Raw genomic sequence first — 57,125 nt, forward strand, 5'->3', positions numbered from 1 at the left:
CGTGGACGACGCCGTTGAGGTAGGTCAGCGCGTCGAGGTCGGCTGCGCCCGGCGGTGCGTCACCCAGCACCCGGCGAACTTCGTCGGCGGCGCGATCCCAGGCACCCGGCACGGTCAGCAGCGTGTAGATCGCCCAGGCCAGCGCGCCGCTCGTGATCTCGTACCCGGCGGTGATCAGCGAGATGATCGAGTAGCGAACCTCGTTGTCGCTCAACGCATATCCCTCGTCGCCGCGGCCGTCGATCAACATGGTCAGCATGTGGTCGTCGGGTCTGGGCGCGGTGCGGGCGTCGGCGACCAGGGCGTCGACGAAGTCGTTGAGACGCTGCCGGGCGGCCATCGCCCGGCGCCAGCCGGAGGCGTTGAGGCGCCGCTGCAACGCCACCATCTCGGGCAGCTGGTGGGTCAGGTCCAGCAACGGTTGGAGTTGCTCACCGAGAAAGTCGGAGTGCGCCGCCAGCCGCGAGCCGAACAGGCTCTCGGCGGTGGCGCGCCGGACCGCCGAGCGGCACTGCCGGTAGATGTCCAACCGTTGCCCGGGCCGCCAGCCGTCGATGGCCGCGTCGATGTTCGACACCATGGTCTGCACGTAGTCCTGGATCTGCCGGTGGCGCAGCCCCGGCGCCACCACGCTGCGGCGCCGGCGGTGGTCGTCCCCGTCGCTGACGATCAGCGCGGTGGGCTCGTCGACCCAGGCGAGGCTTTCGAACGTCTGCGCCCAGCTGAACGCGTCGGCGTTGGCGAACACGAACTTGTTCGCCTCGGGTCCGAGCCGATAGGTGTAGCCGCGCCGGCCGACGCCGGAGTTGATCACCGGGCCCCGCAGCCGGTACAGGGCGAGCAACCCCTCACCGGGCAGATAGCGAATCGGCCGGTTCCTCATGGTGACTATTCGACCATTTCCGAGAGCTCCAGCCAGCGATTTTCCAGCGCGCCGACCTCATTTTCGAGGGCACGCAGCTCGCCGGTCAGGCGGGTGATGCCGACGTGGTCGGACTGGTCGTGGTCGGCGAGTTCGACGTGCTTGGCCTTGATGCGATCGGAGAGCCGGGCCAGCTGGCGGTCGACGGAGGCCAGCTCCTTTTCGTCGGCGCGACGTTGGGCGCCGGACATCGTCTCCGGCTCGACGGTTGCCGGCCGCGGTTCCGGGGCGCCGGGGGACCGGGCCGCCAGCCGCAGATACTCGTCGATGCCACCCGGCAGGTGGCGCAGCCGGCCGTCGAGGATCGCGTACTGCTGGTCGGTGACGCGTTCCAACAGATAGCGGTCGTGCGAGACGACGATCAGGGTGCCGGGCCAGGAGTCGAGCAAATTTTCGGTGGCCGTGAGCATGTCGGTGTCGACGTCGTTGGTGGGCTCGTCGAGCAGCAGCACGTTCGGCTCGGCCAGCAGGGTGAGCATCAGCTGCAGGCGTCGCCGCTGCCCGCCGGACAGCTCGCCGACGCGCGCGGAGAGCTGGCCGCGCCCGAACCCGAGCCGCTCCAGCAGCTGGGTCGGGGTGACCTCGCGGCCTTCGACCTGGTAGCCGCCGCGCAGCCCGCTCAGCACGTCGGCGATCCGGTCACCGGCGTATCGGTTCAGCAGGTCGCCCTGCTGGTCGAGCACCGCCAGCAGCACCGTCTTGCCGCGCTTGACCCGCCCGATGTCCGGCGTGACGGTGCCCGTGATCAAGCCCAACAGCACCGGCATCGTCGGCGCCGTTCGCGCCGACGATGCCGGTGCGCTCGCCGGGGGCGATCCGCCACTCGACGTCGCGCAGCACCGGGCGGCCCGCGAAGGAGACGGACACGCCCAGCAGGTCGATCACGTCCTTGCCGAGCCGGGCCGTCGCCAGCTTGGCCAGCTCGACGGTGTTGCGCAGCGGCGGTACGTCGGCGATCAGCTGGTTGGCGGCGTCGATGCGGAACTTGGGCTTGGAGGTCCGCGCCGCCGGCCCCCGGCGCAGCCACGCCAGCTCCTTGCGCATCAGGTTCTGCCGCTTGGCCTCCACCGCCGCGGCCTGCCGGTCCCGCTCGACGCGCTGCAGCACGTAGGCCGCGTAGCCGCCCTCGAACGGTTCGACGATGCCGTCGTGCACCTCCCATGTCGTGGTGGCCACCTCGTCGAGAAACCAGCGGTCGTGCGTCACCACCAGCAGCCCGCCGGTGTTGCGCGCCCAGCGCTGCCGCAGATGGCCGGCCAGCCAGGTGATTCCCTCGATGTCGAGGTGGTTGGTGGGTTCGTCGAGGGCGATGACGTCCCACTCGCCGATCAGCAGTTGGGCCAGCTGCACCCGCCGGCGCGGCCCGCCGCTGAGCGTAAAAGTCGTTGCATCCCAATCGATATCGGACACCAGCCCGCCGACCACGTCGCGGACTTTTGCGTTGCCGGCCCATTGGTGTTCGGCTTGGTCGCCGACCAGGGTCCAGCCGACGGTGTGCGCCGGGTCCAGCGTGTCGGCCTGGCTCAGCGCGCCGACTCGCAATCCGCTGCGCCGGGTGACCCGGCCGGAGTTGGGTTGCAGCTGACCGGACAGCAGCCGCAGCAGGCTGGACTTGCCGTCGCCGTTGCGCCCGACGATGCCGATGCGGGCGCCGTCGTTGACCCCGAGCGAGATCGACTCGAATACCACTTGAGTCGGGTATTCCAGGTGAACGGCCTCGGCCCCCAGTAGGTGCGCCACCGGCCCGACGGTAGCAAGGCCGCCGGCGGGCCGAGGGCTGCACCACCCCGCGAGCAAACGCGCTGACCAGAACCGCCAAGGACGCCGATGTGCCATGATGTCTCCGCTGTCGAGAGTGGGGAGCAGCGGTGGATCTGAACTTGTCGATGATCACGCGGCCGGTGGAACGACTGGTCGCGACGGCCCAAAACGGTCTGGAGGTCTTGCGCCTCGGCGGCCTGGAAACCGGCACCGTTCCCTCGCCGTCGCAGATCGTCGAGAGCGTGCCGATGTACAAGCTGCGGCGCTACTTCCCGCCCGACAATCGTCCCGGCCAACGGCCGGTCGGCCCGCCGGTGCTGATGGTGCACCCGATGATGATGTCGGCCGACATGTGGGACGTGACCCGCGAAGACGGCGCGGTCGGCATCCTGCACGCGCACGGGCTGGATTGCTGGGTGATCGACTTCGGCTCACCCGACAAGGTCGAGGGCGGCATGCGCCGCAACCTGGCCGACCACATCGTCGCGCTCAGCCAGGCCATCGATACGGTCCGGGAGACGACCGGTAACGACGTGCACCTGGTCGGCTATTCGCAGGGTGGCATGTGGTGCTACCAGGTCGCCGCCTACCGGCGTTCGAAAGCGCTGGCCAGCATCGTCACCTTCGGGTCGCCGGTGGACACCCTGGCCGCGTTGCCGATGGGCATCCCGGCAAACTTTGCCCCGCCCGTCGCGAACTTCATGGCCGATCACGTCTTCAGCCGGCTGGCCATCCCCGGCTGGATGGCGCGGGCGGGTTTCCAGATGCTCGATCCGCTCAAGACCGCCAAGGCGCGGGTCGACTTCGTGCGACAGCTGCACGACCGCGAGGCGCTGCTGCCCCGCGAACAACAGCGCAGATTCCTCGAGCGCGAAGGCTGGATCGCCTGGTCCGGCCCGGCGATCTCGGAGCTGCTCAAGCAGTTCATCGCCCACAACCGGATGATGACCGGCGGTTTCGCCGTCAACGGGCAGATGGTCACGCTCACCGACATCACCTGCCCGGTGCTGGCCTTCGTCGGCGAGGTCGACGACATCGGCCAGCCGGCCTCGGTGCGCGGCATCCGGCGGGCCGCACCCGACGCCGAGGTCTACGAGGCCCGCATCCGGACCGGGCATTTCGGCCTGGTCGTCGGATCCAAAGCGGCCGAGCAGGGTTGGCCGACCGTCGCCGCGTGGGTCGAGTGGCTGTCCTCCGGCGGCGACAAGCCGGCCGGCATCGATCTGATGGCCGATCAGCCCGAAGAGCACACCGACAGCGGTGTCGCGCTGAGCTCCCGGATCACGCACGGCCTCGGCGAGGCGTCGGAGGCGGCGCTGGAATTGGTCCGCGGCGCCACCGGGGCGGTGGTCGCGGCCAACAAGTCCATCCGGACCCTGGCCGTGGAGACCGCACGCACGCTGCCCCGGCTGGCCCGGCTCGGGCAGATCAACGACCACACGCGAATCTCGTTGGGCCGCATCATCAGCGAGCAGGCCAGCAGCGCGCCCCGCGGGGAGTTCCTGCTGTTCGACGGTCGGGTTCACACCTATGAAGCGGTCGATCGGCGCATCAACAACGTGGTCCGCGGCCTGATTCAGGTCGGCGTCCGACAGGGCGACCGGGTGGGCGTGCTGATGGAGACCCGGCCCAGCGCCCTGGTCGCGATCGCCGCGCTGTCACGGTTGGGCGCGGTCGCGGTGGTGATGCACCCTGAGGCGGACCTGGCCGCGTCGGTCCGGCTGGGGCGCGTCACCGAAATTCTGACCGACCCCACCAACCTGGAGGCCGCACGGCAATGGCCGGGACAGGTGCTGGTGCTCGGCGGCGGTGAGACGCGCGATCTGCACCTGCCCGACGACGGCAGCGTCATCGACATGGAACAGATCGACCCGGACGCGGTCGAGCTGCCCGCCTGGTACCGGCCCAACCCGGGGCTGGCCCGCGACCTGGTGTTCATCGCGCTCAGCGCGGCCGGCGGCGAACTCGTCGCCAAGCAGATCACCAACTACCGGTGGGCGGTGTCGGCGTTCGGAACCGCGTCGGCGGCTGGCCTGAGCGCCCGCGACACCGTGTACTGCCTGACGCCGCTGCATCACGAGTCTGCGCTGCTGGTCGCCCTCGGCGGCGCGGTCGTCGGCGGAACCCGCATCGCGTTGTCGCGCGGACTGCGCGCCGACCGTTTCGTCCACGAGATACGGCAGTACGGGGTCACCGTGGTGTCCTACACCTGGGCGATGCTGCGCGACGTCGTCGACGATCCCGCGTTCGTGCTGCACGGCAATCACCCGGTGCGGTTGTTCATCGGCTCGGGCATGCCGACCGGATTGTGGGAGCGGGTAATCGACGCGTTCGCGCCGGCCAACGTCGTCGAGTTCTTCGCGACCACCGACGGTCAGGCGGTGCTGGCCAACGTGTCCGGAGCCAAGGTCGGCAGCAAGGGCCGCCCGCTGCCCGGGGCCGGGCGAATCGAGCTCGGGGCCTACGACACCGAACACGACCTGATCCTGGAAGACGAGCGGGGCTTCGTGCAGGTTGCCGACACGAACCAGGTCGGCGTGCTGCTCGCCGCATCCAGGGGGCCGATCGACCCGACGGCCTCGGTCAAGCGCGGGGTCTTCGCGCCCGCCGACACCTGGATCTCCACCGAGCACCTGTTCCGCCGCGACGAGGACGGCGACTACTGGTTGCTGGGCAGGCGCGGCTCGGTGGTGCACACCGCGCGCGGGGTGGTCTATTCCGACGCCGTCACCGATGCGCTCGGCCTGATCAACGGCGTGGACCTCGCCGTGACCTACAACGTGCCGTTCGGCGACCAGGAGGTGGCACTGTCCGCGGTGACGCTGCTGCCGGGAGCCAGCGTCACCGCGGCCGACCTGACCGAAGCGTTCGCCGACCTGCCCGTCGGGCTCGGACCCGACATCGTGCACGTCGTGCCCGAGATGACACTGAGCGCCACCTATCGCCCGACGGTCAGCGCGCTGCGGGCCGCCGGGATTCCCAAATCCGGGCGCCACGCCTGGTACTTCGACACCGCCGCCCAGCAATACCGCAAGCTGACACCCGCGGTGCGGGCCGAGCTGAGCGCCACCTACAAGGGCGCCGATGCTTGACGACACGCTGCTGAGCATTCTGGTCTGCCCGCAGGACCGGGGTCCGTTGCTGCTCGTGGATGACGAGCTGCTCTACAACCCGCGACTGCGTCGCGCCTACCGCATCGAGGGCGGCATCCCGGTGCTGCTGATCGATGAGGCGCGCGACGTCGTCGACGACGAGCACGCCCGCCTCATGGCGCGAGGCCGTCCGGTAACTCCCCGGTGAGATAGCGCTGCAGATTCGGTGCGATGGTCGCCGCGATCCGGTCGGCCGGCAGCGACGCGAACGGCTCGAGCTTGACGATGTAGCGCGCCATCACCACGCCCATCAACTGCGACGCGACGAACTGGACGCGGATCGCGCCCGTTCCCGCGGGATTGTCGATGCGCGGACCGACTTCGGCGACGATGACATCCTGCAGGAAGGAGCGCGCCAAACTCACCTCGGCACCCGAAATCAGTGAGCGCAAGGTCGCGATCAGTCCGGCGCCCAGCTCGGAATCCCAGATCGGCAGCAGCAGCGACGGCAGCCGCAACCCGAGCTCTTCCACCGGGGTCTCGCGAATCGGCTTCAACACCGTCATCGGATCCATCGGCAGCTGGATCGCGGCGGCGAACAGCTGCTGTTTGGTGCCGAAGTAGTGGTGTACCAGCGCCGCATCCACGCCGGCCGCCGCGGCCACCGCACGCACCGAGGTGCGGTCAATGCCGTTGCGGGCGAACAACTCTCGCGCACTGCCCAGGATGCGTTCCCGGGTGTCGGAGCTTCCGGCCGGCCGCCCGGGGCGCCTGCGCGTGGTGTTGGCGGCCGTCACGTCAGGGCGTCCGGCGCCGCAACGTCGCCGCGGCCAGGCGCAGCGCCGCGAACGCGGAACCCGCCACCACGACGATGTCGCGCACGGCGGTACCGGTCAGTTCGGGATGCGAATCGACCTGTTGCAGAGCTTCCAGCGCGTAGCCGGCCGGCAAGACATTGCTGATCCATTGCAGCCAGTCTGGCATCAGCGCGCGCGGGACGATGATGCCGGCCAGCAGCAGCTGCGGCACCATCACCAGCGGGATGAACTGCACGGCCTGAAACTCGGTGCGGGCGAACGCACTACACAGCAGGCCAAGGCCGACGCCGAGCACCGCGTTGACGATCGCGATCACGAACACCCAATACCAGGCGCCCTTGGTGTCGAAGCCGAGGAACCAGAACGACACGATGCACGCCAGGGTCGCCTGGGCCGCCGCGGCGATGGAGAAGGCGGTGCCGTAGGCGATCAGCAGATCGAGCCGGTGCAGGGGGGTGGTCAGGATCCGCTCCAGGGTCCCCGAGGCCCGTTCGCGCTGCATGGTGATCGCGGTGATGATGAACATCACGATCAGCGGGAAAAGGCCCAGCAGGATCAGGCAGGCGTTGTTGAACGGCGACGGCGTTCCCGGCAAGTGCCGGGCATTGTGAAACATGAAGTACATCAACGTGATAACCAGAACCGGCACCACGAGGATAATCGCGACACTGCGGTGATCCGACGCCAGCTGGCGCAGAATCCGCGTCGTGGTGGCGGTGTAGCCCGTGAGGCTCATCCTGCTTTGGGACCGGCGGACTGCATGATGGTGCGCTTGATGATGGACAGAAACGCGTCCTCCAGTGACGTGCATCCGGTGTCCTCTCGTAGTTGCGTCGGCGTGGTGTGAGCGACCAGGTTGCCGTCGCGCATCAGCAACAGGTCGCCGCAGTGGCCGGCCTCGTCCATGACGTGGCTCGAGACCCGTAGCGTGGTTCCCGCGCGGGCGAGGTCGTTGAACTGTTCCCACAGGTCGGCGCGCAGCACCGGGTCCAGCCCGACGGTGGGCTCGTCGAGCACCAGCAGTTTCGGCTGGCAGACCAGTGCGCACGCCAGTGACACCCTGGTGCGCTGGCCGCCGGAGAGGTTGGCGCTCAACGCGGTCCGGTGATCGGTCAGCCCGACCCGCTCGATCGCGTCGTCGGCGGCTCGGCCCTCGAAGCCGTACAGCGCCGCGAAGTAGCGAACGTTGTCGACGACCCGCAGGTCGTCGTAGATGGTCGGGTCTTGCGGCAGGTAGCCGACGTGGCGACGCAGCTCTGGGGAGCCGGCGGGCTTGCCGAGCACGGTCACGGTACCCGACGTCACGATCTGCGTGCCGACGATGCAGCGGATCAGCGTGGTCTTGCCGCAGCCGGACGGGCCGAGCAGGCCGGTGATGCTGCCCTTCCGTATTTGCACCGAAATATCGTGCAGACCTGGGTGTTTGCCCCGGATGTCGCGCAGGCGGTCGATGTCGACCGCCGGCTCGTCGCCGTGCGAGACCAATTCATCATGAGATGAAATCATCATGTGATGAATATCCGTCGTCGGCGCGGACGTGTCAAGGGGTGGGTTTACCTACCGCAGACTGCAACTACCGACGGATGCACTCGGGCGATGCGTCGGTAGTTGCAGTCTCGCGGCGTTCAGCCGGGGGAGTCGGGGCGCCGCAACGGCAGATGACCGTGCACGCCTTCGGCGTAGGCGGTCTCGGCGTGCTGCGTGAAGTCGACGCCGGTGGTTTCGTCTTCGGGGCTGAGCCGAAAACGCATCACCCGATCGATCACCTTCGCGAGGATCAACGTCATCACGAATGCGTAGATCGCGACGACGACGATCGCGAGCGACTGCTTGCCGAGCTGGCCGAAGCCGCCGCCATAGAGCAGTCCCCGCGGACCCGACGTCATGACGGCCGTGGCCAGCAGCCCGATCAGAAAGAATCCGATCACCCCGCCGACGAAGTGCACACCGACGACGTCGAGCGAATCGTCATAGTTGAAGCGCAATTTCGCGGTCACCGCGAACGCGCACACAACGCCCGCGGCCAGGCCGACGGCCGCTGCACCCAGCGTGTCGACGGTGCCGCAGGACGGCGTGATCGCGACCAGGCCGGCGACCACCCCGGATACCGCGCCGAACGTCGTGGGTCTGCCGTCGCGGATCTGCTCGACCGTGAGCCAGCCCAGCATGCCCAGGCAGCCGGCGACGACCGTATTGAGGAAGATGGCCGCGGCAGTTCCGTTGGCGGCCAAGGCGGATCCGGCGTTGAAGCCGAACCAGCCGAACCACAGCAGCCCGACGCCGACGAACAGCAGCGACAGATTGTGTGGGCGCATCGCGTCTTTCTTGAAGCCGATCCGCGGCCCGAGCACCAGCGCCAGCGCCAGCGCCGAGGAACCGGAGACGATCTCGACGACCAGACCGCCGGCATAGTCGAGCACGCCGAGCTTGGCCAGCCAGCCGCCGGAGCCCCACACCCAGTGCGCGACAACCGAATACACCACGACCGCCCAGACCGGGACGAACACCATCCAGGCCGCGAAGCGGGCGCGGTCGGCGATCGCGCCACTGACCAGGGCTGCGGTGATGATCGCGAACGTCAATTGGAAGGTGGCATAGAGCAGTTCGGGAACCGTGCCGTGCGCGGTGTCGGGTGTGATTCCGAGCATGCCGAGATGGCTGAGGTTGCCGATGAACCCGCCGGCCCCGTCCTCGGAGAACGCCAGGGTGTAGCCGATCAGCAGCCACGCCACCGTGACCAGCGGGATCGAGACGAAGCTCATCATGATCATGTTGAGCACCCCGGTGGTGCGGACCATGCCGCCGTAGAAGATCGCCAGGCCCGGGGTCATCAGCAGGACCAGGGCGGTACTGGCCAGCAGCCACGCGGTCGCGGCGGGGTCGATTGCATGCATTCTTTGGGCTCCTTCGCCTCGCGGCATCCGGGAGTTTGCCATGTTTGGGCTCTCGGTAGGTTCGGTGGGTGGGTGCTGGCGAGCTGGTGGTCGACCCGGTCGCGGCCGCGCACCGGTTACTCGGCGCCACCCTCACCGGGCGCGGCGTACGCGCGGTCGTGGTCGAGGTCGAGGCTTACGGCGGGGTTCCCGACGGTCCCTGGCCGGACGCGGCGGCGCACTCCTACCGAGGCCGCAGCGGCCGCAACGCCGTGATGTTCGGGCCGCCCGGACGCCTGTATACCTACCTCAGCCACGGGATTCACACCTGCGCCAACGTCTCGTGCGGACCCGACGGCACGGCCGCCGCGGTGCTGCTGCGCGCCGCCGTGATCGAGGACGGTATCGAGATCGCCGAGGGCCGCCGCGGCGAGTCCGTCCGCACCGCCGCACTGGCGCGGGGACCGGGAAACCTGTGCGCGGCGCTGGGAATCTCGATGTCCGACAACGGGATTGACCTGTTCGACCCGGACAGCCCGGTGACGCTGAGGCTGAATGCGGTCGTCGGCGCGGTGGCGGGCCCACGCGTCGGCGTCAGCCAGGCCGCCGACCGGCCGTGGCGACTGTGGCTTGCCGGTCGACCCGAGGTCTCGGCGTATCGGCGAAGTCCGCGGGCACCTGCCCCGGGCGCCAGCGACTAGAGTTTTGCGCGATGTGTGCTGAGATCCTCGACGAGCTGGGCTGGCGTGGGCTGACCGCGCAGTCCACGGACCTCGATGCCCTGGCCGCCGAGGCGCAGCGCGGACCGCTGACCGTGTACGCCGGGTTCGACCCCACCGCGCCCAGCCTGCACGCGGGCCACCTGGTGCCGCTGCTGGCACTGCGGCGTTTCCAGCGCGCCGGGCACCGTCCGATCGTGCTCGCGGGCGGGGCCACCGGCATGATCGGGGACCCGCGTGAGGTCGGCGAGCGCAGTCTGAACGAGGCCGGCACCGTCGCGGACTGGACGGAACGGATTCGCGGACAGCTGGAACGCTTCGTCGACTTCGACGACTCGCCCACGGGCGCGATCGTGGCCAACAACCTCGAATGGACGGGCCAGCTGTCGGCGATCGAGTTCCTGCGGGATCTCGGCAAACACTTCTCGGTCAACGTGATGCTGGATCGCGACACCATCCGGCGCCGGCTGGAGGGCGACGGCATCTCCTACACCGAGTTCAGCTACATGCTGCTGCAGGCCAACGACTACGTCGAATTGCACCAGCGCTACGGCTGTTCGCTGCAGATCGGCGGCTCGGATCAATGGGGCAACATCATCGCCGGGGTGCGCCTGGTGCGCCAGAAGCTCGGCGCGACGGTGCATGCCCTCACCGTCCCGCTGGTCACGGCGGCCGACGGCACCAAATTCGGCAAATCGACCGGCGGCAGCAACCTGTGGCTGGACTCCCAGCTGACCAGTCCGTACGCCTGGTACCAGTACTTCATCAACACCGCCGACGCGGACGTGATCCGGTACCTGCGGTGGTTCACCTTCTTGTCGGCCGAGGAGCTGGCCGAGCTGGAACAGACCACCGCCGAGCGTCCGCAACAACGCGCCGCCCAACGTCGGCTCGCCACCGAACTCACCGTCTTGGTGCACGGTGCGGCGGCCACCGCGGCCGTCGAGCATGCCAGCAAGGCGCTGTTCGGACAGGGCGAGCTGGGCCGTCTCGACGAGGCGACGCTGGCCGCCGCGCTGCGCGAAACATCGGTCGCCGAGCTCAAACCCGGTGGCCCCGACGGGATTGTCGACCTGCTGGTGGCCAGTGGCCTGTCGGCCAGCAAGGGCGCCGCGCGCCGCACGATCGGGGAGGGTGGCGTGTCCGTCAACAACATTCGGGTGGACAGCGACGAATGGTCGCCGCAGGATTCGGATTTCCTGTACGGCCGGTGGCTGGTGCTGCGCCGCGGCAAGCGCAACATCGCCGGCATAGAGAAGGTCTAGAGAGGTTTATTCAGCGGGGACCTCGTCATCGGAGGGGAAGCCGATACGAGAGGAGGGAAGGCCTCGTTTGGAAGGAGCGACGAGATCCCCGCTGCGAGAACCAGTTTTCCCAATTCCGCGCCGTGCGGGTATCCCACAACCGGCTGAAATACCGGTGGATACCCCCTGTCCCCCATTCGGGGGACAGGCCCGATCGAAGTGGTGGCGCAGAATCCACCAAATCGTTTGTGCCGCAACGTATTTATCTGACAAGCTGGGACCGACGACCGGGGTGGGTGTCCGGCGGCGGAACATATTGCACCCGAACTTGTCAAGACGTTCGGAGCAAAACGCGGTGGTGTGCAAACCTTTACCGTGCCGTGCCCTGAACGTGACCCGCGTTGGCCACTGTAGTCACAGTGTTTTGCGCAGCCACCGGACAATCGACGAGAAGCGAGAGATGACGGCGCAATCAATGACGTACCAGTGGACCTTAGGGGTCGGCGCACAGGCGAAGGCCTTCGGGTTCATGGCGTTGACCGCGGCCTTGACCGCCGCCGCCGCGACGATGGCCGCGCCCATCCGCGCCGACATCGCAGGCAACGCCTTTCTGTCCAGGCTGACCAATGCCGGCATTGCCGTCACCCAACCGGCCACGACTTTGGCGCAGGGGCAATCGGTCTGCCCGATGCTGATCCAGCCCGGCGGGTCGTTCGATTCGGTCGTGTCCGAAGTGGCCACCGGCAACGGGATGACGGAGAAAAATGCGGGCATTTTCACGATCATCGCGATCGGCACGTTCTGTCCTGCGATGATCGCGCCGTTGATCCCGGACCGGTTCAAGGCGTAGCGAGACCCTCACCCGGCTGCCCGTATCCTTTCGGGGAGGCCGGGAGCAATCGAGGTGAACGACACCAGTGGGCGACGACAGGCAGCGTCACAACGGCGAACGACGTCCGCACTCAGGGTCCGCGAGCGCGCCGAGGCGGGGGCCGCGCACCGAGCGCGACGGCCGGTGGTCGGGACCGGGCCGGGCGCGCGCGGCCCAGCCGCAGAACACCCCCGATCGTGATCGTCCCGACGACGGGCCGCCGATACCGCCCGACATCGACGCCAGACAGCTGGCCCCGGAGATCCGCGGTGAGCTGAGCACCTTGGACCGCGCCAGCGCCGACGCGGTGGCGCGGCATCTGGTCGCCGCGGGTGAGATGATGGACGAAGACCCCGAGGCCGCGCTGAATCACGCCCGTGCCGCGCGAGCCAGGTCCAGCAGGATCGCCGCGATTCGCGAAGCCGTCGGGATCGCCGCCTACCGCTGCGGCGACTGGGCCCAGGCGCTGTCGGAATTGCGTGCCGCTCGCCGGATGGGTAGCAAGTCTTCGTTGCTGGCGTTGATCGCGGATTGCGAACGCGGCCTTGGCCGTCCGGAACGGGCGATCGAATTGGCGCGCGGCGAGGAGGCGGCTCAGCTCAGCGGCGACGACGCCGACGAGCTGCGCATCGTGATCGCCGGCGCCCGCTCCGATCTCGGGCAGCGCGAGGCGGCGCTGACCGTCTTGTCCACGCCGCAACTGGACCCGACCCGCTCCGGCACGACGGCCGCCCGGCTGTTCTACGCCTACGCCGACACGCTGCTGGCGCTCGGCCGCAACGACGAAGCGCTGCAATGGTTTTTGCACTCCGCGGCCGCCGATGTCGACGGTGTCACCGATGCCGAAGACCGGGTCAGTGAGCTGGGCTCGAGCGGCGAATGATGAAAAGCATTGCGCAGGAATATGATTGCCTGCTTATCGATCTGGACGGCACCGTGTTCCGTGGCCACCGCGCCACTGACGGCGCGGTACAGACGCTCGACGAGCGTAACCAGCCGCAAGCTGTTCGTCACCAACAACGCCTCCCGCAGCGCCGACGAAGTGGCCACGCACCTGCGCGACCTCGGTTTCACCGCTACCGGCGGCGACGTGGTCACCAGCGCCCAAAGTGCCGCGCATCTGCTTTCCGTTGAGCTGCCGCCGGATTCACCCGTGCTGATCGTCGGAACCGACTCGCTGGCCAACGAGATCGCCGCCGTAGGACTGCGTCCGGTGCGCCGCTTCGACGACAACCCCGTCGCGGTCGTCCAGGGCCTGTCGATGACGATCGGCTGGCCCGATCTCGCCGAGGCCGCACTGGCGATCCGGGCCGGCGCGGTGTGGGTGGCGGCCAACGTCGACCCCACGCTGCCGACCGAGCGGGGTCTGCTGCCCGGCAACGGTTCCCTGGTGGCCGCGCTGCGAGCGGCCACGGCGCCGAGCCCAAGGTGGCCGGAAAGCCCGCGCCGACACTGTTCAACGATGCGCTCGCGCGCGGAGGCTATTCCGCGCCGCTGGTGATCGGCGACCGGTTGGACACCGACATCGAGGGCGCCAACGCCGCCGAGTTGCCCAGCCTGATGGTGCTGACCGGGGTGAACAGCGCGCGATGCGGTGTACGCGGTGCCCGCGCAGCGGCCCACCTACATCGGCCACGACCTGCGTGCGCTGCACCGGGACGGCGACCTGCTCGCGGTCGCACCGCAGCCCGGCTGGGCGATCGCGGTCGGCGATGGCGTGGTGACGGTCAGCGGCAACGGCGCCGACGACGAGGCCGACGACGGGCTGTCGATCGTGCGCGCGGTCGCCAGCGCGGTGTGGGGCGCCGATTCCCAGGCCCGGCCGGCGCGCATCCGGGCCGGCGACGACCGGGCCCGCGACGCGCTCGAGCGCTGGTCTCTCGTGCACCGGGACTAGCGGATGACTACCGTAGAACCGCAATGAATATCGATCCTGAACAGATTCGCGCCGACATCGACGAGTTGTTGGCGCAGCTGCCCGACCTGGCCGACCCGGAAAACCGGGAAACCGGCCCGTCGCTCGCCGAGCTCGAAGACATCGCACGCCGGCTTTCCAAGGCGCACGACGTGCTGCTGGCCGCGCTGGAGTCGGCGGAGAAGGGCTGAGGTGCGGGCATGGCACGACGTGCCCGCGTTGACGCCGAGCTGGTGCGGCGCGGCCTGGCGCGATCCCGTCAGCAGGCCGCCGAGTTGATCGGCGCCGGGAAGGTCAGCATCGACGGCATGCCCGCGGTCAAGCCCGGCACCGCGGTCGCGGCCACCGCGGCCCTGACCGTCGCCGACGACGGCGAGCGTCGCTGGGTTTCGCGCGGAGCCCACAAACTCATCGGCGCGCTCGACGCCTTCGGGATCGAGGTCGGGGGCCGTCGCTGCCTGGACGCCGGCGCGTCGACCGGCGGCTTCACCGAGGTCCTGCTGGACCGCGGCGCCGCCGAGATGGTGGCCGCCGACGTCGGCTACGGGCAGTTGGCCTGGTCGCTGCGCTCGGATTCGCGGGTGATCGTCGTCGAGCGGACCAACGTTCGCGACCTGTCGCCCGAGGCGATCGGCGGACGCGTCGATCTGGTGGTGGCCGACCTGTCGTTCATATCGCTGGCCACGGTGTTACCGGCGCTGACTGGTTGCGCCGACCCGGGCGCGGATATCGTTCCCATGGTGAAGCCGCAGTTTGAGGTGGGCAAGGGCCAGGTCGGCGCCGGCGGGGTGGTGCAAGACCCGGGCCTGCGCACCGACGCGGTGCTGGCCGTCGCCCGCCGCGCCGGCGAGCTGGGCTGGCACACCGTCGACGTCACCGCCAGCCCGTTGCCGGGACCGTCGGGCAATGTCGAGTACTTCCTGTGGCTGCGCGCCGACACCGATCGTGCGTTGGCCGGCGACGGGCTCGTCGACGCGGTGCACCGCGCGGTAGCCGAGGGCCTGCAATGACCGCCGAACGCACCATTCTGCTGGTCGTGCACACCGGACGCGAAGAAGCCACCGACACCGCGCGCCGTGTCCAGAAAGTGTTGAGCGACAACGGCATAGGGCTTCGTGTCTTGTCCACCGAGGCGGCGGACCGGGGGCCGCTGCAGCTGTCCGCCGACGACGTGCGGGCAATCGCCGTCGGAACCGAGGTGGTCGACGCCGAACCGGACGCCGCGGCAGGCTGCGAACTGGTGCTGGTTCTCGGCGGCGACGGCACGTTTCTGCGCGCGGCCGAACTCGCCCGCAACGCGGGCATTCCGGTGCTGGGCGTCAACCTGGGCCGCATCGGCTTTCTGGCCGAGGCCGAGGCCGAGGCCATCGACCGGGTGCTCGAGCATGTGGTCTCCAGGGACTACCGGGTCGAGGAACGCCTGACGCTCGACGTCGCGGTGCGCCACCGCGGGAAGCTGATCGATCAGGGCTGGGCGCTCAACGAGGCCAGCCTGGAGAAGGGCCCGCGGCTGGGCGTGCTGGGTGTGGTCGTCGAAATCGAGGGACGACCGGTGTCGACGTTCGGCTGCGACGGAGTACTGGTGTCGACGCCCACCGGCTCCACCGCCTACGCGTTCTCCGCCGGCGGCCCGGTGCTGTGGCCGGACCTCGAGGCGATCCTGGTGGTGCCCAACAACGCGCACGCGCTGTTCGGCCGGCCGATGGTCACCAGCCCGGAGGCCACGATCGCCATCGAGATCGAGGCCAGCGGCAACGACGCCTTGGTGTTCTGCGACGGCCGGCGCGAAATGTTGTTACCCGCGGGAGGACGCCTCGAGGTGAAACGCTGTGGCACCGCGGTGAAATGGGCACGGCTGGACAGTGCGCCGTTTACCGACCGGCTGGTGCGAAAGTTCCGGTTGCCCGTGACCGGGTGGCGCGGAAAGTAACGGCCCCGTAGCGGTACTGATGCAATGCTGACCGAAATCCGCATCGAGTCGTTGGGTGCGATCAGCTCTGCGGTCGGGGAGTTCGACCGCGGCCTGACCGTGCTGACCGGCGAGACCGGCACCGGCAAGACCATGGTGGTGAGGGGCCTGCACCTGCTCGGCGGTGCCCGTGCCGACGCGAACCGGGTGCGTTCGGGCGCCGACCGCGCGGTGGTCGAAGGCCGTTTCACCACAACCGATCTCGACGACGCCACGGTCGCACAGCTGGACGAGCTACTGGACGCGTCGGGTGGGGAGCGCGACGAGGACGGCAGCGTGATCGCGTTGCGCTCGGTCAGCCGGGACGGGCCGTCGCGGGCCTATCTGGGCGGGCGCAGCGTGCCCGCGAAGTCGTTGGGGGACTTCACGACCGAGTTGCTCACCCTGCATGGGCAAAACGACCAGCGGTTGATGCAGCCCGAGGCGCAACGCGGCGCGCTGGACCGCTTCGCGAAGGCCGGCCCGGCTCTCGAGCGTTACCGCAAACTGCGCGACGCCTGGCTGACGGCGCGGCGCGACCTGTTCGACCGCCGCAACCGGATGCGCGAGCTCGCGCTGGAGGCCGACCGGCTGAGCTTCGCGCTGGACGAGATCGACGCCGTCGACCCGCAACCCGGCGAGGACGACGCCCTGGTCGCCGACATCGTGCGGCTCTCCGAACTGGACACCCTGCGCGAGGCCGCGGCCACCGCCCGCGCGGCGCTGTCGAGCGAGGACCTGTCCGGGACCAGTGCCGCCGACAGTCTCGGACGGGCTAGGGCCGCACTGGAATCCACCGACGACGCCAAGCTGCGGGCGCTGGCCGAGCAGGTCCGCGAGGCGCAGACCGTGGTCGACGACGCGGCCCAGGAGCTGGGCGGCTACCTGGACGAGTTGCCGGTCGATGCCAGCGCGCTGGAGTCCAAGCTGGCCCGCCAAGCCGAGCTGCGGACGCTGACCCGCAAATACGCCGCCGATGTCGACGGGGTGTTGGCCTGGGCGGCCGAATCGCGCGAGCGGCTCGCCCAGCTGGACGTCTCCGAGGAGGGACTTGCCGCACTGCAGCGCCGCGCCGACGAGCTCACCGGTGAATTAGCCCAAGCTGCAGTCGATCTCAGCAAGTGTCGGCGCAAGGCGGCCAAACGGTTGGCCAAGGAGGTGACCGCGGAGCTGTCTGGGCTGGCGATGGCCGACGCCGACTTCACCATCGAGGTGAGCACTGACGTCACCGCCGACAGGGACGACCTCGCCACCTTCACGCTGCCCTCCGGGGAGCTGGTGCACGCCGGCGCCGGCGGCGTCGACCAGGTCGAGTTCGGCTTCGCCGCCCACCGGGGCATGACGGTGCTGCCGCTGGCCGAGAGCGCGTCTGGGGGCGAGCTGTCCCGGGTGATGCTGGCGCTGGAAGTCGTGCTGGCCGCCTCGGCGGCGGGCACCACGATGGTGTTCGACGAGGTCGACGCCGGCGTCGGCGGTAGGGCCGCCGTCCAGATCGGGCGGCGGTTGGCACGGTTGGCGCGCACCCACCAGGTCATCGTGGTCACCCACCTGCCGCAGGTCGCGGCCTACGCCGACGTGCACCTGGTGGTGCATCCGGCCGGGCCGCGGGGCACCAGTGTGGTGCGCCGGGTCGCCGGCGACGAGCGGGTCGCCGAGCTGGCGCGGATGCTGGCCGGGCTGGGCGAATCCGACAGCGGCCGGGCCCACGCCCGTGAACTGCTCGACGGCGCCCAGAACGACGAGATCTAACCGTCACCCGTCCCGCCAGCGTCGACTTGTTGCGCGAAAACGGCCCCTGCAGCTCGACAAGTCGACGTTCGAGACAGCATCGACATCCACCTGTTACTGATGTGACTCTAGATAACTTCTGGGGCTGATGTTACGGCGCGCCTCCACGCCTGAGCCGGTGTTCGCGGCCAGAATTGCCCCTATGAAGATGTCAGGGCTGCTCACACGCAATGCTTCCCGGCCGGGTCTGACCGGCACCGCACGGGTGGACCGCAATATCGACCGCTTGCTGCGGAGGGTCTGCCCGGGGGACATCGTGGTGCTCGACGTCCTGGACCTGGACCGCATCACCGCCGAGGCGCTGGTGGAGGCCGACATCGCCGCCGTCGTCAACGCCTCGCCGTCGGTCTCCGGCCGGTACCCGAACATGGGGCCGGAGGTATTGGTCAACAACGGCGTCACGCTGATCGACGAGACCGGGCCGGAGATCTTCAAGAAGGTCAAGGACGGCGCCAAGATCCGGCTGTATGAGGGCGGGGTGTACGCGGGCGAGCGTCGGTTGATCCGCGGCACCGAGCGCACCGACCACGACATCGCCGACCTGATGCGCGAGGCCAAGAGCGGCCTGGCCGCCCATCTGGAGGCGTTCGCCGGCAACACAATTGAGTTCATCAAGAGCGAGAGTCCGCTGCTGATCGACGGGATCGGCATTCCCGACATCGATCTCGACCTGCGTCGCCGCCACGTGGTGATCGTCGCCGACGAGGACGGCGCCGCCGACGACCTGCGCGCGCTCAAGCCGTTCATCAAGGAGTACCAGCCGGTGCTCGTCGGCGTGGGCAGCGGCGCCGACGTGCTGCGCAAGGCGGGCTACCGGCCCCAGCTCATCGTCGGCGACCCGGAGCAGATCAGCACCGAAGCCCTCAAGTGCGGCGCCCACGTCGTGCTCCCGGCCGACGCCGACGGCCACGCCCCCGGGCTGGAGCGGATTCAGGACCTCGGAGTCGGGGCGATGACCTTCCCGGCCGCGGGTTCGGCCGTCGACCTGGCCCTGTTGCTGGCCGACCACCACGGCGCGGCGCTGCTGGTGACGGCCGGTCACACCGCCAACATCGAGACGTTCTTCGACCGGACGCGGACCCAGAGCAACCCGTCGACGTTTTTGACCAGGCTGCGGGTCGGCGAGAAGGTGGTCGACGCCAAGGCGGTTGCCACCCTGTACCGCAACCACATCTCGGGCGGGGCCATCGCGCTGCTGGCACTGACGATGCTGATCGCGGTCATCGTCGCGCTGTGGGTGTCGCGCACCGATGGCGTGGTGCTGCACTGGGTCACCGACTACTGGAATCACTTCTCCCTGTGGATTCAGCACTTGGTCACGTAGTCAGCCGTAAGGACGTGCGCTCATGATCTCGTTACGCCAACATGCCTTCTCGCTGGCCGCGGTCTTTCTCGCGCTGGCCGTCGGCGTCGTGCTGGGGTCGGGCTTTTTGTCCGACACCCTGCTGTCCAGCCTGCGCGCCGAGAAGCGGGATCTCTACTCGCAGATCAACGGGCTCAACGACCAGAAGAACGTTCTGAACGAAAAGCTCAGTGCGGCAAACAATTTCGACAACCAGTTGATGTGCCGGATCGTGCACGACGGGCTGGCAGGCAAATCCGTGGTGGTCTTCCGCACCCCCGACGCCAAGGACGACGACGTTTCCGCGGTCTCCAAGATCGTTGGGCAGGCCGGCGGGACCCTCACCGGGACGGTGTCGCTGACCCAGGAGTTCGTCGACGCCAACTCCGCGGAGAAGCTGCGGACCGTGGTGAACTCGTCGGTGCTGCCCGACGGTCAGCAGCTCAGCACCAAGCTCGTCGACCAGGGGTCTCAGGCCGGTGACTTGTTGGGCATCGCGTTGCTGATCAACGCCAACCCGGCGGTCCCACCCGTCGACGACACCCAGCGCGACACCGTGCTGGCCGCGCTGCGCGAGAGCGGATTCGTCACCTATGCGCCCGGCGATCACATGGGAGCGGCCAACGCCGCCCTGATCGTCACCGGCGGCGCGCTGCCCCAGGATGCCGGAAACCAGGGGGCGAGCGTGGCCCGCTTCGCGGCGGCGCTGGCGCCGCACGGCTCGGGGACGCTGCTGGCGGGGCGGGACGGATCGTCGACGGGCGGTGCCGCGGTGGCGGTCGCGCGCGCCGACTCCGGCATCAACTCCGCGATCAGCACCGTCGACGACGTCGACGCCGCACCCGGGCGGATCACCGCGATCCTGGGCCTGCACGATTTGCTCAACGGCGGCCATGTCGGGCAGTACGGCACCGGCCACGGCGCCACCTCGATCACCGTTCCGCAGTAGCGATTCCCCACCCGCTGTCCGGTTGCCGGGCGTGTTAGCCGCGCCCTGGCGTCACTGGTGTTAGGGTGGATTTCCGTGGGTCGGCAGGCCCAGCTGGTTAAAAGCTAGACGAATTGACGTCCTGCCCGTCTTCACGGAGGCCGCCTGTGCGTAAGCACCCGCAAACCGCCACCAAGCACCTCTTCGTCAGCGGTGGGGTCGCTTCCTCGCTCGGCAAGGGATTGACCGCCAGTAGCCTCGGCCAGCTGCTCACCGCCCGCGGATTGCATGTCACGATGCAAAAGCTCGACCCGTATCTCAACGTGGACCCGGGCACGATGAACCCGTTCCAGCATGGCGAGGTCTTCGTCACCGAGGACGGCGCCGAGACCGACCTCGACGTCGGACACTATGAGCGGTTTCTGGATCGCAACCTGTCCGGGTCAGCGAATGTCACTACCGGACAAGTGTATTCAACGGTCATCGCCAAGGAGCGCCGCGGCGAGTACCTCGGCGACACCGTCCAGGTGATCCCGCACATCACCGACGAGATCAAGAGCCGCATCCTTTCGATGGCCGAACCCGACGCCGACGGACGCCGCCCCGACGTCGTCATCACCGAGATCGGCGGAACCGTCGGCGATATCGAGTCGCAGCCCTTCCTGGAGGCCGCGCGGCAGGTGCGCCACGACGTCGGCCGGGAGAACGTCTTCTTCCTGCACGTGTCACTGGTGCCGTACCTGGCGCCGTCCGGCGAGCTCAAGACCAAGCCGACGCAGCACTCGGTGGCTGCGCTGCGCAGCATCGGTATCACCCCCGACGCGTTGATCCTGCGCTGCGACCGTCCCGTTCCCGAGCCGCTGAAGAACAAGATCGCGCTGATGTGCGACGTCGACATCGACGGTGTCATCTCCACTCCGGACGCGCCGTCGATCTACGACATCCCCAAGGTGCTGCACCGCGAGGAGCTCGACGCGTTTGTGGTGCGCCGGCTCAACCTGCCGTTCCGCGACGTCGACTGGACGCAGTGGAACGACCTGCTGCGCCGCGTGCACGAGCCGCACGAAACCGTGCGAATCGCCTTGGTGGGCAAGTACGTTGACCTGTCCGACGCCTACCTGTCGGTGACCGAAGCCTTGCGTGCGGGCGGGTTCCGGCATCACGCCAAGGTCGAGATGGTCTGGGTGCCCTCCGACGACTGCGAGAGCGCCGCCGGTGCGGCGTCGGCGCTGGCCGACGTGCACGGTGTGTTGATCCCCGGCGGGTTCGGCATCCGTGGCATCGAGGGCAAGATCGGCGCCATTCGATACGCCCGGTCGCGCGGGTTACCGGTGTTCGGGCTGTGCCTCGGGTTGCAATGCATCGTGATCGAGGCCGCCCGCTCGGTGGGTCTGACCGAGGCCAACTCGGCCGAATTCGAAGCGTCCACACCGGATCCCGTCATCTCGACGATGGCCGATCAGGAGCACATCGTGGCCGGCGAAGCCGACCTGGGCGGCACCATGCGGCTGGGCGCCTACCCCGCGGTGCTCGATCCGGATTCGATTGTGGCGCAAGCATATGGGGCCACCGAGGTGTCCGAGCGGCATCGCCACCGCTACGAGGTCAACAACGCCTACCGGGAGAAGATCGCCGAAAGCGGCTTGCGGTTCTCCGGGACCTCGCCGGACGGCCACCTGGTGGAGTTCGTCGAATACCTCTCGGACATCCACCCATTCGTCGTCGGCACCCAGGCGCACCCCGAACTGAAGAGCCGGCCCACCCGGCCCCACCCGCTGTTCGTGGCGTTCGTCGGTGCGGCGATCGACTACAAGCAGGGCGAGCTGCTGCCGGTGGAGATCCCCGAGCACACCTCCAACGGCAACCAGCATCGAGACAGCGCCGAGCGGTCGATACCCGAACCCGCCACTCGTGGCTGAGCATGTATTCGAGACGGCGTCGAGCGAAACGCTCTACACCGGAAAGATTTTCGTTCTGCGCTGCGACCAGGTGCGGATGCCCGGCGACAACACCGCAGCACGCGAGGTGCTGGAGCACTACGGCGCGGTAGCCATCGTGGCGATGCGCGACGATCACAGCATCGCGATGGTCTACCAGTACCGGCACACCTTCGGGCGACGGTTGTGGGAGTTGCCGGCGGGTCTGCTCGATCTCGCGGGCGAGCCGGCTCACCTCACCGCGGCCCGCGAACTCGAGGAGGAGGTCGGTCTGCGTGCCGACACCTGGCAGGTGCTCGTCGACCTCGACACCGCACCCGGATACAGCGACGAATCGGTCCGCGTCTTTCTGGCCACCGGGCTGACCGAGATCGGCCGCCCCGAGGCCCACGACGAGGAAGCCGACCTGACGATGCGCTGGATCCCCATCGACGAGGCGGTGCGCCTCGTTTTCAGCGGGGACGTGGTCAATTCCATTGCGGTATCAGGGATCCTGGCCGCACACGCCGTGACGACCGGGTTGGCGCGGCCCCGCCCGGTGGACACCCGGTGGGAAGACAAGCCCACGGCTTTCGCCGCCCGGAAAGCGGCCCAGCAATGACGACCGCGCTGACGCTCGAGACCCAACTGCAGGGTTATCTCGACCACCTGACGATCGAGCGCGGGGTCGCGGCCAACACCCTCAGCTCGTATCGGCGCGATCTGCGCCGCTATTCAAAGCACTTGGAAGAACGCGGAATTCACGACCTGGCCAAGGTCGGCGAGGACGACGTCAGCGAGTTTTTCGTGGCGCTGCGCCGCGGCGATCCCGATTCCGGGGCGGCGGGGTTGTCGGCGGTGTCGGCGGCGCGGGCGCTGATCGCGGTGCGCGGCCTGCATCGCTTCGCCGCCGCCGAGGGGCTGGCCGAACTGGACGTGGCGCGCGCGGTGCGCCCGCCCACGCCGGGCCGGCGGCTGCCCAAGAGCCTGACCATCGACCAGGTGCTGGCGCTGCTGGAAGGCGCGGGCGGGGACAGCCCGTCCGACGGCCCGCTGACGCTGCGCAACCGCGCGCTGCTGGAGCTGTTGTACTCCACCGGAGCACGGATCTCCGAAGCCGTCGGCCTCGACGTCGACGACATCGATACCCAGGCCCGCTCGGTATTGCTGCGGGGCAAGGGCGGCAAGCAGCGGCTGGTCCCGATCGGTCGGCCCGCCGTGGCCGCGCTGGACGCCTACCTGGTGCGGGGGCGTTCGGAGCTGGCTCGCCGCGGCCGCGGCACGGCGGCGATCTTCCTCAATGCCCGCGGCGGACGGCTGTCGCGGCAAAGCGCGTGGCAGGTGTTGCAGGACGCCGCCGAGCGCGCCGGGATTACCTCCGGGGTGTCACCGCACATGCTGCGGCACTCGTTCGCCACCCACCTGCTGGAGGGCGGGGCCGACGTGCGCGTCGTGCAGGAGTTGCTCGGCCACGCCTCGGTGACGACCACCCAGATCTACACCCTGGTCACCGTGCACGCGTTGCGCGAAGTGTGGGCCGGTGCCCACCCCCGCGCCACGTGACCCATCACGGCGAACGTCGAGTTGTCGGGCCAAAAACGCGGCAATCCGCGCAACAAGTCGACGTTCGGCGGGCGGTGGTCAACCCAAAAAGTCGGACTCGAGCACCAGGTCGTACACCATCGACTGGTATTCCAGGTGAGCCTTGTGCTCGACGGTGTTCCACAGCTTGCCCTGCTGCTGACGCATGTACTCGCGGTACTTCGGAGCGCCCGGCACCCGCACGTTGTCGGCGACCGCGATCGAGCCCTGGTGCAGCCAGCCCCGGTCCATGATGCTCAGCAGGTCGTCGAGGTAGGCGGCCTTGTCGTGGTCGACGAACAGGAAATCGAGTGCGCCAGAAGTGAATCCGTGCCCCGCCAGCGCGTCGAGCGTGCGCCCGCCGTCGCCGATCGTGCCCACCACACACGTCACCCGGTCGGCGACACCGGCATGCGCCCAGATCCGCCGGGCGTTGACGGCGTTGGCCTCGGCGAGTTCGACGGAGAACACCTTGGCGTTCGGCGCGGCCCGGGCGATCCGCAGCGCGCCGTAGCCGCAGTAGGTACCCAGCTCCAGCGCGAGCGCGGGATCGGCCCGCCGCACGGCGGTGTCGAGCAGCAAGCCCTTCTCGTCGCCGACGTTGATCAGGATCGCCTTTTCGTAGGCGAACTTGTCGATGGTGGCCAGCACGTCGTCGATGTCACCAGCGCGGGCATTGTTGACGACGTAGTCGACCGCGGCCGCCTCGCGCCCGTCGCCGATCTGGCCCGTCGTGCTGATGTTGTGAATTCCGGCAGCCATCCGCCACACCGACCACCGCAGCAGCGGTACCCGTCGTTTGAGGTCCATAGCCACCTACCCTAGACCCGGCCCGGCGTGCGCCGAATGTTGCTGGTGTGACTGAAGTTAACTCTGGACGCCCCGGCGGGCGCTGACCGCGCGAATTGCCCATATTCCCTGGTTATCTCGCCTGCGGGTCGCCCGGTTTACGCGCGCCTACCCGTTAGACTTTCCGACGATGTTCACCTCCGCAACACCCCGGGCATGACGACCGAGCACCCGGACGACGCCGTCGAGATCGGCTTGACGGGGCGTCCGCCGCGGGCGATCCCGGAACCGCAGCCGCGCACGTCGCACGGCCCGGCCAAGGTTATTGCGATGTGTAACCAGAAGGGCGGCGTCGGGAAAACCACGTCCACGATCAACCTGGGCGCCGCGCTCGCCGAGTACGGCCGGCGGGTGCTGCTGGTGGACATGGACCCGCAGGGTGCGCTGTCGGCGGGCCTGGGCGTCCCGCATTACGACCTGGAGAAGACCATTCACAACGTGCTGGTGGAGCCGCGGGTCTCGATCGAAGACGTGCTGCTGTCCACCCGGGTCAAGCATCTGGACCTGGTGCCCAGCAACATCGACCTGTCGGCCGCCGAGATACAACTGGTCAACGAGGTGGGGCGGGAGCAGACGCTGGGCCGGGCGCTGCACCCGGTGCTGGACCGCTACGACTACGTGCTGATCGACTGCCAGCCGTCGCTGGGCCTGCTCACCGTCAACGGGCTGGCCTGCTCCGACGGCGTCGTCATCCCCACCGAGTGCGAGTTCTTCTCGCTGCGCGGCCTGGCGCTGCTCACCGATACCGTCGACAAGGTGCGTGACCGCCTCAACCCGAAGCTCGAGATCAGCGGCATCCTGCTGACCCGCTACGACCCGCGCACCGTCAACGCCCGCGAGGTGATGGCCCGCGTCGTGGAGCGCTTCGGTGACCTGGTGTTCGACACGGTGATCACCCGGACCGTGCGTTTCCCGGAGACCAGTGTGGCCGGCGAACCGATCACCACCTGGGCGCCGAAGTCGACGGGCGCCATCGCCTATCGCGCGCTGGCCCGCGAGTTCATCGACCGATTCGGCGCGTGAACGACACAGCTAATGGTGAGGCGCCGCCGCAGACCGGCTTCCAGGTCCGCCTCACCAACTTCGAGGGGCCGTTCGACCTGCTGCTGCAGCTGATCTTCGCGCATCGGCTCGACGTCACCGAGGTGGCGCTGCACCAGGTCACCGACGACTTTATCGCCTACACCCGCGAGATCGGCGCCCAGCTGGATCTGGAGGAGACCACCGCGTTCCTCGTGGTCGCCGCGACCCTGCTGGATCTCAAGGCTGCCCGGCTGCTGCCGGCCGGGCAGATCGACGACGAAGAAGACCTCGCGCTGCTCGAGGTGCGCGACCTGCTGTTCGCCCGGCTGTTGCAGTACCGCGCGTTCAAGCACGTCGCGGAGATGTTCGCCGAGCTGGAAGCGACCGCACTGCGCAGCTACCCGCGCGCGGTGTCGCTGGAGGACCGGTTCACCGAACTGCTGCCCGAGGTGATGATCGGTGTCGACGCGCAACGCTTCGCCGAGATCGCCGCGGTCGCGTTCACGCCGCGGCCGGTGCCAACGGTGGCCATCGGCCACCTGCACGAGCTCAAGGTCTCGGTGCCCGAGCAGGCCCAGAAGCTGCTGTCGATGCTCGAAGCGCGCGGTCGCGGGCAATGGGCCACGTTTTCCGAGCTGGTCGCCGACTGCGAGGTACCGATGGAGGTGGTGGGGCGGTTCCTGGCGCTGCTCGAGCTGTATCGGTCCCGGGCGGTAGCATTCGACCAGTCGGAGCCGCTCGGCGTGCTCCAGATTTCGTGGACCGGCGAGCGTCCGAGCACCGAGATACGGGACGAGTAATGACCGAAGACCTGCCCGACCTCGATCTTGGCGATCCCGACGGTGGCCTCCCGGATATCGCCGAGGTCGTGCCGATGGACCCCGAGGAACTCGGGTCCGTGCTGGAGGCGCTGCTGTTGGTGGTCGATACCCCGGTCACCTACGAAGCGCTGGCCGCGGCCACCGAGCAACCCGTCTACCGCATCGCCGCCAAGCTGAAGGCGATGTCCGAGGAACTCGCCGCCCGCGACAGCGGCATCGACCTGCGTAAGACCGGTGAGGGGTGGCGGATGTACACCCGGGCTCGGTATGCGCCGTATGTGGAGAAGCTGCTGTTGGATGGCGCGCGCTCCAAGCTCACCCGGGCAGCGCTGGAGACCCTGGCCGTGGTGGCCTACCGCCAGCCGGTGACCCGCGCGCGGGTCAGCGCGGTCCGCGGGGTCAACGTGGATGCCGTCATGCGAACGTTGTTGGCGCGCGGTCTGATCACCGAGGCCGGCGTCGACGAGGACAGTGGTGCCGCCACGTTCGCGACCACGGAGTTGTTCCTGGAACGCCTGGGCCTGGAGTCGCTGGCCGATTTGCCCGATATCGCACCGCTGCTTCCCGACGTCGACACGATTGAGGATCTGAGCGAATCCCTGGACAGCGAGCCACGTTTCATCAAGCTGTCGGGTGGCCAGACGCCCGAACAGTCGTTGTCGTTTGACGTGGACCAGGATTGATGGCCGACGATCAAGGGATCCGGCTGCAAAAAGTGTTGTCCCAGGCCGGAATTGCGTCGCGTCGGGCGGCCGAGAAATTGATCGTCGAGGGGCGCGTCGAGGTGGACGGTCAGGTGGTGACCGAACTGGGCACCCGGGTCGATCCCGATGCGTCGGTGATTCGAGTCGACGGCGCTCGAATCGCCGTCGACGAGACGCAGGTGTATCTGGCGTTGAACAAGCCACGTGGCATGCATTCGACGATGTCCGACGATCGCGGCCGGCCGTGCATCGGCGATCTGGTCGAGCGGCGAGTGCGGGGCAACAAGAAGCTCTTTCACGTGGGGCGACTCGATGCGGACACCGAGGGCCTGATCCTGCTCACCAACGACGGTGAGCTGGCACACCGGTTGATGCATCCCTCGCACGAAGTGCCCAAGACGTATCTGGCGACGGTCACCGGCACGGTACCGCGCGGGCTGGGCAAGCAGTTGCGGGCCGGTGTTGAGTTGGAGGACGGCCCGGCGCGGGTCGACGATTTTGCTGTGGTCGACGCGATTCCCGGAAAGACGCTGGTGCGGTTGACATTGCACGAAGGCCGCAATCGGATTGTGCGCCGGATGCTGGCGGCGGTCGGTTTCCCGGTGGAGGCGCTGGTGCGCACCGACATCGGCGGGGTTTCGCTGGGCAAGCAGCGCCCGGGCCATATCCGGGCGTTGAGCCAGGGTGAGATCGGCCAGCTGTACAAAGCGGTTGGCCTGTGACGGGCGGCATCGTGGTAGCGATCGACGGCCCGGCGGGAACCGGAAAGTCCTCGGTGTCAAAGGGGTTGGCCAAGGCTCTGGGTGCGCGCTACCTGGACACCGGAGGCATGTACCGGATGGTGACGCTGGCCGTCTTGCGCCACGGGATCGACCCGGCCGATGCGGATGCGGTCGCGCGCGTTGCCGAGACGGTGCAGATGTCGGTCGACTACCGCCCCGACGGGGACCGTTATTTCCTCGGCGGAGAGGATGTCTCGGCCGAGATCCGCGGCGACCAGGTCACCGGAGCGGTGTCGGCGGTGTCGTCGGTTGCCGCGGTGCGGACCCGGCTGGTCGCTCTGCAGCGCGAAATGGCTAAGGGGCCGGGCAATGTCGTCGTCGAGGGCCGCGACATCGGGACGGTGGTCTTGCCCGACGCGCCGGTGAAGATCTTCTTGACGGCGTCGGCCGAGACCCGGGCCCGGCGCCGCAACGATCAGAACGTCGCGGCGGGCCTGCCCGACGATTACGACGGCGTGCTGGCCGACGTGCGCCGCCGCGATCATCTCGATTCCACCCGCGCGTTGTCGCCGCTGCGCCCGGCGCCCGATGCGGTGACCGTCGACACCAGCGACATGACCGAGGCCCAGGTGATCGATCACCTGCTGGAATTGGTCCGGCAGCGAGGCGAGGCGGTGCGGTGACTCAGGACGGCACCTGGTCCGACGAAAGCGATTGGGAAATAGCCGATTCCGGATCGGGAGACTTCGACGAGCCCGGTCCCGCGCCGGTGGTCGCAATCGTCGGCCGACCCAACGTCGGCAAGTCGACGTTGGTCAACCGGATCCTGGGCCGGCGGGAAGCGGTCGTGCAGGACGTTCCCGGCGTGACCCGCGACCGGGTCTCCTACGACGCGCTGTGGACCGGACGCCGGTTCGTCGTCCAGGACACCGGGGGATGGGAGCCCGACGCCAAGGGCTTGCAGCAGCTGGTCGCCGAACAGGCGTCGGTGGCGATGCGTACCGCCGACGCGATCATCCTGGTGGTCGACGCGACGGTCGGGGCGACCAGTGCCGACGAGGCCGCCGCCCGCATCCTGCTGCGCTCCGGCAAGCCAGTTTTCCTGGCCGCCAACAAGGTTGACAGCGAGAAGGTCGAATCCGACGCGGCCGAGCTGTGGTCGCTGGGTCTGGGCGAGCCGCATCCGATCAGCGCGATCCACGGTCGCGGCGTGGCCGATCTGCTCGACGAGGTGCTGGCCGTATTGGCCGAGGTGTCCGAGGCAGCGCCCGCGGTCGGCGGGCCTCGAAGGGTGGCGCTGGTCGGCAAGCCCAACGTCGGAAAGAGCTCGCTGCTCAACAAGCTGGCCGGCGACGAGCGCTCGGTGGTGCACGACGTCGCCGGAACCACCGTGGACCCGGTGGACTCGCTGATCGAATTGGGCGGCAAGGTCTGGCGATTCGTCGACACCGCGGGTCTGCGGCGCAAGGTCGGACAGGCCAGCGGGCACGAGTTCTATGCGTCGGTGCGTACGCACTCGGCCATCGATGCCGCCGAGGTGGTGCTGGTTTTGATCGACGCCTCGCAGCCGCTGACCGAGCAAGACCAGCGGGTGCTGTCCATGGTGATCGAGGCCGGCCGGGCGCTGGTGCTGGCCTTCAACAAATGGGATCTGGTCGACGAGGACCGGCGCGAGCTGCTGGACCGCGAGATCGACCGCGAGCTGTTGCAGCTGCAGTGGGCGGCACGGGTGAACATCTCCGCCAAGACGGGGCGGGCCGTGCAGAAGCTGGTGCCGGCGATGAAGACCGCGCTGGCGTCGTGGGACGCGAGGATTGCCACCGGCCCGCTGAACACCTGGCTCAAGGAGGTCGTCGCGGCCACGCCGCCTCCGGTGCGCGGCGGCAAGCAGCCCCGCATTCTGTTCGCCACTCAGGCCGCCATCCGGCCGCCGACGTTCGTCCTGTTCACCACCGGTTTTCTAGAGGCTGGCTACCGGCGCTTCCTGGAACGGCGGTTGCGCGAGACGTTCGGATTCGACGGCAGCCCGATCCGCATCAATGTGCGGGTGCGCGAAAAGCGCGGGACCGCCAAGCGCCGCTGACATCCGGTCTTGCGGCGAGTGTGAACCCAGGCCGCCCTCCGGCCACACTCGCCACCCTGGATACACACCCAGCGTGGTGCTGCGGGATTCATGCTGATGTTCTCTCGCATACCGGGGGAAACTACCCGTATCGCAGGAATATATCGGAGGACTAGTGAGCGCGGCGCGGTTCAGCGTGCAGGACAAGTTGATCCTGATCACCGGGGCGACCGGATCCCTGGGCAGCGCGGCGACCAGGGCCCTGGCCGACGCCGGGGCCCGGCTGACGCTGCCCGGCGGCAACACCGAGCGACTGGCCGAGCTGGTAGACGAGACCGGCCGTCACGACCTGGCCGTCGTGGTCCGTCGGCCCGAGACGCCGGCCGATGCGCAGGCCATGGTCGCCGCGGCCGTGGCCAAGCACGGTCGGCTCGACGGCGTCTTGGTCGCTTCGGGCATGAACCACGTCGCACCCATCACCGAGATGGGCGTCGAGGATTTCGACGACGTGATGAAGGCGAACGCGCGCGGCGCCTGGCTGGTGTGTCAGGCCGCCGGGCGGGTGCTGCTGCGGCAGGGCGGGGGCGGCAGCGTCGTGCTGGTTTCCTCGGTGCGCGGCAGCCTCGGCCATGCCGCCGGTTACAGCGCCTACTGCCCGTCGAAGGCGGCGACCGACTTGCTGGCCAAGTCTTTGGCCGCCGAGTGGGGCCCACAGGGCATTCGGGTAAATGCCTTGGCGCCCACGGTTTTCCGATCGGAGTTGACCGAATGGATGTACGCCGACGACGAAAGGGGCCGCGAAACCCGCGAGGCGATGTTCGCCCGAATCCCGTTGCGCCGCTTCGCCGAACCGGAAAACTTCGTCGGCGCGCTGATCTATCTGCTCAGCGACGCATCGAGTTTCTACACCGGCCAGGTGATGTACCTGGATGGCGGGTACACGGCATGCTGACCCGAAAGGAACCGTCGTGACCATGGCCTGGCCGCTGGGCAAAGCCGAAGCGAAGCTGGAATTCTACGATCTGTCGCATCCGTGGGGTCATGGCGTGCCGGCCTGGCCGTACTTCGAGGACGTGAAGATCGAACGGCTGCACACCATGGCCAAAAGCCGGGTGCTGACCCAAAAGGTCACTACCGTCATGCATTCCGGCACGCACATCGATGCTCCCGGCCACGTCATCGAAGGCACGCCGCTGCTGCACGAGATCCCGCTGAGCGCGTTCTTCGGCACCGGGGTGGTGGTGTCGATCCCGAAAACGAAGTGGGAGGTCGTCACCGCCGAGGACTTGGAGCAGGCCACGCCCGAGATCCGGCCCGGTGACATCGTGATCGTCAACACCGGCTGGCATCACACCTACGCCGATGGTGCCGAGTATTACGCCTACTCGCCGGGTTTCTACAAAGACGCCGGGGAGTGGTTCGCCGCCAAGGGCGTCAAAGCCGTCGGTACGGACACCCAGGCGTTGGACCATCCGATGGCCATCGCGATCGCTCCGCATGGTCCGGCCGAGTATACGGGTGGGTTATTGCCCTGGGCAGTAACGGAATACGAGAAGCACACCGGTCGAAATGTGCTCGACGACTTCCCGGAGTGGGAGCCGTGCCACCGGGCGATTCTGTCCAAAGGCATCTACGGCTTCGAGAATGTGGGTGGCGACTTGGACAAGGTCACCGGCAAGCGGGTCACCTTCTCGGCGTACCCGTGGCGGTGGGTCGGCGGCGACGGCTGTATCGTGCGTTTGGTGGCGATCCTCGATCCACGGGCAGCTACCGCATCGAGACCGGGAGCTGAGGTGACCGTCGACTCAGATGAGGCCCGCGGCAGCGGAATTCAGGTCATCGCCCGCGCGGCCGAAATGTTGCGCCTGCTGCAGGCGCACCCCGGTGGGCTGAGCCAGGCCGAGATTGGCGAGCGGCTGGGCATGGCGCGCTCGACCGTGAGCCGGATCCTCAACGCGCTTGACGACGAAGGCCTGGTGGCCGCGCGCGCGGCGCGGGGTCGCTATCGACTGGGTCCCGAGATCGCCCGTATGGCTACCACCGTTCGCCGCAGCGTCGTGTTCGACGTGCACCCGTTCATCGAGGAGCTGTCCCGCGAAATGGAGGAGACCGTCGACCTGTCGATCCTGGACGGTGATCGCGCGACCTTCGTCGACGAGGTCGTCTCCCCACACCGCCTGCGGGCCATCAGCGCGGTCGGCGAGTCGTTTCCGCTGCACTGCTGCGCCAACGGCAAGGCCTTGCTGGCCACCCTGTCGGCCGACGAGCAGGCCCGAGCCCTGCCGAGCCGACTCGCCAGGCTCACCGCGAACACGATCACGACGCCGGCGGCGTTGCGCAAGGAGCTGGAGAGCGTCCGGACCGGGGGCATCGCGTATGACCGCGAAGAGCAGAGCGAGGGCATCTGCGCGGTAGGTGCGGTATTAAAACGTGGCAGCGACGAGGCGGTCGCGGTCAGCGTGCCCGTCCCTGCGCAGCGCTTCTACCGCCGCGAAGCCGAGCTCGCCCAGGCGCTGCTGGCCTGGATAGAAAAGGTCGACGCCTGGTTTGCGAAGCCGGGCGATTAGGAGACACGCAAGTCAGCGAGGCAATGGCGGCCTGGGGCCGCGGCTACGGTAGGCTGTCGACCTGCTGCCGGTGGACTCATCGGCACACGGGCTGTGGCGCAGTTTGGTAGCGCACTTGACTGGGGGTCAAGTGGTCGCAGGTTCAAATCCTGTCAGCCCGACACTGTCAGCCCGGCAGAGCAAAAAGTGCTCTGACCTATGTTGACGCGATTCCGCCAGGATTAGATGACGCGCAGCTGGGGACCACTTGCGACTCGCTGCGGACATTAGAGGGTCACCCCGGGGAGTGATCACTCCGCCGCCCCTGTCGGTCTTTCCCGGTAGACGGGTCGCTTCCTCAAGGATGCTTCACAACTCCAATGTTGACGGATATGGTCCCTGACAAGGCGGCCTCCCGGCAGCGGCGGTTCAGCGCCACGTTAAGCGACGACGACGGTCGGCGCGGCAGTATCAAAGGCTGAGAAGGACGCGAGAGCCGTCGGGACGCTTCACCGCCACTTCCAGCTCGCCGCCGGTGGCCTCGACGTACTTCCGGAGGGTATCGACCCGGCTGGTGCCCAGATTCCCGTGCTCCATTTGAGATACGCGATTTTGTCCGACGCCGATGGCTGCTGCAAGAGAGGTCTGGGTGTAACCAGCGTCTTCACGCAGTTCACGGAGACGGTACTGCGCAACCTCGCGATCCATCTCGTCCTTGATTGCGTCGATGCGGGCGCGGTTGCCCGGACGGCGACGTCGAAGATCATCAAGCGTGGTCATCGTTTCTTCCCCTTTCGTAGCTTCGGCTTGGCGGCTTTGGCCGCTTCAGCCTCCTTCAACAGCTTCTGTTGGTGTGCGGTGAAGAGGCGATCGGCGATGGGAATAATCGTCGCATACCACTTCGTCCAATTTCCTGCCTTGTCCCCGGCGACCAGCATGATCGCCCGAGACTGGAGGTCGAACGCGAAGAACACTCGTATGTGGGCTCCGTCTTTCGTAGCGCGAGGCCGAAGCTCCTTCATGTTCGGGTGCTCTGAGCCTTCGAGGCTGTCCACGAACGGCCGGCGTGTGACCGGTCCGTGTTCCTCCAACTGCTCAAGAGCGGCAATCACGTTGTCGTATTCCTCGTCATCGAGGGCGTTGATCCATGCTTCGATGAGAGTCAGATCGACCTCCCATTTCCGCACAGAGAACACAATATCAGCTTTAACTGATATCAGCTAGAGATGATTCCCTGAGGCTGTCGCGAGCAGGTCGTGGGGACCATCCGGGGACCGCACGTTGAGCGCGTCACCGAACGACGTGCGCATTCGTGAACGCCACGTATCGCGCTTGACCCGGGAAAACCGCCAACGAACTGGGCAAACGCGCTATCCCCACTTCCTGGGGGTCAAGTGGTCGCAGGGCTCAGATCCGGTCAGCCCGACGCAGCTCAGAGGTAGTTTTCGCGGTTCGGGAGCCGTCTTTTTTATGCCCGGCCGCCTTTGTATACCGCCATCACATCTGAGCGCATTGCCGAGTCCTTTCACCGCGGCCCTCGCGGCGTCGTTGCTGGTGTGCCCGTAAAGATCGTCAGTGATGCTGATTGACGCGTGGTCGAGCACGTCGGCCGCGGCCTTGATGTGTGCGCCTGATTCCAGTCAGCCGACGTTTGCCGAATGACGATCTCGTCGAGCATAAGCTCCTGCTTTTCGGCGAGGAACTTATGTCAACGATGAACGAGCGCCGCGCGATGTTTGAAGTGCTGACGATCCTGTGGCCGGGCTATTCAATTTCGTGGGCATACGATGCGACAGCCGAAATCGCTGCTTACGTTGATCACGATACACCGTTGCACAACAATCATTTTCAGCCTGAGCTGGTCCTGGCCAAGGACACTACCCACTTGCATCACCTCCTGACCGTGGTCGGCGCGGACACAACATTGCGTGGGTGGCCATTGCGGTGGGGCAGTAGCGCAGCCTGGCACGGTCCACAACTACTAGAGAAACTGCCCGGCCCCGGCCAAACCGCCCTGAAGTTGGGCATACTTCCAGAAAGCGGCATCCACGTTCAGAAAGCGGCATCCACGTTGACGTACCTGAAAAGACACTGGGGATTTGGCTGACCAATCCAGAGCCAGGACTGTTCCGGTGGCTGCCCGAGCTATGGCCAGGGTGGCGCATCGAGCGCTGGGATGATTGCTACGAGGAACACCTCCTTCGGTGCGGCCCGAGCATCACCGCGCCTGAACTCGACATTGCCTCGGGAATTACAGTCGCCGAATCATGGCTTCGCCGAAGGGTTTACGAAGGCTACGCGGATAGCCCGGCAGGCCAACTAAGGAGCCTTGCCACCATGTTGGGCGCCGTAGGGTCGGATCTGAACGTCGGCGAGCTTGCGGTCTTTCGAACAGGAGAACGGCCCACGACCCGAAAATGGGCGACTTTCGAGCATGCCTGCGCACAGGTTCGCCTGGGGAAGAACGCGGCGTGAAAGCAGTCGTGCGACCTTCGGCAGCGGACAAACCCGCTCTCCGTGCACTTGCGTTGTATCCGATTGTACGGCGAATGTACGTACAAATGAGTGCGAGTTGGTGCCGTCGCTCCGGACCGTGGGACGGTTCGCGACCTGGGGAAACGTTCTCCAGCACTCTTCTTGAAACACCTAGCTGGCCACCCGGCCGAACGAACCCAAGGCTGAGCGGAATCGCGCATCGGCGGGCATCACGCCACCCGTTACGCGAAATGCACTGTGCCCCTGCGGCAGCGACGCAATCCCATCGTTCACTCCGGCGGTCGTGAGGACTTTGGACCCTATTTCCTCCCTGCAGGCTCGTGTCATCTTAATGTAACCGCGTGACACATATACGTGGTGAACGGTGTTAGCCGCAGGTAACTGGGAGGGTTACGTGTCCAAGGAATTGACCAACGTACAGCTACTCACTGAACTCGAGCCGGTAGTCGAACGGCTGCTCAACCGTCATCTCGCGATGTTCAAGGAGTGGAACCCGCACGACTACGTGCCATGGTCGGACGGTCGGAACTTCTATGCGCTGGACGGCCAAGATTGGGAGCCCGGACAGACCCAGCTTCCGGATGTCGCCCGAGTGGCGATGGTCCAAAACCTGCTGACCGAGGACAACTTGCCATCCTATCACCGTGAGATCGCGATGAACTTCGGCATGGACGGCCCGTGGGGCCAGTGGGTGAATCGGTGGACCGCGGAAGAGACCCGGCACAGCATCGCGCTGCGCGACTACCTGGTGGTCACCCGCTCCGTCGATCCGGTACAGCTGGAAAGGCTCCGCGTCGAGCAAATTACGCGTGGCTTCAGCCCCGGCCAGAACCGGCAGGGGAATCTGTTTGCTGATAGTCTCTTCGATTCGGTCATGTATGTCTCGTTTCAGGAACTGGCTACCCGCGTTTCGCACCGCAATACGGGCAAAGCCAGCAACGACACGATCGCCGAGCAGTTGATGGCGAGGGTGTCGCACGACGAGAACCTGCACATGATTTTTTACCGGGATGTCAGCGCCGCGGGCCTGGACATCGCGCCCAATCAAGCGATCAAGTCGGTGCATCGAATCCTGCGCAACTTCAAGATGCCCGGCTTCACGGTGCCGGAGTTTCGCCGCAAGGCGGTGATCATCGCCGTCGGCGGCATTTACGACCCGCGAATCCATCTCGACGATGTGGTCATGCCCGTGCTCAAGAAGTGGCGCATCTTCGAACGCGAAGACTTCACCGGCGAGGGCGCAAGGATGCGCGACGACCTCGCTGTGCTGGTCAAGGAGTTCGAGGAAGCCTCCGACAAGTTCAACGAGTCCAAGCAGCGCTACCTGGAGCGTGAGGCTCGTAAGACGGAGAAAATCATCGCCAGCAGGGTGCTTGAAACGAAGGGCACGCTGACGTTGAGCGGGCACTGAATGGGCGGCAACGACCCGGAAAGCTCAGTGGCCCCGATGCCGGAATCCCATCGCGGATCACCCATAAGGGGGACGGTGGATTGAGTGGTCGAAAGTAGCTTCGGCTCAGCGCTACTGAGTAGAAGCCATGGGCGACACCGCGGATCGGACCGATTATTTCCGCACCACGTGCCCGTATGCCGGCGAGTTCTTCATAGATCGCCTGTGTTGGTCGGGAATGAGCGCGCTAGTCCTGGGCGTGGCCGCCCTGGTTGGCGGCGTCGCCGCGGCGGCGTACCGCGTCCAAGACTGGACACTGACGCTTGTTGTCGTCGGAGTAGCGACCATCGTTGCTGGTTTGATCTGGCTCGTGCTCAAGCATCGGCGGGCGATGAGAGTTGAAAGACGTTGGCTTTCAACCTATTCCACGCGCCGTCCCGGCGTGCTGTAGGGCAGGGGAAGCCCGCTTCCGGTAGCGGCGAACTGGCGCAGCCAATCAAACCAGTGCGACATGCCGTCGCCGGTGCGCGCGCTCAGCGGAAGAATGGTGGCCGTCGAAATCACCTGGCGGACATGGTCGATGTAGCTGTCGATGTCGGCGTCGAGGTGCGGGACCAGGTCGACCTTGTTGAGCAGCACGACGTCGACCGAGCGGAACATCACCGGATACTTCAGCGGCTTGTCTTCGCCCTCGGTGACCGAGTAGACCATCGCCTTGGCGTGCTCGCCGACGTCGAATTCGGCCGGACAGACCAGGTTGCCGACGTTCTCGATGATGACCAGGTCCAGATCGGGCAGGTGCAGTCCCTGCAGCGCGCGGTTGACCATCGGGGCGTCCAGGTGGCATTCGCCGCCGAACCCGTTGCTGGTGTTCAGCAGTGACACCTGGGCGCCACGCCCGGCGAGTTTGGCGGCGTCGAGGTCGGTGGCGATGTCGCCCTCGATCACGCCGACGGCCAGTTCGCCGGCCAGCGCGTCCAGCGTTGCCACCAGGATGGTGGTCTTGTCGGATCCCGGCGAGCTCATCAGGTTCAGGGCGCGCACGCGGTGGTCATCGAACGCGCGCCGGTTGATGTCAGCGCGAGAGTCGTTCTCGGCGAAGATCGCCTCCAGTACGTCGATGCGCTGTGAGCTGGTGGCATAGCCACTGTGGTCGCCGTGCTCGTGACGGTCGTCGCCGTGATCGTGGCTGTGCACGGTGCCGTTGTCGTGACGGTGAAATCGTGCCATTCACTTGACCTTTCGTGAGCCGGCTTCGTGCGTAAAGCCCTCGGACATCTCGACCGAGGTGACCAGAAACTCGTTGCCGCGCAACAAGTCAACCTCCGCGCTCTGGCACGCCGGGCAGCACACCGACCACCGGGACGTGATCTGCGCCCGCTGCGCACAGGCGCGGCAGAACACCTCGGCGGGCACGAGTTCGAGATCCAGCACGGTGTCGACCATGTTCTCGTCCAGATGCTGACACACCAACGACCAACAGAATTCCAGCGATTCCGGAACCACCTGGCGCAGCGCGCCGACCTGGACCCGGACCACGTCGACGTGGCGCCCCTGCGCGTGGGGCTTCACCACCCCGGCAATGGCATGGCATAGCGACAGCTCGTGCACTACACCATGCTGCCTCGCGGGGCTCAACGGTGTGGCGAAAACAAGGTGCGGAAAAACGCAGACTTTGTGTGCGAAATTGTGATTGTCGGCACATGGGGTGCGGTCTAGCCTGAGCTTGACCGCCCGTGCCACAGCCCACCCGGCACCGGGGGTCCTTGCTGCTCAGGAGGTTCGTGATGGGCAGTCGGCGTAGCGAGGTTACCAGTGTGCGGTTGCGGCTGGATATCGCGGGCGTCGTCCAGGGCGTGGGATTTCGACCCGCCGTCGCACGCATCGCTGCACGTCATGGGCTTGCCGGTTGCGTGTACAACGACTCCGGCGCTGTGCACTGCGAGTTCGCAGGGTGCTCCCGACGCCGTCGCAGCGGCGGTATCGGCGCTGAGCGCCGACCACCCGCCGATGGCGCGCATCGATGCCATCGAAGCCCGCCAGCGGCGGCCCAACGGCGAATCCGGTTTCCGGATCGTCGCCAGTCGAACAGACGACGACCGCCGCACCCTGGTGCCGCCCGACATCGCCGCCTGTGCCGACTGCCTACGTGAGATGCGCGACCCCCGCGACCGCCGCTACGGGCACCCCTTCATCACCTGCACCAACTGCGGCCCGCGCTACACGGTGATCACCGACCTGCCGTACGACCGGCCCTCGATCACGATGGCGCAGTTTCCGATGTGCGCGGCGTGCTCGGCCGAATACCACGATCCCGCCGACCGTCGCTTCCACGCCCAAACGATCGCCTGCAACGACTGCGGACCGACCCTGTCCTGGCGTGGCCCCGGCGGCGGCCGCGATCCGCTCGGGGCCGCCGCGCGGGCGATCGAGGACGGCTACATCGTCGCGATCAAGGGCATCGGCGGATTCCACCTCGCCTGCCGTGCGGACAATCCCGCGACGGTTGCCGAACTGCGCCGCCGAAAAAGCAGGCTCGCCAAACCCTTCGCCGTGATGGTCGCAGACCTCGCTGCGGCTCAAAACCTGTGTCATATCGACGCGACCGGCGCGCAACTGCTGCAGTCACCGGCCGCACCGATCGTCTTGCTGCCGGCCCGTGACGGCTCCGGCTTGACCGGCGTGGCACCGGCGCTGTCGGAAATCGGTGTGATGCTGGCGTATTCGCCCGTGCACCATCTGCTCTTCGACCGGCTGGGGTCGACGCCTCTGGTGATGACCTCCGCCAACGACAACGGTTCCCCGATCGTCTTCCGCGATTGCGACTTGAATTGGATCGACGGCTTGGCGGACGTGGTGCTCACCCACGACCGGCACATCCATGTGCCATGCGAAGACTCCGTCTTGACCGTTGACGGCGCCGGCGCCGTGGTGCCGATCCGGCGTTCCCGCGGCTATGCGCCGCTCCCGGTAGCAACGCCCGCGCCGTCGGACGCCAGCGTGATCCTAGCGACCGGCGGCGACCTCAAGACCACGTTCTGCCTGCTGTCGTCCGACGGGCGGGCGCACATGTCGTCGCACCTGCGTGACATGGCCGACCCGCGCACCCAGAGTTGCTTCGAATCAGCCGAACGTCACCTCGCTTTCATGACCGACTGCCGACCGCGACTCGTCGTCTGCGATCTGCACCCGGGCTACGCCACGACCCACTGGGCAAGGCGGCAGGAGCTGCCGGTGCTGCAGGTGCAGCACCACCACGCCCACGCGGTGTCGCTGATGGCCGAGCATGGCCGGCTCGGCTCGCCAATGCTCGCCGTTGCCTTCGATGGCTCCGGCTACGGCACCGACGGCACCATCTGGGGCGGCGAGCTCCTGATGCTCACCGAACCGGCCAGCTTCACCCGGGTGGCACACCTCAAGGCGTTCGCCTTGCCCGGCGGTGACGGCGCGGTACGCCACCCGGGCCGGATCGCCCTGGACCTGCTGCACCGCGCGGAAATCGAATGGGCACCGGACATCCCGGCGGTCGGGAGCCTCGGCGCGCACGCGAGACACGTTCTCGAACAGCAGATTCCGCGCGGCATCGGATGCGTCGAGACGACCAGCTGGGTCGCTTGTTCGACGCGGTGGCCAGCCTGCTCGGCGTGTGCCAGGAGGTGACCTACGAGGGGCAGGCGGCCGTCTCGAGCACCTGGCCCGTCGTGGTGAACCGGCACTGATGGATTTCGAGGTGACCGCAGGCGTACTGGATCCGACGCCGTTGATCACCGAGCTGGTGCGTGGCCTGCGCGCCGGCACGGCACGGGCCGACCTGGCCGCGGGCTTTCACGACGCGGTCGTCAGGGCCACCGCACAGGCGGTGTGCCGGCACGCGTCGGGCATCGGCACCATCGGGCTGACCGGCGGCGTGTTCGTGAATCGGCTGCTGCGCGACGGGATTCGTAAAGAGTTGGTGCGCAACGGCTTCGAGGTGCTCACTCATGCGGTATTGCCGTGCAACGACGGTGGTCTGGCGCTGGGCCAGGCCGTGATCGGAGCACGCCGGCAGGAAAGGGGGCATAGCGCATGTGTCTCGGAATCCCCGGCAAGGTCCTCGACACCTGGGATGAGGCGGGGACACGGATGTGCACCGTCGACTTCGGCGGCACCACCAAGACCGTGTGCCTGGCATATCTACCGGACCTGCAGCTCGGCGAATACACCATCGTGCATGCCGGTTTCGCGATCACCCGGCTGGACGAGGCGTCGGCACGGGAAACATTGCAGATGTTCGACGAGCTCGGCGTGCTGGATGAAGAATTGTCCGGCGACGAGGGCCAGGGCAGGAGGGAACCGGCATGAAGTATCTGGACGAGTTTCGCGATCCGGTCGCCGCCCACGCGTTGGTCAGCGACATCAAGTGACGCGTTACCAAGACCTGGACCATCATGGAAGTCTGTGGCGGGCAGACGCATTCGATCATCCGTAACGGGATCGACCAATTGCTGGACGGCGCGGTCGAATTCATTCACGGCCCGGGTTGCCCGGTCTGTGTGACACCGCTCGAAACGATCGACCGGGCGCTAGAGATCGCGGCGCGCGACGACGTGATCTTCTGTTTTTTCGGCGACATGCTCCGGGTGCCGGGCAGCAGCCAAGATCTGTTCAGTGTGCGTGCCCGGGGCGGCGACGTCCGGATCGTCTACTCGCCGTTAAACGCTACGCGGGTCGCCGCCGACAACCCCGACAAGCAGGTGGTGTTCTTCGGGGTGGGCTTCGAGACCACTGCGCCGGCCAACGCGATGGCGGTGGTGCACGCGCAGCGGCTCGGGCTCACGAATTTTTCGATGCTGGTGTCGCATGTGCTGGTGCCGCCGGCCATCACGGCGATCCTGAGCTCGCCGACCAACCGGGTCGACGCGTTTCTGGCCGCCGGGCACGTCTGCACGGTGATGGGCATCGGTGAATACGGGCCGCTGGTCGAGCAATTCGGGGTTCCGATCGTGGTCACCGGCTTCGAACCACTAGACCTGCTCGAGGGCGTCCGGCAAGCCGTCGATCTGCTGGAGGCGGGCACACCGCAGCTGCGCAACGCCTATCCTCGGGCGGTGACCGCCGCGGGCGACGCCGTCGCGCAGCAGACCCTCGCGGACGTATTCGTGCCGACCGATTGGCAGTGGCGGGGCATCGGCATGATCCCGAAGTCGGGATGGACGCTGTCGCCGCGCTACGCGCAGTTCGACGCCGAATTGAAGTTCGGGGTCGGACAGTTGCGGGTGTCCGAATCGACGGAATGCCACAGTGGGGAAGTGCTGCAGGGTCTGCTGAAACCAAACGAGTGCCCGGCGTTCGGGAAATCCTGCACGCCGCGCACGCCGCTGGGCGCCACCATGGTGTCCAGCGAGGGCGCCTGCGCCGCCTACTACCAATTCCGGCGTTTGGAGACTGCCGCTCAGCCCTGAGTCTCGGGTCGCCATCGACCCGGCCGACTGGGTGTGCCCGCTGCCGCTGCGCGAGACGAAGCGCATCGTGCTGGGCCACGGTGGCGGAGGCGTGCTTTCCGAGGAACTCATCGAAAACCTGTTCCTGCCGGCGTTCGGTGGCGCAGCGGGTCCCGCCCGCGATTCGGCGCTACTGGACCTGAAAATGGGCGGAGCGGGCGGGCGGGTCGCGCTGACTACCGATTCCTATGTGGTGCAACCCCTGTTCTTTCCGGGCGGGAACATCGGCGACCTGGCGGTCAACGGGACGATCAACGACTTGGCTTGCAGCGGAGCACAACCGGTCGCATTGACCGCCGGGTTCATCTTGGAGGAGGGACTCGAGCTGGATGTGCTCGGCGCGGTCGCCCAGACGATGGGCAAGACGGCCGCCAACGCCGGCGTCGGCATCGTCACCGGTGACGCCAAGGTGGTCGCGCGCGGTGGTGCCGACCAGCTCTTTGTCAATACCGCGGGAATCGGGGTCGTGCCGGCCGGTATCCACGTCGGGCCGGAGCGAGTCCGCGCCGGTGACCACATCATCCTGTCGGGAAACCTCGGTGAGCACGGCGTCGCCATCATGAGCGTGCGGGAGGGGATCGATTTCGGCACCGTTGTCGCCACCGACAGCGCCGCGCTGCACCTGCTGGTCGCGGCCATGCTCGACGCCGCCGGCAACCACGTGCACGCCCTGCGCGATTCCACCCGCGGCGGTCTGGTCGCCGCGGTCGTCGAAATCACCCGCGCGGCGTCGGTCGGTATCGAACTCGATCAGGCGAAAATCCCGGTTCCCGAGACGGTCTCGTCGGCCTGCTCGTTCCTCGGGCTGGACCCCTGCAGGTGGCCAACGAGGGCAAGATGGTGGCGTTCGTCGATCCGGGCCACAGCGAAGCGGTGCTGGCCGCGGTCCGGGGCCGCCCCGAGGGCGCGAACGCGGCGATCATCGACCTAGTGGTTGACGAGCACCCCGGGATGGTCGTGGGCAGGACCCCCTTCGGCACCACACAGGTCATCGAACGCCAACTGGGCGAACAACTTCCGCGCATCTGCTAGGAACCGCCCCACCAGCGGCCCGCGCCGCTTGCCCGTTGCGATGTGTCAATCGGATCGCGCGGCAATGCTGCGCAGCGCGGCGTCGAAGACGACCTTCGCGGTCAGGCCTAGGTGCGCTGCCACCTCGGGCCCGGGGCCGCTTTCGCCGAAGCGTTCGATGCCGATTACCGTGTCGCCTGGTCTGGCCAGTGCTCGCCAGCCAATAGTCACGCCGGCTTCGATCCACACGGCAGATCGGGCAGGGCGGTTCCGTCGGCCTGCAGCGCGGCCGGGATGCGTTCGCGCCACATCACCGAGATCACGATCGTCGAGATGCCGCGCTCGCTCAACAGATCGGCGGCCTCGAGGGCCAAGGCAACCTTCGAGCCGCTGGCCGCCAGCATCACATGGGCGATGTCGGCGACCGGCCGGACCACCCGCATGCCGTAGTGGTGCACGTCGTCCAGCCCGGCACCCCCAGAACCGGCAGGTCCTACCGGCTGAGCACCAAAGCCGTTGGGCCTTCGGTGTTCTCCGCGGCCAGTTGCCAGGCCAACGCGGTTTCGGCGGCATCGCCCGGACGCAGCACGGTCAGGCCCGGAATCAGCCGCAGCGACTCCAGTTGTTCGACCGGCTGGTGCGTGGGACCGTCCTCACCGACATGGATCGAGTCATGCGTAAAGACATACACCACCGGCAATTTCATCAGTGCCGACAGTCGTAGTGCGGGGCGCAGGTAGTCGGCGAAGACCAGGAAGGTGCTGCCGAACGGACGTAACCCGCCGTGCAGGGCGATACCGTTCATCACCGCGGCCATCGCGTGTTCGCGGATGCCGAAATGGATTGTCCGGCCGGCACAGTCGTCCGGCGTGACGTCGCCGCCGGGAATCGCGGTGTTGGTCGACGCGCCAGGTCGGCAGATCCGCCGACCAGCCCCGGATACACCGCTGCCAACGCTGCCAGCGCCGCGCCGGATGCCTTGCGAGTGGCGGACTTTCCCCCCGACGCCAGGCCGTCGGCCAGTGATGTCAGCACCGACAGGTCATCGGGTGCCGGCACCGTGTCGAGCGGGAAGCTCGCTGCCAGGCGCGGATTGTCAACCTGCCACGCGGCATGCGTCTGGGCCCAGAGCGCATGGGCGGCGGCACCGCGGGCGGCCGCGGCGGCGGCACCGCGGGCGGCCGCGGCGGCGGCGCCGGCGCGGACCGCGAGCGGGACGTGGAAGTGCTCGTCGGGCCAGTCCAGACGGGCACGCATGGCGGCGAGCACCGCCGAACCCAGCGGGCTGCCATGGGCTTTCGACGTGCCTTCGATACCGGACGCCCCGAAGCCGATGGTGGTGCTCACCCGGATGAACGTCGGTCGTCCGTCGCCGTAGACCGCCTCGGTGAAGGCGTGGTCGAGGGCGGGCACGTCGATGCCGTCGGCCACGCTGAGCACTCGCCAGCCGTACGCGGCGAACCGCGCCTCGACGTCGTCGGCGCAACTCTGCGATGCCGGCCCGTCGATGGTGATGTCGTTGTCGTCGAAGACCACGACCAACTTGCCCAGCCGCAGCCGGCCGGCCAGCGACGCGGCCTCGTGGCTGATGCCCTCCATCAGGTCGCCGTCCCCGGCCAGGACCCAGGTGTAGTGGCCGACGACGGTGTGCTCGCCGGTATTGCATCGTGCGGCCAACATGCGCTCGGCAAGTGCCATCCCGACCGCGTTGGCAAGGCCCTGTCCCAATGGGCCCGTAGTGGTTTCGACGCCGGGGGTGTGACGGTGCTCGGGATGTCCGGGCGTCCGCGATCCGAGCTGACGGAACCGTCGCAGCTCGCCGATCGGGAGGTCGTAACCGAAGATGTGCAGCAGGCCATACAGCAACATCGACCCGTGGCCGGCCGACAGCACAAAGCGATCGCGGTCCGGCCAGCGTGGGTCGGCGGGATCGTGACGCTGGTGACGTGACCACAACGTCCAGGCGATGGCACTGGCGCCCAACGGCAGCCCGGGGTGTCCGCTGTTGGCGGCCTGCACCCCGTCGGCTGCCAAAAACCGCAGCGTGTTGATCGCAAGCTTGTCCAAATCGTCTGTGCGATGCGGCGTTTCGGCTGCCTCGGGTACGAGGGTCGCTTTTGGTGCCGTGCTCACCGTGGTACCAGCCTTCCGTTGGTCTGACGGACGGCCGCGCGTAATGCGTTCGCGCGGTCGGTCATGTTCGGTCCGGCGAACAACGCCGAACCGGCGCAGAACACGTCGGCTCCGGCCGGCGCGGCACCGGCGATGGTGTGCGGTCCGATGCCACCGTCCACTTCGAGTTCGATATCCAGTCCGCGCCTGTCGATTTCGGCGCGGGCGGCCGCGATCTTGGGCTCCATACTGGCCAGATACTCCTGACCACCGAATCCGGGGTTGACCGTCATGATCAGGAGCAGGTCGGTGATGTCGAGCACGTTGACGACCTCGTCCAGTGCAGTGGTCGGATTGAGTGCCACACCGGCGCGGGCACCGAGTTCGTGAATCCTCGACAGGGTGCGGTGCAGGTGTCGGCACGCCTCGGCATGCACTATTACGATCTCGCAGCCGGCGTCAACCCACCGCTGCAGCATCGGGTCCGGATCCTCGACCATCAGGTGCGCCTCGAAGCCCATCGTGACCAGACCGCGGCAGGCGGCGATCACGTCGGGTCCGAAGGTCAGATTCGGGACGAACCGGCCGTCCATGACATCCCACTGAATGCGATCGACCGTCGCCTGCTCGATGGCCGTGACGTCGCGGCCGAGTTCGGCGAAGTCGGCCGGCAGCACCGACGCCACCAAAACTGGGGTCGTCATGCGGCTCCTCCCTCCCAAGTCGTTGCGGACACATTAGGACGACGGGGCCAAATTTCGGATCCCCCAACGCGGGGAAATCCGGGGGGTGACGGGCCGGGCTGAAAAACGGATGACGGTATTGGTTTTCGCCCTTATCGTGTTCGAATGATGCCGATTACCGCAGCGCCGATTACGATGCCCGTTCGGGTGGTATTGGTCGACGACCACGAAATGGTCATCGAGGGGCTCAAGGCAATGCTTGCCGCTTTCAAAAGCCGGGTGCGGGTCGTCGGGGAGGCCGTCGGCGCCGACAACGCGCTCCAGGTGATCGCGAGCCTGCAACCCGACATCAGTGCTGTGCGACGTCAGGATGCAGGGCGCCAGCGGGTTGGACTTGTGCCGCGACATTCGGGAGCGCACCCCTGCCAGCAAGGTGATCCTGCTATCGGTCTACGAGGACGAGCAGTATCTGTTCCAGGCGCTGCGGGTAGGAGCGTCCGGCTATCTGCTCAAGGGCATCAGCAGCGACGAGTTGGTGCGCCAGCTGGAGTATGTCCACGGCGGTTCGACCGCCATCGACGCCGGCCTGGCCGCCCGCGCCGCCGACACGGCGGCCCGACTGCAGCGCGACGAATTCTGGCCGGGCGCCCGCCAGGGCCTGCGCCAGCGGGAGAGCGAGATCCTGTCGTTAGTGGTCGCCGGCCTGTCCAACCGCGGCATCGCCAGCAAACTTGTCATCGGCGACGAGACGGTCAAGAGCCACCTGCGTTCGATCTACCGAAAGCTGGGTGTCGGCGATCGCACCGCGGCGGTGGCGGTGGCACTGCGGGAAGGCATCTACCAGTGACCGGATCGGTCCGGGGCCTGGTGGACGCGGACCGCGAGGTGGCGCTGCTGCTCGACATCGTGGCCGCCACGGGCAGCGGCCCGGCGGTCGAGCCGGTGGCCGCGGCGGTCGCCCGGCTGATCACCGCGGCCACCGCCTCCGATGTGTGCTTCGTGCACGTGCTCGACGATTCCGGCGTTCGGCGCCGCGCATCTTGACATCGTGGGGCAGCCTGCCCAGGATGGAGTCGAATTTCAGCAAGTGCGCCAGCGTGTGGTTGTCGGTGATGTCGTTGACCGCCACCACCTCGATGTCCGCGCCGCCCTGCTCCTGCTGGGCCAACAACGCACGATAGAAATTACGTCCGATCCGACCGAAGCCGTTAATGCCTACCCGAACACTCACGCGTTGTCTCTTTCTGCCGCCGGTCCCGCATCAGATTGGGGTTGCAGTGCCCGGCGCCGCCGAGCGTTGGGGATACGTTAGGGGCGGCATGGGTCGGCGGGCACCCCGAATGGGGGATCCGAAAGCGTAACTGCCGGAACGGATTGCGGTCGTCGAGCGGGATGGAGCTCAGCTTTCGGCGGGTGTCCATTTCTCTTCGATGCGGCCGTAACGCCAGACCAGCAGCGCGACCGCCCAGGTGAAGACGAACAGGGCGACGACGGCGAAGCCGAGGGTGTTGAGATCCAGGCCGCCCAGCCAATTCCAGAACGGGCCTTGCCATCCCAGTTGTCCGGCGAACAGCTCCAGCAGCTCCACGCTGCCGATCAGCAGCGCCACCGCGACCGAGAGCGCGGTGATGGTGATGTTGTAGTAGGTCTTGCGCACGGGATTGGACAGCGCCCAGCCGTAGGCGAAGTTCATGAACGAGCCGTCGATGGTGTCCAGCAGACACATGCCGGCGGTGAACAACACCGGCAGACACAGGATCGCGTACCAGGGCAGCCCGGCCGCGGCGCTGGTGCCGGCCAGCACCAGCAGGGCGATCTCGGTGGCGGTGTCAAAACCCAGGCCGAACAACAATCCGATCGGGTAGGTGTGCCAAGACCGGGTGATCGATCGGGTGACGCGGCCGAGCGCGCGGCTCATCAGGCCGCGATTGCTCAGGTGCCGTTCCAACTGCGCCTCGTTGTACTCGCCGCGGCGCAACCGGAGGAACACCCGCACGATTGCCGCCAGGACGACCAGGTTGACGATCGCGATCAGGTAGAGAAAGACCCCCGAGACGCCGGTGCCGATCAGCCCGCTGTAGTGGTGCAGGGTCGAGGCGTCGTCCTCGACGGGTCCGACGATCGCCGTGACGCCGATGGCCAGGAGTACCGCCAACCCGAACACCACCGTGGAGTGGCCGAGCGAGAAAAAGAAACCGACGGCCAGCGGGCGTTGCCCGTCGCTCATCAGCTTGCGGGTGATGTTGTCGATGGCGGCGATGTGGTCGGCGTCGAACGCGTGCCGAAGCCCCAGGGTGTAGGCCGTTACGCCCAACCCAATGCCAAAAGCCTTGCCGTCCACGCTTAATCGCGCTGGCTCAATGATCAAGAACAGGGTGGCCCAGCCGATGAGATGCAGCGCAACGATCACCGCCAGCATGGCCGTCAGGCGTCGCCGCTGCGGCCGGGTCAGCGCGATCCGCGGCGCAACGCGCCGGGAAAGGCTTTTTTGGTCGACACCACCAACCACAAAGCGACTCCTCGGGGGCGGCTTGCATCCATCTGGTAGGAAAGCTAGCGGCAAGATTCGCTTTTTTGCAAGCGGTTTGCAGGTTCGCCGCGGTGGTTTTGCGGTCGGATGATCAAGCGTTTAGTTCATCGACGGCGGCGGGCCAGTCCCCCCAAGCGTCCACCACATGGGTGACGTTGCGCGATCGGCGTCGTCAATAGGGTTATCGCCTCGAGACCGGAACCGATCCGGAGCAGGAGTGTGGTCATGCCTTACCGAAGGCTGGTGGGTCCGCTCGAGCGTTGCGTGATGGAGCAGTTGTGGCGTGGATCGGAACCGCAGACCGTACGGAACGTGCACCGCGCGATCTGCACCAGACGCAACCTCGCCTACACCACGGTGATGACTACTGCGTCGCCTTGCGGACAAAGGACTTGTCGTCCAATACCGCAACCATCGTGCCTACCGCTATGCGGCGGCCCACGGCCTCGACGAGTTTGTCGCCGACTTGATGCTCGGTGCGTTGGACGAGATCGCCGACTCGGCCGGTCGCCGCGCCGCCTTGGCGCACTTCGTCGGCAGCGTCGGAGCGGACAACGCGCGGCTGCTTCAGCAGGCACTTGCGGAGTTGCCGACCGGCACCGACCTTCGCTACCCGGGATCGGGGAGCAAAGCCTTTCACCGCCGGGGGGATGCAGCCACTAACCAGCCGGTGGCTGATAGTTGGCCGCAGAGTTGCGCAGCTGCCAGATTTGGGCAGGGCACAGCAGATTGACGGCGTAGGACACCAGGTAGTTGGCGGCGAATTCGTCGTTGGGGGTCACGTCGCGCTTCACGTCGCCCATTACTTGGGCGTAGCTCTCGCCTTGTGTGACTTTGTCGCAGATTCCATGGCCATAACCGATCGCATCGTTGTTCGGGAAGTTGTAGTGTCGCCGCACTGCCACGTCGTAGACATATTCCACCTCGGGTGCCGGTGCGGCGCCCGCCCGCGGCGCTAGTTGTGGTGTGGCTGCAACCAGACCGCACACCGCCACAAAAGTAGCGACCAATAGCTTCGCCGGCTGATTGCGCCGCGGGCTGTGCCGATGCGTAGATGTGGACGGATTCATGGAATTCCCTTGCTAAAAAAACCAATTAGAGCATGCGAGTGGCCGGAAGGCCCCGGTCCCGTCGGCCGAATTCGCAACGATTCTTCGCCTGCGCCACCATCCTCGTTCCCTGCTCAGCGGTCTCGCGGCAGGCCCAGCAAGCGCTCGCCGATCACGTTGCGTTGGATCTCATCGGTGCCCCCGCCGATCCTCAGACCGGGCGCGAGGGTCGAGGCACGTCCCCAGGCGAACGTGCCCCATTCGCCGGTGTCGGCCAACATGTTCATCCCGAGGATGTGGCCGGCGGTATTGATGCAGTTTCGCAGCAGACGATTGCGCAGCAGTTTGAGGACGGACATCTCGGGTCCGGCGGAATTACCTCGGCGTTCGGCTGCCAGCAGGTTCGCGGCGGTGTGTTCGATGGTTGCGCCCAGAACGTAGCAGTCGAGGACCGCGTCAAGGATCGCGGCCGGCAATTGCCCTTTTTGGCCGCCACGGCGGCGAGGTCGACAAGACGCTCTACGACAACCCAATTCGGGTCTTCCGAACTGTTTCCGACTGCTTTGCGTTCGCCACCGAGGGTCGCAATGGCCACACCCCAGCCCTTGTTGACGTCTCCGACCCGATGGCTGTCGGGTATGCGCAGTGCGTCGATGAACACTTCGTTGAAGTGTGCGCCACCGCTCATCTCGCGCAGCGGGCGAACCTCGATCGCAGGGTCATGCATATCGGCGACGAACATCGTGAGTCGGCGATGGGGGACCGCATCGTCCCCGGTACGAGCCAGGAGCAAGCCGATGTCGCTGTAATGGCCTCCCGTCGTCCACACTTTCTGGCCGGCGACGACCCATTCGCCGCCGTCACGTACCGCACGGGTGGACACCGCCGATAGGTCGGAGCCCGCGCCCGGTTCGGAGAACAGTTGACAGGCGATGATGTCACCGCGCAAGATCGCGGGCACCAACTTTCGCTTGAGCTCTTCGGATGCCGCGGCCAGCAGTCCGGGAAGAATGATGTGCAGTGTCACGAACAGCGTGTTGAGCTTGGGTAGCCGGTAGAGCTTGCAGGTCTCGTCGAAAATCTCTTGACTGCGCTGGTCAAGTTCGGCGCCGCCGTACTCACGGGGACCGGTGATTCACGCCAGCCCTTCGTCGAACAAGGCGCGCTGCCAGGTGCGTGCTCGTTTGAGTTGTTGCTCTTCGACCGAGCGCTCTGGACTGTCGAAGATCGGTATGGTGTCCGGCCGTTCCAGAGGTTCCTCGGCGGCCACGCCGAACCCGTCGGCGTGAGCATCGAGGAATTCGCGGCACCTTCGCGCGAAGGCGTCGTGATCGATTGTCGGTGTCACTGGCGAAACCGGTGCTCTGGGAAAATCTGGGTGGCGAGAACATTTTTCAGCACGGGCGGCGATCCTCCAGCCACCAACGCCGCCATGGCATCGCGGTGCAGCCGCTGCGCGGCATAGTCCAGCGTTGTCCCGTCACCACCACACAGGACCATCGCCTCGTGTGTCACCGTCGGCAGCATGGTGCAGCCTGACAGCTTGGCGAACGTCGAATCCTTCGCGTTGGGAAATCGACCGTCCACCGAACTCGACGCCGCCCGGTAGGTCAATAGACGATGCGCGTCGATCGCCATCCGCATCTCCACCAGGCTGTGGTAGGCCGAATTTTCGGTTCACCGGTGGTTCCGCCGGTGAACCCCTGGCAACCCAATGTGTCTCCGGGGATGGGTAATTCCAACGGCTCCGCCGAATAGCCTTGTGCCCATTGGTCGACCGAGGGGTGCTCGGTATCGGCCGAGTCGACGCACAATATGCGGGTCAAACTCGGCACGTGATCGGCCAGGAACGCGGCTTTGTCGGCGACCGAGGAGTGGAAGAACAACGTCTGGCAGCCGCCGCGGCGCAGCACCTCGGCGGTGACCTCGATCGGGTCGCCCAGATTGACGTTGCACCACGCGCCGCCGGCCCGCAGGCCGGCGAGCATCGCGACTATGGTTCGCGAATCGTTCCGGCTGATCAGAGAGAACGGAGTTCCCGCGGTGAACCCGTCGTCGGCCAGCGCTCGGGCTATCTTGTTGACATTGGTGAACGCGGCCGAAAAAGTGATGTCGCCACTGTCCCGCCGAACGCGCATCTCGTGGGCCAGCAACGGGCTGCTGTTCTCAGGTGATCGGTCACATGCATTCGCGATTCCCTTGCCCGCCGGGCCAGGTGCATTTTCTGCGCTTGGTGCTCACCCGTAACAGTTAACTCCGGGGAGTTCGCCGGGCGAAGCGTATCGACTACGCTGTGCGGCTCGGCTCAGCGCCGGGACGGATCGAGCGTGGATTCGACCACGGCTACGTAGCGTAACCATTACGCATGACCCCCAGCCCGACTCGTGGTGCTCTTGTTGTCACCAAGCACAGAAGGAGAGTCAGCAACAGATGAAATACGGGATTTTGTGGGAGATGCAACTCGGGCCGCGGCCGTGGCCGGACAAGGCTGAGTACAACCACTACTGGGATGCGATCGAACAAGCCAAGCTCGCGGAAAGTGTTGGCTTCGACTATGCCTGGCATGTCGAACACCATTTCCTGACCGAGTACTCGCACGGCTCGTCGCCAGAGGTGTGGCTTGCGGCGCTCGCTCAGCACACCGAGCGGATCCGTATCGGTCACGGCGTCGTTCTGTTGCCGCTCAACTTCAACCCGCCTTACCACGTCGCGGAACGGATCGCCGCGCTGGACATCCTGTCCAAAGGCCGTGTCGAGTTCGGAACCGGACGCGCCGCTACCACAAGCGAACTGGAGGCGTACGGAATCGATCCTGCCGACGGCCGCGGAATGTGGTTGGAGGCGCTGCGGGAAATCCCGAAGATGTGGCGAGACGAGCCATACCCGGGTGTCGACGGCACCTTCATGAAGCTGCCGTCGCGCGAGATCTGGCCGAAACCGGTGCAACGTTCCGGCCCGCCCATGTGGATGGCGGCGAGCAGCCCGGAAAGCTTTGAGATCGCGGGTCGCAACGGTCTTGGCGTCCTCGCGTTCATCATCGGTCACGCCGAGAAACTCGCGCCGCTGATCGAGGTCTATCGCGATGCGATCAAGCAATGCCCGAAGCCGCCGGAAGAGATCAACGATCAAGTCGCGGCGTATGTGCTGACTCACTGCGCCGAATCACGCGAGGAGGCACGCGCGGTGGGCGGACCCGCGGTCGAGTGGTACAGCGCCAACGTGTTCCAGCTCTTCTCTACCGTATCGGGCAAACGCGGCTACGAGATCTACGCGAAGATGTTACCGGAGGACGCCGCCGACATTGAGCGGCTCGTAGCCAAGTACGGCAACATGATCGACGCCCTGATCGACCTGGGTGTGATCAGTGTCGGCACTCCGGACGAGTGCCTGAACACCGTCAATTCGTTCGCGGCCCTCGACCTCGATCAGATCATTACCAGCCACGCGATTGGCGGCATACCTCACGACAAGGTCATGCGTTCGATCGAGCTGTTCGGCACCGAGGTCATGCCGAGGGTGAGCGCGACAGATTCCGTTTCCGCGTAACGCGTTTGCCGTGTCAAGACAGGAGGGCGTCCCCGCCGCCGCGCAAGTGGGGGCGGGGGGCCCGCGCCGAGAAGGAGTGATGCCGCTGCAGGCGCACCGAGACCGGTGCTTCGAGCAGAGCAGGTGAGGAGGTTCAGAACGTGGGCTTATCGAGATGGGTGGAGATCCTGCGGCGCCCGTATGGCACAGAGCCACCCTCCGCGGGGATCGCCGACGCCGATGACGTTCAGGCCGATTCCGTCGTGGTGACGACACTGCCGGTCGAAGGTGGTGAAGGCCAGGATGATTCGCGACCCACGCGGCTGCTGACACCTGTCCGGTCAGGCATCGCGATCATGGTGGCCGTATTTCTCGCAATGGGTTCGATCGCCGGCTGGATGGCGCTGCGCGTTCACCACGCACATCAAGTTGTCCATCAACGCGATCAGTTTCTGCAAATCGCTCGGCAGGAAGCATTGAACCTCACGACGATCGACTGGCAGCACGCCGATTCCGACGTGCAACGAATCGTGGATGCGGCGACCGGCCGGTTCCACGACGATTTCGCGGATCGATCCGGCCCCTTTGCCGAAGCGGTCAAGCAGGCGAAGTCGAAATCCGTCGGGACGATCATCGCGGCAGGCGTGGAATCGGCGACCGGCAACGACGCGCAGGTGCTGGTCGCGGTCGGCGTCAAGACCACAACCGATGGGCATCCCAGCGCCGAGCCACACAACTGGCGCATGCGAATTTCGTTGCAGCAAGTCGCCGGGGATGTGAAGGTCTCGCGGGTGGAGTTCGTCGAATGACCACGCCCAAGCTAGCAATGACGAACGACGGCGAAGCCGAGGCGCTCGCACCCGGCGGCGGGCCAAGCGATGGTGCGGAGGCCGAAGCCGATCTACTCAGCCCCGCCGGCGACGATCACCCGGAACCGGACAGCGCCGCCGAGCAGCCTGGGCGTCGACGGCGCATAATGCGCGCCCTGGTGTCCGTTGTGCTGCCCGTGCTCGCGATGCTCGCCGGCGTGGGAGCAGCCTGGATGAAATACCAGGATGCAACCATCCGCGCGGTCGATGACGCTCGCTTCGCATCGGTCCAGGCCGCCAACAAAGCGACCGTCGCGATGCTGTCCTATACGCCCGACACCGCGGACGCCAAACTGACGGCTGCCGCCAATCTGTTGACCGGGCCCTTCCGTAACTCGTACGAAGACCTGGTCAAGAAGGTCGTCATCCCCGGGGCCAAGCAGAAGCAGATCGCTACCACCGCGACCGTGCCGGCCGCCGCGTCGGAGTGGGCGACCGAAAGTTCAGCTGCCGTGCTCGTTTTCGTCGATCAAACGATCACGGTCGGTACCGACGCACCGACGAACACAACTTCGGTGGTCGAGGTATCACTCACCAAAACCGGTGGCAAGTGGCTCATCTCGGGATTCGATCCCAAATGATCAGCAGCGAGTGGGTGCTATTCCAATCCTGTTGGGAGATAACATGACCAGGCCAAGGACGAAAATGGCGGTGCTGCCGGTAGGTTTGGTGGGGCCATCGGTACTGCTGACGACCGCAGCGGTCGCGCTGGCTTCGACAGCACACGCCGCCAACAAGCGGCTTAACGACGGCGTAGTCGCCAATGTGTACACCGTGCAACAACAAGCCGGCTGCACCAACGATGTCCGGATCAGCCCACAGCTGCAGCTGGCCGCCGAGTGGCACGCCCGCGATGTGCTCAACAACCGTGCCCTCGACGGCGATATCGGTTCGGATGGGTCGTCGCCACAAGATCGTGCCAACGCGGCCGGATACAACGGACACGTACAAGAAACCGTGGCAATGAACCCCGCGATGGCAATCAGCGGCATCGAATTGATTAACCGGTGGTACAACGATCCCGCCGACCGCGCCGTCATGTCCAATTGCGCCAACAGCCAAATCGGGGTGTGGTCTGAAAACAGCCCGGACCGTACGGTCGTGGTCGCTGTCTATGGGCAGCCACAAAATCCGCCGCCCTCCCGGCCCGATTCCCGGTCGCCCTCGCTCGGCGATCGCTCCAACAATGTGCCACTCGATCCCAACCTCGACTACGACGCGTCGGACGAGCTTGAGTACGGCCTCGACTGGTTTGCGTGGATCCTGCGAGGCCAGTACCCGCCGCCGGCCTACCCGCCGAAGTGATGGGTCAGCGGCATCGGCCGCACCGCAGTTGACCGCCCGATCCACTACCCGCTACTCGGTCATCCGGCCAACGCGGCCGCCGGCGTGGCCACGGCACTGGCCTCCAACAACTCCCCGCGGGCCGGCGTGCACACCGCGGTCCGCAACATCGCGTCGACATTGAGCTGGGGTTGGATTCCCGCGGTGCCGGCCAGTCCCGGTGTGCTGCTCGCGGCTACCGCGGGCGCGGCGGTGCCCGGGGTGGAGGTGAGGGGAGTGGTCAGTGTGGTGATCGCAACCTCGCCGTCCCCGAGAACGTTCGCGGTGCCGGTCACGACGTTCACGGACACGGTGGTGTCCTCGCCGACAAAGACAGTGCTGCCCTGGGGGATGGTGAACGGACCACTGGTCGCGGTGAGGAGCATCGCAGAGCTGGTGTTGGGGAGGGTGACGCTGGCGGTGCCGCTTTGCACGGTGACGATGACAGTCGAACCGGAGGCAGGGTGGATCGTCGCGGCGCTTTCTGCCCCGGTGCTGATGACGCTGGTGCCCTGGCCGAGGATGGGGTCGCTACCGGCGGTCGGGACCAGCTGATCCGCGGCGGTCGAGCCGAGATGCTGGGAGCCAGACTGCGAGCCGAGCTGTGCTAGCGATTGACTGCGAGCGCTGGTGGCATTGCCGGTGGCTTGGGTCACCGCGCGGGCCTGCTGATTCTGCCCATCCGGGTTCGTGGACTGCTGTGGCTCGCTGAACGGGGCCAGCGTGCTCGCGGACTCCGAGGACCCCGCGTAGCCGTACATGGCGGCCGCGTCTTGGGCCCACATCTCGGCGTAGTGGGCCTCGGTCGCCGCGATCGCCGGGCCGTTCTGCCCGAAGAAGTTGGTGGCAATCAACGCCATCAGCAACGCCCGGTTCTGCGCGATCACCGGCGGGGGCACCGTCATCGAAAATGCGGCTTCATAGGCTGCCACCGCCGCGTAGGCCTGTGTCGCGGTTTGCTCGGCAGCCTTGGCGCCCAGGCGCAGCCACCCGATGTAGGGCATCACCGCCGCCGACATGCTCGTCGAAGACGGGCCCCACCACATCGCGTCGGTCAGCCACGAGATGACCGACGAGTAGCTGCCGGCGGTCGACTCCAGCTCCGCGGCCACTGCGTCCCAGCTCGCCGCCGCCGTCAGCATCGGCGCCGCGCCCGGTCCCGTATACATCCGAATGGAATTGATTTCCGGCGGCAGCAAACCAAAATCCATGGCATTACTCATTTCCCAGTCAAACTCGCCCATTCCTCAGCAGGACAGGAGGATCTAACGCCGCACGCGTAAACGCCGAGCGACCGCACGCTTACGGTCCACGGTGCATTTGCATGAAAATGGTGCTGCCGCTGAGTTTTTCGCCGGGCGCCCGCGGCAAGTTCGACAACGGGTGAATAGGTGTACGGGCCCGCGGTGAAAGAAAGGGAAACGGCAGGAGCCGAAAGAAATCATGAATCCAAAGCGGGAGAATGGATTTGAGCAACGCCGAATTTACGTAGGAGCGTCGACTCGACGCCCGGCAGCAATCGCGCCCGCGGGTCACCGTCGACGGTCGGGTCGCCGCAACTTCGGCGATGCGGCCGATTGCCCCGACGTCGTCGTGAGCGACAGCGACCCAGCTCTTGTCCTCGACGGGTGGGCGTGACTATTTGCTCGGCGGCAGTTGCACACTCGTGCCAGGGCCACGGAGATCGTTTGCAGGGTTGTAACTTTCGTCATTTCTCATTCATTCGCCCGACCGTCCGGTCCGGGTAGGGTGCCGGAATTATGAGTCAGGCCGTTTCGTGAAGCGCATCGTGGTGCCGCTGCAGTGCGCCAATTCTGGCCCGAAGATCGTGGTCGGGATGCCGATGTACCGACACGTCTCGGTGGCGTGGTTTTACAACTGGATGTTGATGGACAAAAGCCCGTGTGTGGGGGTGGTATCTACCGAGGGTGTGCCGCTGCCGAGCGCAATGGACGGCATTACCAACACGGCGATGTCGGCGTTCGGTGACTGGGATTGGCTGGTGGTGTTCGAGGACGACATCATCCCGCCCTCGGACGCGTTTCTGCGGATCATCGGCTACGACGAGGATGTCGACATCGTCGGCTCGATGAATTTCATGCATGAGCCGCACTATGTGAATGCCTACACCCTGAGCAACACGCGGGCGGAGCCGATCTACCGGAATGTGACGCCGGATGCGTTGCGGGGATGGTTGGAATCGGGTGATCGC

General features: G+C 66.8%; 54 protein-coding genes, 1 tRNA gene and 11 pseudogenes (2 of these 66 cut by a window edge). 41 read left to right on the forward strand and 25 right to left on the reverse strand.

Going from position 1 to position 57,125, the window contains the following annotated elements; translation table 11 throughout:
* A protein-coding gene (locus T428_RS0100200; protein ID WP_025734899.1) for a cytochrome P450 crosses the window boundary here: on the reverse strand, positions 1–868 show its 5' portion. 416 nt of this gene lie to the left of the window's left edge; 868 of the gene's 1,284 nt are visible here — the first part of the coding sequence; its start codon is at positions 866–868; its stop codon lies beyond the left edge, outside the window.
* A gap of 20 nt (positions 869–888) precedes the next feature.
* Positions 889–2,662 (reverse strand): annotated as a pseudogene (locus tag T428_RS24575) (ABC-F family ATP-binding cassette domain-containing protein).
* 146 nt (positions 2,663–2,808) lie between these two features.
* Here T428_RS24575 and T428_RS0100210 point away from each other — a divergent pair.
* A complete protein-coding gene (locus T428_RS0100210; protein ID WP_245604732.1) occupies positions 2,809–5,775 on the forward strand; it encodes an acyl-CoA synthetase in 2,967 nt (988 codons plus the stop codon).
* Positions 5,768–5,983 (forward strand): Trm112 family protein, encoded by a 216-nt coding sequence (locus T428_RS0100215; protein WP_025734901.1) that lies wholly within the window; start codon positions 5,768–5,770, stop codon positions 5,981–5,983. The genes T428_RS0100210 and T428_RS0100215 overlap by 8 nt, the downstream gene beginning before the upstream one ends.
* Here the strand turns inward: T428_RS0100215 and T428_RS0100220 are convergent.
* The 4 genes from T428_RS0100220 to T428_RS0100235 all read right to left on the reverse strand — a co-directional run bounded on the left by T428_RS0100220 (position 5,949) and on the right by T428_RS0100235 (position 9,487).
* Complete coding sequence (locus tag T428_RS0100220; RefSeq protein ID WP_025734902.1) at positions 5,949–6,572, reverse strand: TetR/AcrR family transcriptional regulator; 624 nt, start codon at positions 6,570–6,572, stop codon at positions 5,949–5,951. The genes T428_RS0100215 and T428_RS0100220 overlap by 35 nt on opposite strands.
* A 1-nt stretch (position 6,573) precedes the next feature.
* Positions 6,574–7,329: an ABC transporter permease gene (locus T428_RS0100225; protein WP_245604667.1), complete on the reverse strand. Its 756-nt coding sequence runs from the start codon at positions 7,327–7,329 to the stop codon at positions 6,574–6,576.
* Entirely contained in the window at positions 7,326–8,102 is a 777-nt protein-coding gene (locus T428_RS0100230) for an ABC transporter ATP-binding protein (RefSeq protein WP_025734904.1), read from the reverse strand. Before T428_RS0100230 ends, T428_RS0100225 begins: the two co-directional genes overlap by 4 nt.
* Before the next feature lie 116 nt (positions 8,103–8,218).
* The gene (locus tag T428_RS0100235; protein WP_025734905.1) at positions 8,219–9,487 is read right to left on the reverse strand and encodes an ammonium transporter; all 1,269 of its coding nucleotides are present in this window, start codon (positions 9,485–9,487) and stop codon (positions 8,219–8,221) included.
* Positions 9,488–9,555: 68 nt separating this feature from the next.
* Here T428_RS0100235 and T428_RS0100240 point away from each other — a divergent pair, with 68 nt between their 5' ends.
* The 14 genes and pseudogenes from T428_RS0100240 to xerD all read left to right on the forward strand — a co-directional run bounded on the left by T428_RS0100240 (position 9,556) and on the right by xerD (position 23,700).
* Positions 9,556–10,167 carry a DNA-3-methyladenine glycosylase gene (locus tag T428_RS0100240; protein WP_025734906.1) on the forward strand — a complete coding sequence of 204 codons (612 nt, stop codon included), beginning with the start codon at positions 9,556–9,558 and terminating at the stop codon, positions 10,165–10,167.
* Positions 10,168–10,178: 11 nt separating this feature from the next.
* Positions 10,179–11,450: a tyrosine--tRNA ligase gene (tyrS, locus tag T428_RS0100245; protein ID WP_025734907.1), complete on the forward strand. Its 1,272-nt coding sequence runs from the start codon at positions 10,179–10,181 to the stop codon at positions 11,448–11,450.
* Between the two features lie 547 nt (positions 11,451–11,997).
* A complete protein-coding gene (locus T428_RS0100250) occupies positions 11,998–12,279 on the forward strand; it encodes a DUF732 domain-containing protein (RefSeq protein ID WP_245604734.1) in 282 nt (93 codons plus the stop codon).
* A 67-nt stretch (positions 12,280–12,346) separates the two neighbouring features.
* On the forward strand, positions 12,347–13,183 hold the full coding sequence (locus T428_RS0100255) for a tetratricopeptide repeat protein (RefSeq protein WP_084298569.1): 837 nt from the start codon (positions 12,347–12,349) through the stop codon (positions 13,181–13,183).
* A pseudogene (locus tag T428_RS24580) lies at positions 13,183–14,197 on the forward strand (HAD-IIA family hydrolase). The gene T428_RS0100255 and the pseudogene T428_RS24580 overlap by 1 nt, the downstream one beginning before the upstream one ends.
* Positions 14,198–14,220: 23 nt before the next feature.
* On the forward strand, positions 14,221–14,406 hold the full coding sequence (locus T428_RS0100265; protein ID WP_025734910.1) for a hypothetical protein: 186 nt from the start codon (positions 14,221–14,223) through the stop codon (positions 14,404–14,406).
* A gap of 9 nt (positions 14,407–14,415) precedes the next feature.
* Positions 14,416–15,225, forward strand: coding sequence for a TlyA family RNA methyltransferase (locus T428_RS0100270; RefSeq protein ID WP_025734911.1), 810 nt, complete (start codon positions 14,416–14,418; stop codon positions 15,223–15,225).
* Positions 15,222–16,145 (forward strand): NAD kinase, encoded by a 924-nt coding sequence (locus T428_RS0100275; protein WP_025734912.1) that lies wholly within the window; start codon positions 15,222–15,224, stop codon positions 16,143–16,145. The genes T428_RS0100270 and T428_RS0100275 overlap by 4 nt, the downstream gene beginning before the upstream one ends.
* Before the next feature lie 24 nt (positions 16,146–16,169).
* Positions 16,170–17,912, forward strand: a complete 1,743-nt coding sequence (recN, locus tag T428_RS0100280) for a DNA repair protein RecN (RefSeq protein ID WP_025734913.1) — start codon at positions 16,170–16,172, stop codon at positions 17,910–17,912.
* 181 nt (positions 17,913–18,093) lie between these two features.
* A complete protein-coding gene (steA, locus tag T428_RS0100285; RefSeq protein ID WP_025734914.1) occupies positions 18,094–19,275 on the forward strand; it encodes a putative cytokinetic ring protein SteA in 1,182 nt (393 codons plus the stop codon).
* A gap of 22 nt (positions 19,276–19,297) precedes the next feature.
* On the forward strand, positions 19,298–20,242 hold the full coding sequence (locus T428_RS0100290; RefSeq protein ID WP_025734915.1) for a copper transporter: 945 nt from the start codon (positions 19,298–19,300) through the stop codon (positions 20,240–20,242).
* 146 nt (positions 20,243–20,388) lie between these two features.
* On the forward strand, positions 20,389–22,140 hold the full coding sequence (locus T428_RS0100295) for a CTP synthase (protein WP_025734916.1): 1,752 nt from the start codon (positions 20,389–20,391) through the stop codon (positions 22,138–22,140).
* Positions 22,133–22,759, forward strand: a complete 627-nt coding sequence (locus T428_RS0100300) for an NUDIX domain-containing protein (RefSeq protein ID WP_025734917.1) — start codon at positions 22,133–22,135, stop codon at positions 22,757–22,759. Before T428_RS0100295 ends, T428_RS0100300 begins: the two co-directional genes overlap by 8 nt.
* Complete coding sequence (gene xerD, locus T428_RS0100305; RefSeq protein ID WP_036466747.1) at positions 22,756–23,700, forward strand: site-specific tyrosine recombinase XerD; 945 nt, start codon at positions 22,756–22,758, stop codon at positions 23,698–23,700. Before T428_RS0100300 ends, xerD begins: the two co-directional genes overlap by 4 nt.
* Positions 23,701–23,778: 78 nt before the next feature.
* On the opposite strand, the gene T428_RS0100310 is transcribed toward xerD, so the two are convergent.
* Positions 23,779–24,528 (reverse strand): O-methyltransferase, encoded by a 750-nt coding sequence (locus tag T428_RS0100310; protein ID WP_036466749.1) that lies wholly within the window; start codon positions 24,526–24,528, stop codon positions 23,779–23,781.
* Between the two features lie 195 nt (positions 24,529–24,723).
* Here T428_RS0100310 and T428_RS0100315 point away from each other — a divergent pair, with 195 nt between their 5' ends.
* From T428_RS0100315 to T428_RS0100360, 10 genes and pseudogenes are all read left to right on the forward strand, one after another.
* Entirely contained in the window at positions 24,724–25,590 is an 867-nt protein-coding gene (locus T428_RS0100315) for a ParA family protein (RefSeq protein ID WP_025734920.1), read from the forward strand.
* Positions 25,587–26,390 (forward strand): segregation/condensation protein A, encoded by an 804-nt coding sequence (locus T428_RS0100320; RefSeq protein ID WP_025734921.1) that lies wholly within the window; start codon positions 25,587–25,589, stop codon positions 26,388–26,390. The genes T428_RS0100315 and T428_RS0100320 overlap by 4 nt, the downstream gene beginning before the upstream one ends.
* Positions 26,390–27,094: an SMC-Scp complex subunit ScpB gene (gene scpB, locus T428_RS0100325; protein ID WP_025734922.1), complete on the forward strand. Its 705-nt coding sequence runs from the start codon at positions 26,390–26,392 to the stop codon at positions 27,092–27,094. Before T428_RS0100320 ends, scpB begins: the two co-directional genes overlap by 1 nt.
* Entirely contained in the window at positions 27,094–27,837 is a 744-nt protein-coding gene (locus tag T428_RS0100330) for a pseudouridine synthase (RefSeq protein WP_036466753.1), read from the forward strand. Before scpB ends, T428_RS0100330 begins: the two co-directional genes overlap by 1 nt.
* The gene (gene cmk / locus T428_RS0100335) at positions 27,834–28,520 is read left to right on the forward strand and encodes a (d)CMP kinase (protein WP_025734924.1); all 687 of its coding nucleotides are present in this window, start codon (positions 27,834–27,836) and stop codon (positions 28,518–28,520) included. The genes T428_RS0100330 and cmk overlap by 4 nt, the downstream gene beginning before the upstream one ends.
* Entirely contained in the window at positions 28,517–29,920 is a 1,404-nt protein-coding gene (der, locus tag T428_RS0100340) for a ribosome biogenesis GTPase Der (protein ID WP_025734925.1), read from the forward strand. Before cmk ends, der begins: the two co-directional genes overlap by 4 nt.
* A gap of 154 nt (positions 29,921–30,074) precedes the next feature.
* On the forward strand, positions 30,075–30,851 hold the full coding sequence (locus T428_RS0100345; RefSeq protein WP_025734926.1) for an SDR family NAD(P)-dependent oxidoreductase: 777 nt from the start codon (positions 30,075–30,077) through the stop codon (positions 30,849–30,851).
* 16 nt (positions 30,852–30,867) lie between these two features.
* Positions 30,868–31,691: pseudogene (locus T428_RS24585) on the forward strand (cyclase family protein).
* A gap of 1 nt (position 31,692) precedes the next feature.
* The gene (locus T428_RS0100355; protein ID WP_025734927.1) at positions 31,693–32,466 is read left to right on the forward strand and encodes an IclR family transcriptional regulator; all 774 of its coding nucleotides are present in this window, start codon (positions 31,693–31,695) and stop codon (positions 32,464–32,466) included.
* Between the two features lie 87 nt (positions 32,467–32,553).
* Positions 32,554–32,627: transfer RNA gene (locus tag T428_RS0100360), tRNA-Pro, on the forward strand.
* A 289-nt stretch (positions 32,628–32,916) separates the two neighbouring features.
* On the opposite strand, the gene T428_RS0100365 is transcribed toward T428_RS0100360, so the two are convergent.
* Entirely contained in the window at positions 32,917–33,225 is a 309-nt protein-coding gene (locus T428_RS0100365) for a helix-turn-helix domain-containing protein (protein ID WP_025734928.1), read from the reverse strand.
* The gene (locus tag T428_RS0100370) at positions 33,222–33,632 is read right to left on the reverse strand and encodes a type II toxin-antitoxin system RelE/ParE family toxin (protein ID WP_025734929.1); all 411 of its coding nucleotides are present in this window, start codon (positions 33,630–33,632) and stop codon (positions 33,222–33,224) included. Before T428_RS0100370 ends, T428_RS0100365 begins: the two co-directional genes overlap by 4 nt.
* A 437-nt stretch (positions 33,633–34,069) precedes the next feature.
* Between T428_RS0100370 and T428_RS30820 the strand changes: the two genes are divergently transcribed.
* The 3 genes from T428_RS30820 to T428_RS0100385 all read left to right on the forward strand — a co-directional run bounded on the left by T428_RS30820 (position 34,070) and on the right by T428_RS0100385 (position 36,782).
* Positions 34,070–34,552, forward strand: a complete 483-nt coding sequence (locus tag T428_RS30820; RefSeq protein ID WP_156942810.1) for a hypothetical protein — start codon at positions 34,070–34,072, stop codon at positions 34,550–34,552.
* Between the two features lie 783 nt (positions 34,553–35,335).
* Entirely contained in the window at positions 35,336–36,352 is a 1,017-nt protein-coding gene (locus T428_RS0100380) for an acyl-ACP desaturase (RefSeq protein WP_025734930.1), read from the forward strand.
* 127 nt (positions 36,353–36,479) lie between these two features.
* A complete protein-coding gene (locus T428_RS0100385) occupies positions 36,480–36,782 on the forward strand; it encodes a hypothetical protein (protein WP_025734931.1) in 303 nt (100 codons plus the stop codon).
* Here T428_RS0100385 and hypB read toward each other — a convergent pair.
* Positions 36,752–37,561, reverse strand: coding sequence for a hydrogenase nickel incorporation protein HypB (gene hypB, locus T428_RS0100390; RefSeq protein ID WP_025734932.1), 810 nt, complete (start codon positions 37,559–37,561; stop codon positions 36,752–36,754). The genes T428_RS0100385 and hypB overlap by 31 nt on opposite strands.
* Entirely contained in the window at positions 37,562–37,942 is a 381-nt protein-coding gene (locus T428_RS0100395) for a hydrogenase maturation nickel metallochaperone HypA (protein WP_025734933.1), read from the reverse strand.
* Positions 37,943–38,118: 176 nt separating this feature from the next.
* Here T428_RS0100395 and hypF point away from each other — a divergent pair.
* From hypF to hypE, 4 genes and pseudogenes are all read left to right on the forward strand, one after another.
* Positions 38,119–40,370 (forward strand): annotated as a pseudogene (hypF, locus tag T428_RS24595) (carbamoyltransferase HypF); the annotation flags it as partial.
* 26 nt (positions 40,371–40,396) lie between these two features.
* A complete protein-coding gene (locus tag T428_RS24600; RefSeq protein WP_036466956.1) occupies positions 40,397–40,672 on the forward strand; it encodes a HypC/HybG/HupF family hydrogenase formation chaperone in 276 nt (91 codons plus the stop codon).
* Positions 40,669–41,772 (forward strand): annotated as a pseudogene (gene hypD, locus T428_RS24605) (hydrogenase formation protein HypD). The gene T428_RS24600 and the pseudogene hypD overlap by 4 nt, the downstream one beginning before the upstream one ends.
* A pseudogene (gene hypE, locus T428_RS24610) lies at positions 41,756–42,843 on the forward strand (hydrogenase expression/formation protein HypE). The pseudogenes hypD and hypE overlap by 17 nt, the downstream one beginning before the upstream one ends.
* Before the next feature lie 45 nt (positions 42,844–42,888).
* Here the strand turns inward: hypE and T428_RS33380 are convergent.
* From T428_RS33380 to rpe, 5 genes are read right to left on the reverse strand one after another with little or no spacing between them, the layout of a single operon-like run.
* Positions 42,889–43,053 (reverse strand): hypothetical protein, encoded by a 165-nt coding sequence (locus tag T428_RS33380; RefSeq protein WP_211243868.1) that lies wholly within the window; start codon positions 43,051–43,053, stop codon positions 42,889–42,891.
* Positions 43,050–43,280 (reverse strand): transketolase-like TK C-terminal-containing protein, encoded by a 231-nt coding sequence (locus tag T428_RS33385; RefSeq protein ID WP_211243869.1) that lies wholly within the window; start codon positions 43,278–43,280, stop codon positions 43,050–43,052. The genes T428_RS33380 and T428_RS33385 overlap by 4 nt, the downstream gene beginning before the upstream one ends.
* 35 nt (positions 43,281–43,315) lie before the next feature.
* On the reverse strand, positions 43,316–43,639 hold the full coding sequence (locus tag T428_RS33815) for a hypothetical protein (RefSeq protein ID WP_342666136.1): 324 nt from the start codon (positions 43,637–43,639) through the stop codon (positions 43,316–43,318).
* Positions 43,627–44,955, reverse strand: a complete 1,329-nt coding sequence (locus tag T428_RS24615; RefSeq protein ID WP_245604668.1) for a transketolase family protein — start codon at positions 44,953–44,955, stop codon at positions 43,627–43,629. Before T428_RS24615 ends, T428_RS33815 begins: the two co-directional genes overlap by 13 nt.
* Entirely contained in the window at positions 44,952–45,638 is a 687-nt protein-coding gene (gene rpe / locus T428_RS0100420; protein WP_025734934.1) for a ribulose-phosphate 3-epimerase, read from the reverse strand. Before rpe ends, T428_RS24615 begins: the two co-directional genes overlap by 4 nt.
* A gap of 174 nt (positions 45,639–45,812) precedes the next feature.
* On the opposite strand from rpe, the pseudogene T428_RS24620 reads away from it, so the two are divergent.
* Both T428_RS24620 and T428_RS0100430 read left to right on the forward strand, forming a co-directional pair.
* Positions 45,813–46,464: pseudogene (locus T428_RS24620) on the forward strand (response regulator).
* Positions 46,461–46,637, forward strand: a pseudogene (locus T428_RS0100430) (ATPase); the annotation flags it as partial. The pseudogenes T428_RS24620 and T428_RS0100430, both read left to right, overlap by 4 nt.
* Positions 46,638–46,647: 10 nt before the next feature.
* Here T428_RS0100430 and T428_RS31500 read toward each other — a convergent pair.
* Both T428_RS31500 and nicT read right to left on the reverse strand, forming a co-directional pair.
* Positions 46,648–46,848: pseudogene (locus T428_RS31500) on the reverse strand (glyceraldehyde 3-phosphate dehydrogenase NAD-binding domain-containing protein); the annotation flags it as partial.
* Positions 46,849–47,016: 168 nt separating this feature from the next.
* Positions 47,017–48,075: a Nickel transporter NicT gene (gene nicT, locus T428_RS0100440; protein WP_051465110.1), complete on the reverse strand. Its 1,059-nt coding sequence runs from the start codon at positions 48,073–48,075 to the stop codon at positions 47,017–47,019.
* 297 nt (positions 48,076–48,372) lie between these two features.
* On the opposite strand from nicT, the pseudogene T428_RS31505 reads away from it, so the two are divergent.
* Positions 48,373–48,742: pseudogene (locus T428_RS31505) on the forward strand (BlaI/MecI/CopY family transcriptional regulator); the annotation flags it as partial.
* Between the two features lie 64 nt (positions 48,743–48,806).
* Here T428_RS31505 and T428_RS0100450 read toward each other — a convergent pair.
* The 6 genes and pseudogenes from T428_RS0100450 to T428_RS0100475 form a co-directional block, all read right to left on the reverse strand.
* Positions 48,807–49,217 (reverse strand): DUF732 domain-containing protein, encoded by a 411-nt coding sequence (locus tag T428_RS0100450; protein WP_084298571.1) that lies wholly within the window; start codon positions 49,215–49,217, stop codon positions 48,807–48,809.
* A 113-nt stretch (positions 49,218–49,330) separates the two neighbouring features.
* Positions 49,331–49,672: an acyl-CoA dehydrogenase family protein gene (locus T428_RS33820; RefSeq protein ID WP_025734939.1), complete on the reverse strand. Its 342-nt coding sequence runs from the start codon at positions 49,670–49,672 to the stop codon at positions 49,331–49,333.
* Between the two features lie 215 nt (positions 49,673–49,887).
* Positions 49,888–50,223 (reverse strand): annotated as a pseudogene (locus tag T428_RS35885) (acyl-CoA dehydrogenase family protein); the annotation flags it as partial.
* Between the two features lie 108 nt (positions 50,224–50,331).
* On the reverse strand, positions 50,332–50,544 hold the full coding sequence (locus T428_RS30835) for a hypothetical protein (protein WP_025734941.1): 213 nt from the start codon (positions 50,542–50,544) through the stop codon (positions 50,332–50,334).
* Entirely contained in the window at positions 50,541–50,834 is a 294-nt protein-coding gene (locus tag T428_RS0100470; protein ID WP_169733601.1) for an acyl-CoA dehydrogenase family protein, read from the reverse strand. Before T428_RS0100470 ends, T428_RS30835 begins: the two co-directional genes overlap by 4 nt.
* Positions 50,807–51,349 (reverse strand): AMP-binding protein, encoded by a 543-nt coding sequence (locus tag T428_RS0100475; RefSeq protein WP_025734943.1) that lies wholly within the window; start codon positions 51,347–51,349, stop codon positions 50,807–50,809. Before T428_RS0100475 ends, T428_RS0100470 begins: the two co-directional genes overlap by 28 nt.
* A 277-nt stretch (positions 51,350–51,626) precedes the next feature.
* Between T428_RS0100475 and T428_RS30840 the strand changes: the two genes are divergently transcribed.
* The 4 genes from T428_RS30840 (at position 51,627) to T428_RS0100495 (ending at position 54,895) form a co-directional block, all read left to right on the forward strand.
* Entirely contained in the window at positions 51,627–52,742 is a 1,116-nt protein-coding gene (locus tag T428_RS30840; protein WP_025734944.1) for an LLM class flavin-dependent oxidoreductase, read from the forward strand.
* A gap of 158 nt (positions 52,743–52,900) precedes the next feature.
* Positions 52,901–53,530 (forward strand): hypothetical protein, encoded by a 630-nt coding sequence (locus tag T428_RS0100485; protein WP_025734945.1) that lies wholly within the window; start codon positions 52,901–52,903, stop codon positions 53,528–53,530.
* A gap of 17 nt (positions 53,531–53,547) precedes the next feature.
* Positions 53,548–54,171 carry a hypothetical protein gene (locus T428_RS24635; RefSeq protein WP_025734946.1) on the forward strand — a complete coding sequence of 208 codons (624 nt, stop codon included), beginning with the start codon at positions 53,548–53,550 and terminating at the stop codon, positions 54,169–54,171.
* A 64-nt stretch (positions 54,172–54,235) separates the two neighbouring features.
* The gene (locus T428_RS0100495; RefSeq protein ID WP_051465083.1) at positions 54,236–54,895 is read left to right on the forward strand and encodes a CAP domain-containing protein; all 660 of its coding nucleotides are present in this window, start codon (positions 54,236–54,238) and stop codon (positions 54,893–54,895) included.
* A gap of 59 nt (positions 54,896–54,954) precedes the next feature.
* Here the strand turns inward: T428_RS0100495 and T428_RS35210 are convergent, their stop codons facing one another.
* Entirely contained in the window at positions 54,955–56,124 is a 1,170-nt protein-coding gene (locus T428_RS35210; protein WP_025734948.1) for a PPE family protein, read from the reverse strand.
* Positions 56,125–56,690: 566 nt separating this feature from the next.
* Here T428_RS35210 and T428_RS0100505 point away from each other — a divergent pair.
* A protein-coding gene (locus T428_RS0100505) for a glycosyltransferase (protein WP_025734949.1) crosses the window boundary here: on the forward strand, positions 56,691–57,125 show its 5' portion. The gene runs 231 nt beyond the window's last position; the window shows 435 of its 666 coding nt (coding positions 1–435); it begins with the start codon at positions 56,691–56,693; its stop codon lies beyond the right edge, outside the window.

Origin of the sequence: Mycobacterium genavense ATCC 51234, assembly GCF_000526915.1 — a bacterium.
Lineage (GTDB): Bacteria > Actinomycetota > Actinomycetes > Mycobacteriales > Mycobacteriaceae > Mycobacterium > Mycobacterium genavense.

Bases quoted from the DNA above. Each gene is read 5' to 3' on its own strand.
- T428_RS24600 (WP_036466956.1), top strand. From the start codon at position 40,397: ATGTGTCTCGGAATCCCCGGCAAGGTCCTCGACACCTGGGATGAGGCG.
- T428_RS0100250 (WP_245604734.1), top strand. From the start codon at position 11,998: ATGGCCGCGCCCATCCGCGCCGACATCGCAGGCAACGCCTTTCTGTCC.
- T428_RS30840 (WP_025734944.1), top strand. From the start codon at position 51,627: ATGAAATACGGGATTTTGTGGGAGATGCAACTCGGGCCGCGGCCGTGG.
- T428_RS0100215 (WP_025734901.1), top strand. From the start codon at position 5,768: ATGCTTGACGACACGCTGCTGAGCATTCTGGTCTGCCCGCAGGACCGG.
- T428_RS0100315 (WP_025734920.1), top strand. From the start codon at position 24,724: ATGACGACCGAGCACCCGGACGACGCCGTCGAGATCGGCTTGACGGGG.
- T428_RS0100225 (WP_245604667.1), bottom strand. From the start codon at position 7,329: ATGAGCCTCACGGGCTACACCGCCACCACGACGCGGATTCTGCGCCAG.
- hypB (WP_025734932.1), bottom strand. From the start codon at position 37,561: ATGGCACGATTTCACCGTCACGACAACGGCACCGTGCACAGCCACGAT.
- T428_RS35210 (WP_025734948.1), bottom strand. From the start codon at position 56,124: ATGGATTTTGGTTTGCTGCCGCCGGAAATCAATTCCATTCGGATGTAT.
- T428_RS0100235 (WP_025734905.1), bottom strand. From the start codon at position 9,487: ATGCATGCAATCGACCCCGCCGCGACCGCGTGGCTGCTGGCCAGTACC.
- T428_RS0100290 (WP_025734915.1), top strand. From the start codon at position 19,298: ATGATCTCGTTACGCCAACATGCCTTCTCGCTGGCCGCGGTCTTTCTC.
- T428_RS0100365 (WP_025734928.1), bottom strand. From the start codon at position 33,225: ATGACCACGCTTGATGATCTTCGACGTCGCCGTCCGGGCAACCGCGCC.
- T428_RS0100330 (WP_036466753.1), top strand. From the start codon at position 27,094: ATGGCCGACGATCAAGGGATCCGGCTGCAAAAAGTGTTGTCCCAGGCC.
- T428_RS0100265 (WP_025734910.1), top strand. From the start codon at position 14,221: ATGAATATCGATCCTGAACAGATTCGCGCCGACATCGACGAGTTGTTG.
- recN (WP_025734913.1), top strand. From the start codon at position 16,170: ATGCTGACCGAAATCCGCATCGAGTCGTTGGGTGCGATCAGCTCTGCG.
- T428_RS0100450 (WP_084298571.1), bottom strand. From the start codon at position 49,217: ATGAATCCGTCCACATCTACGCATCGGCACAGCCCGCGGCGCAATCAG.
- T428_RS0100385 (WP_025734931.1), top strand. From the start codon at position 36,480: ATGGGCGACACCGCGGATCGGACCGATTATTTCCGCACCACGTGCCCG.
- steA (WP_025734914.1), top strand. From the start codon at position 18,094: ATGAAGATGTCAGGGCTGCTCACACGCAATGCTTCCCGGCCGGGTCTG.
- rpe (WP_025734934.1), bottom strand. From the start codon at position 45,638: ATGACGACCCCAGTTTTGGTGGCGTCGGTGCTGCCGGCCGACTTCGCC.
- xerD (WP_036466747.1), top strand. From the start codon at position 22,756: ATGACGACCGCGCTGACGCTCGAGACCCAACTGCAGGGTTATCTCGAC.
- tyrS (WP_025734907.1), top strand. From the start codon at position 10,179: ATGTGTGCTGAGATCCTCGACGAGCTGGGCTGGCGTGGGCTGACCGCG.
- T428_RS0100210 (WP_245604732.1), top strand. From the start codon at position 2,809: ATGATCACGCGGCCGGTGGAACGACTGGTCGCGACGGCCCAAAACGGT.
- T428_RS0100310 (WP_036466749.1), bottom strand. From the start codon at position 24,528: ATGGACCTCAAACGACGGGTACCGCTGCTGCGGTGGTCGGTGTGGCGG.
- T428_RS0100270 (WP_025734911.1), top strand. From the start codon at position 14,416: ATGGCACGACGTGCCCGCGTTGACGCCGAGCTGGTGCGGCGCGGCCTG.
- T428_RS0100470 (WP_169733601.1), bottom strand. From the start codon at position 50,834: ATGGCGATCGACGCGCATCGTCTATTGACCTACCGGGCGGCGTCGAGT.
- T428_RS0100495 (WP_051465083.1), top strand. From the start codon at position 54,236: ATGGCGGTGCTGCCGGTAGGTTTGGTGGGGCCATCGGTACTGCTGACG.
- scpB (WP_025734922.1), top strand. From the start codon at position 26,390: ATGACCGAAGACCTGCCCGACCTCGATCTTGGCGATCCCGACGGTGGC.
- T428_RS0100275 (WP_025734912.1), top strand. From the start codon at position 15,222: ATGACCGCCGAACGCACCATTCTGCTGGTCGTGCACACCGGACGCGAA.
- T428_RS33815 (WP_342666136.1), bottom strand. From the start codon at position 43,639: ATGGCCGCGGTGATGAACGGTATCGCCCTGCACGGCGGGTTACGTCCG.
- T428_RS24635 (WP_025734946.1), top strand. From the start codon at position 53,548: ATGACGAACGACGGCGAAGCCGAGGCGCTCGCACCCGGCGGCGGGCCA.
- T428_RS0100230 (WP_025734904.1), bottom strand. From the start codon at position 8,102: ATGATGATTTCATCTCATGATGAATTGGTCTCGCACGGCGACGAGCCG.